A 50,314-nucleotide genomic window follows, 5' to 3' on the forward strand; every position below is an offset into this window, starting at 1 on the left:
CCTAAAAATGCTACTTTAGAGCATTTCTTACTGAGTTAGCTGAGTATCCTCAATAGCTTTGGTTGGAAGAAATTTTTTCCTTCTTGAAGAAAATCGGATACTTATTAAAATAGCTTTTTATTCAAAATAAATTAGAAGACATCCATAAAATTTGAAAAAAATACCATTTCTGTTATTCTGTCCTAAAACCTAAATTTAAAGAGGGATAAAGCCATGCCCACACCACGCAAAGAACAAGTCAGTAAACACATTAACGGTCATTATCATTGCATCAGTCGCGCTGTGCGCCGCGCTTTTTTATGTGGTGTTGATAAGCAAAGTGGCTGCAATTATGAGCATAGACGGCAATGGATACTGGACAGGCTGGAAGTGCTTGCCAAGCAGTTTTCAGTTGAGGTTTGCGCTTATGCCATTATGAGTAATCATTATCATCTGGTGCTGCATGTGGATTATGAGCAGAGTTTGACCTGGGATGCTGAGGAAGTGGTCAAGCGTTGGTGTACCTTGTTTCCACCACAGGCGTTAAAAGATTCTGATGACAAACAAATTGATACTGAAGTGGTCAACGCTTATTTTGCGCGTCTGACAGCAGATGAGGAAAAAGTGACCTTGTGGCGGGAACGTTTGGCAGATTTAAGCTGGTTTATGCGTTGTCTAAACGAGCCGATTGCACGCCAGGCCAACAAGGAAGATGAGTGTACCGGGCGCTTCTGGGAAGGGCGTTTCAAATCCCAGGCTTTGCTTGATGATGCCGCTTTAATTAGCTGCATGGCCTATGTTGACCTTAACCCGGTACGAGCCGCCATTGCACAAACCCCGGAAGATTCTGAATTTACTTCTTTTGCAGCAAGAGTTGAGATTCAAAAAAAATCAGTCTCAAAACCAGAACCACAAAGCCAATGGCTTTTACCTTTCGCTGAGTCTAAAAAGACCGGGAAACCTCAAGCCACGCAAAATGCACATATTTGCCTGCCCATCAGTCAGAAAGAATACTTTGAACTGGTCGATTGGACTGGGCGTTGTATTCGTGATGGTAAGCGTGGCGCTATTCCTGCGCATATTCGACCCATTTTGCAACGTCTGGAAATTAAGCAAGACAACTGGATAGATGGCATACAGCATTACGGTAATCATTTTTATAAGGTTGTTGGTATCATGCGGCATTTGCTGGAAGAAACTGAAAGGCAGGGGCGTAAATGGTTTAAGGGGCAGAGTGCTGCCCGCTTGTTATACCAATAGCTGATATTTTCATTTCTCATTAAGTTATATTTATGGCACTAAACGACTTGCCATAGGTGGGTTATGGCTGATTTCTGGTTTTTTTCATATGATCGGGCTGTTTTTCCTGGTTTATCTCTGAATTTTATAATTTGACTTGGCTGAGGAAATAGAATGATAGTGTTTTTTTATTTTTTTAATTTATTGGCTGTCTGGTAATTTTGGCTATTTTTTTAATTTATTGGCTGTCTGGTAATTTTGGCTTTGTTTTATTTTTTTAATTTATTGGCTGTCTGGTAATTTTGGCTTGGTAATTTTGGCTTGGTAATTTTGGCTTGGTAATTTTGGCTTGGTAATTTTGGCTTGGTAATTTTGGCTTGGTAATTTTGGCTTGGTAATTTTTTGTCTGGTAATTTTGTCTGGTAATTTCCTCTGGTAATTTTGGTCTGGTAATTTTGTCTGGTCTGGTAATTTCTGGTTTGGTAATTTCTGGTTTGGTAATTTCTGTCTGGTAATTTTGTCAGTCGTCTGGTAATTTGGTCTAGGCGCGCTTGCAGCGGTTGCCGTGGAAAAATGCTAAAATCGGCTTTCAAAAAGCGGCAACACAATAAGGAACAAAATGGCCAGGAAAGCAGGCAAGTAGGGTGGGCAAAATTCCGTCCACTGAATTTTGGAATTTCACTGAGCGTTCACGGAATTTCGCCCACCGTTTACCAAGTCTGGCACATTGGTGGGCTTCTCTTCGGTCAACTCCGTATCCCCGATGCCAAAAAACTCATAGCAGAGGTACTCTGATCCATGTCATCCGTTAAGCTGGTCTTCATCTCCGATACCCACGGCCTGCACCGCAATCTAAAGCCGGGTTCCGGTGATATTCTGATTCACTGCGGTGATTTTAGCAGGCGTGACAGCCTTGAGAGCGTGGAAGACTTTGCCAGGTTCATGGCGCGGCAGGATTTCAAGCATAAAATAGTCATCGCCGGAAACCATGACTGGTGTTTTGAGGATCAGCGGCGGGAACAGGCGGAAGCTGTGTTGCGTGATCACGCTATCCACTATCTGAATGATTCCGGCATACAGCTTGACGGTCTCAACTTCTGGGGTTCTCCCGTGCAACCGGCGTTTATGAACTGGGCTTTTAACCGTGAGCGTGGCTCGGACATTCGCCGCCACTGGGCGCTTGTTCCCGATAAGACCGATGTATTGATTACCCACGGCCCGGTATTCGGGATACTGGATCGTTGTCGCGGTGGACATCGCGCGGGGTGCGAGGATTTATTGGCAACAGTGCAACGCATCAAACCGCGCATCCACGCCTGCGGTCATATTCATGAAAGCTATGGTCAAATAGAAAAAGAGGGCATCTTGTTTCTTAATACCTCCAATCTGGATGAACATTACCGTTTGGCGAACTCACCAATTCGTTACGAATTAAAATACCAATCATGAAATTTACCGAAGCCAAACTCGAACAAGCCTTCATCACCCTGTTGGAATAACAGGGCTACCCGCACTATCCAGGCGATAGCTTCAGCCGTTCACCCAGGCAAGTAGTGGGTAAAATGCCGATTAAGACCGTACAAAAATTCAATGTAATGGCGGCGTTTCGTCCACCCTACCGGGCTTAAAGACCTACAAGGTTTTCAGAACTTAAGCATAAAAGAACTGCCTTAGTCAGAGGTTTTATAATATTTTTTAATATCCGCCTCACTGACCCGCCCCAGTGCTTCTGGTGGTAATATTGACAATAGTTCCCAGGCCAGATCCAGGGTGTCAAGAATACTGCGCCCTGCCTCATCGCCCTGATTGACAAATTGCTGCTCAAAAGCATCGGCAAATTTCAGATAATTTTGATCCTGAGAAGAAAGTTCTTCTGCGCCGATAATGGAAGCCAGATTACGGATTTCCAAAGCCTGCGCATAAGCAGCGTAGAGTTGGTTGGCCAGACGCTGATGATCCTCGCGGGTGTAATCCTTACCGATGCCGTCTTTCATTAAACGCGATAAGGACGGTGGAATGGTAACTGGTGGATAAATTCCCTGGTTATTTAATTCCCGTGACAATACGATCTGGCCTTCGGTGATATAACCGGTCAGGTCGGGAATGGGGTGGGTAATATCATCACCCGGCATGGATACCACGGGAATCATGGTGATGGAGCCGTGGCGATCCCGAATCCTGCCAGCGCGTTCGTAAATTTCTGCCAAGTCGGAATACAGATAACCGGGATAACCTTTACGGGCGGGGACATCACCTTTTGCGGTGGCTATTTCACGCAAGGCTTCGGCGTAATTGGTCATATCCGTCATCACTACCAGCACATGACGATCCAGATCAAAAGCCAGATATTCTGCTACGGTCAGTGCAGTGCGCGGTAGAATCATGCGTTCCATCGCCGGGTCATTGGCGAGGTTGATAAACATTACCACATTGCCCAAAACACCACTATTTTCAAATTCTTCCCGAAAAAACTGGGCATCGCTGTAAGAAACGCCCATTGCCGCGAACACAATCGCAAAATTGGCTTCTTCTCCAGGCAGCTTTGCCTGTCGCACAATCTGCGCGGCAAGCCGATTATGCGGCAGACCGGAGCCGGAAAAAATCGGCAGCTTTTGACCGCGTACCAGGGAGTTCAGGCCGTCAATGGTGGAAATGCCAGTCTGGATAAACTCTCTGGGATAGGCTCTGGCGGCGGGGTTGACCGCAGAACCATTGACATCCCGACGCAGGCCGGAAATCAGCGGTGGGCGCTCATCACGCGGCGCGCCTGTGCCATTAAATACCCGCCCCAACAAGTCTGGCGCTAAGGGCATTTCAAAAGGCTCGCCCAGAAAACGCACCCAGGTATCCTCCAGCACCAGATCCTCCGTGCCTTCAAACACCTTGATCATCACTGCTTGCTCTGAGGTGCGAATCACCTGCCCGTTACGGATACGGTTATGATGATCCCGCACCTGTACGCGATCCCCAAAAGCCACGCCGGGAATGTCTTTTAAAAACAGCAAAGCGCCTTTGGCGGCAACGGCTTTGCGATATTCTTTATGACTGATATCCATATCGGTTTAGGTTTTTGAACGGGTGTTTTCCAGAAACTGTTTGCGTGGATACCAATATAAGGCGATAACCCCGCCATAGGCCGCCATGATAGCGGCCAATCCCATTAAACCGCTGCCGGATCCGGTAATAAATAATCTGGAAAAACCAATTTCTTGCAACAGAATGTAGGTCATGACAATCACTGCGATGAAAGAGAAGGTATTGATAAGATATCCTGTTATCAATTTCCAGGATTTATCTATTTTTTGTTTGCGGTACATTATCAAAGTAATCAAACCTTGCGGGATAATGATGAAGGTAAGCAGCAGCATGATGCCTAATGCCGCAAACACGCCTTCATAATTACCATAAGCGTAGGCGCTAGATGGTATTAACATCAATATTGTAGATACATGTATTGCATGATTTTTCATAATCAACTTCCTTTATTTTCTTTGTTGCTGGATATAATCCAGCAGGCCGTTGGTGGAGCCATCATATGCCATATTACTGGTCTTCCCTTCCAAGGCGGGTAATAATTCAGAAGCCATTTGCTTACCCAGTTCCACGCCCCACTGATCAAAAGGGTTGATGTCCCAGCACACGCTTTGTACAAAAACTTTATGTTCATACAAGGCCACCAGACTGCCCAGGATCTTGGGTGAGAGTTTTTTATATAACAGCAGGCTGCTGGGTTGGTTGCCGGGAAAAACCCGATGTGGCAATAAGTCTTCATCAATGTCACCCAACGCTGCGCGGGTTTCCGCTTCATTACGACCTTGCATCAAGGCGCGACTTTGTGCCAGGGCATTTGCCAGCACTGCGTTTTGATGACCAAAATCTTCTGCCTGACTTTCAATGGCAACAATAAAATCTGCGGGAATCAACTGGGTGCCTTGATGTAATAACTGGTAATAGGCATGTTGTCCGTTATTGCCGGAAGTGCCCCAGATAACCGGGCAGGTATCCCATTTTACCGGCTCGCCATTGCGCCGTACCCGCTTGCCATTACTTTCCATTTCCAGTTGCTGAAAATAAAAGGGTAAATATTTTAAGGAATAATCATACGGCAGAATTGCCAGGGTGGAGGCTTGCCAGAAGTTGCGATACCACACGCCCAGCAGCCCCATAATCACCGGCATATTCTCTGCCAGCGGTGCAGTGCGAAAATGTTCATCCATATCGTGCGCACCGCCGAGCAGGGCTTCAAAATTATCCATGCCTATCATTACAGCAACGGATAAACCGATGGCTGACCACAGGGAATAGCGTCCGCCCACCCAGTCCCAGAAGGCAAACATATTGTTGGTGTCAATGCCAAAATCGCGCACTCTTTGCGTATGCGTGGAAACTGCGACAAAATGTTTGCTGACGGCTTTGTCGTCTTTGAAATGCGCCAGCAGCCATTGCCGTGCACTACGCGCATTGGTCAGGGTTTCCTGGGTGGAAAAGGTTTTGGAGGCAACAATAAATAGCGTGGTTTCGGGATCTAATCGTTCCAGAATATGATCCAGTTGAGTCGCGTCAATATTGGAGTCAAACCAGGCGCGTAGACGTGGGTGGTGATAATTATGCAGGGCTTCAACAATCATTTTTGGCCCTAAATCCGAGCCGCCAATGCCGATATTGACAATATTTTCTATGGGCTTACCGCTGAAACCCAGCCACTCTCCACTTTGCACGCGCTCACAAAAACCGCGCATTTTTTCCAGTACTTCACGCACACCCGGCATGACATCCTGCTCGGCAACATGAACAGCCTGTGAACTGCGGTTGCGCAAAGCGATATGCAAGGCTGCACGATTTTCGGTATGGTTAATTGCTTCTCCATTGAACAGTTTATCGCGCCAGTTTTCCAGTTTGGAAGCCTTGGCTAATGCCACCAGCAAATCACGGGTTTCTCCGTTTATTCGGTGTTTGGAATAATCCAGCAGTAAATCGCAAGCGTGCAGAGAAAAATGTGAAAACCGTTGTGCGTCCTGGGCAAACAGATCACGGATATGCACATCTTGCAGCGTTTGTTGATGCTCGGCAAGTTGTTTCCAGGGCGTTGAGGGAGCAGCGTGTTCATTTGACATACAAGGATTCCTTCAAAATACCAGCAGATATGAGTTGATTTCCTGCTTGGGATGCTTAAATCTGCGCCGTAGTATAACACTCCCACTGTGTATATCACTTGAGTTTGATATAATGGACAACCTTTATATCATAACGGAGAACCTCAATGGCTAGAGCCAGTGCACGACATATTTTGGTAGACAATGAAGCACTTTGTCAGGATTTGCTGGAACAATTAAAAAATGGTGCTGATTTTGCGCAATTGGCACAGCAACATTCAACCTGTCCATCAGGCCGCCAGGGTGGTGATTTGGGAGAGTTTGGCCCGGGTGAAATGGTCAAAGAGTTCGACCAGGTGGTATTCAGTGCAGATGTGGGCGTACCTCAGGGACCTGTGAAAACCCAGTTTGGCTATCATGTTGTTGAAGTGACCAACCGAAGTTAAGTTAATCTGAGTTCGACGCAAGAATTTTATAACTTCAGAAACCTGACAGGTCTTCAAGACCGGTCAGGTTTTTTGGTTATTAACCCGGATATTTCATGAATTGCCATGATGATCGCACAGAAAAATTTTATGTATTCTGGACTTGTTGTTCGATGGGTGCGCATAATACGACATGGCTTATTTATTTTTCATCTGCGTCTGTCTCAACGAAAATGCCGTACTACCTCATGGCTGAGTTTTATTTTGCTGGTTTTTACTTTTATGGCAACGCATCAGGATACCCCTGAAGCTTCCCGTCAGTCTGAGGCAAATGATAAAAAATCACCGACCAATACGACAAATATTATGCCGCAGGTATCGACAACACTGTTGCCACAAGTGCAGCAATGGCCAATATTAGCCGCAGATGATTTTTCTCAGGTGAGTGGAATCTGGCAAACCAAACCGATTGATAACCTACAGTTTCAGGCGGTGCATGTCTTACAACAGGGCCAGCAATCCATTCGCCTGCAAGCTAAAAATAAACAGGCACAATGACACTTTATTTACAAAAATGACCTTGCCTGGCAAGGTCAGCCGTGGAAAAATGGGCTTGGCAGTTTATGTAGAGCAAAACACGCCGATGTTAAACATCAGTTTTGATGATTTTATCTTACGCACCAAAAATGCCATCCAGGAATAAATGCTTATGAATGATTTGTCCGAAGCTGATAATATCGCCCAGGTTGCCCAACATTTGCAACAAGCGCAGCGGGTGTTATTTATTACCGGCGCAGGTTTATCCGCTGATTCCGGGCTGCCGACTTACCGGGGCATCGGGGGGTTATATCAGCAACAGGATACTGAAGATCAGGTACCAATAGAAGTGGCCTTATCTTACGGTATGCTGCGTACCCACCCAGCCTTGACGTGGAAATATCTGCTGCAAATAGAACAAGCCTGTCGCGGCGTGGGTTATAATCGCGGACATGAGGTGATTGCAAAACTGGCGCAAGATAAAGAAGTCTGGGTGCTGACGCAGAATATTGATGGCTTTCACCATGCAGCAGGCAGCCCAAATTTAATTGAAATTCATGGTCGTTTGCAGCATATTCATTGCATGAGCTGCAAGCATAAAGAAGTGTGGCCGGATTTCAGCCACTTGCAATTGGAAAATTTACCCCCCGTTTGTCCTGCTTGTGGTGGAATATTACGTCCCGCAGTGGTCTTATTTGGTGAAATGCTCTCACCATTGGAAACTTTAAGTTTGACCCAGCAAGTTCAGCAAGGTTTTGATATAGTATTTAGTGTGGGTACCAGCAGTTTATTTCCTTATATCGTGGCACCTGTGCTGGAAGCAAAACACGACGGTGTACCTACGGTGGAAATTAATCCTGGAAAGACTGAGATTTCCAATGCCGTGGATTATCGCTTGCGCAACCGCGCTGCAAAAATTTTAGATGATATATGGAACACATGGAAGCAGATGTCATGACACAAAAACAGATTCTGGTTGTTGATGATATTCCCAGCAATTTACATTTATTGTTCCGTTATCTAAAAAGACTGGATTTTAAAGTATTGATTGCAGAAAATGGTGAACATGCCTTAAAACAATTGGGTTATTGTCACCCTGATTTAATTTTATTGGATATCATGATGCCGGGAGTTGATGGCTTTGAGGTCTGTCGGCGTTTAAAAAAGAACCCGGCAACAGCCGATATTCCCGTCATTTTCATGAGTGCTCTAACAGAGACCATTGATAAGGTGACAGGCTTTGAAGTGGGTGGCGTTGATTATCTGACCAAACCTTTGCAATATGAAGAAGTATTAGCCCGGATTAACGCGCATTTAAGTTTGAATGAATTGCGCCAAACGCTGACGCATAAAAATGCAGCGTTACGTCAGCAAAATAAAGAATTACAAGCATTTGGACATACCGTTGCCCATGATTTAAAAACTCCGGTTAATGGTTTGTTAGGTTCTGCGGAAGCGTTAAGAGCAAATTTAGGTGAAAATTTAACGCCCAGAGCCGATAAATATTTAAGTTTTATCAACCAAACCAGCCAGAAAATACGCCATATTATTGATGCTTTATTATTGCTCAGCGAGTCCCGTGAGGCTGAAGTGGCTTTGACACCATTGGATATGCCAAGCATTATAGACAGTGCGATACAACGTTTGGAAACCAGGATCAATACCTTTAATGTTGAAATCACAATGGGGCAGAATTGGCCGCAAGCTATTGGTTATGCCCCCTGGATTGAAGAAGTCTGGGTGAATTATCTGAGCAATGCGATCATGTATGGGGGTATGCCACCTCAACTGATATTGGATGCGGTGCTTGATGAACCCCATGGACAAGTACGTTTCCAGATTTCTGACAATGGTTTGGGGGTAGCACCGGAATTACAGGAGAAGCTGTTTATTCCATTTTCCAGAATCGGTTCACAGCGTTTGCCGGGGCATGGCCTGGGTTTATCGATTGTGCAGCGTATTATTGAACGTTGTGGCGGCAATACTGGTATGCACAACCGGGATAAAGGCGGCGCTTGTTTTTATTTCACCTTGCCAAGCACTTCACTGAGCAAAGGCTGAGAAAAAAAGTTTTCAATATTTTCCGCCAGGTTTTCTGGTGCCTGATTGTCTTTAATCAATTCATTCAGGTTCTGGTGAAGGTGCTCAAATAAATCATGGTGGTTGTAATCTTTTTTACTCAGTACGCCATTGACACATCCCATCAGCTTATCTTTTTCCTCTGCTGTCAGTGGGTTTGAAGTTAATACCACCACGGGCAATATTTGCCATTGTGGATTAGCGCGTAACCGTATCAGAAATTCATAACCATCCATCACTGGCATGGATAAATCCAGCAAAATCAGTGCTGGCAGATTTTTTGTCTCATGCAGGTGTTGCAGTGCCATCCGCCCATTCTCCGCAGACAGCACACTCCAGTTCGCATCTTCCAGCATATCAATGGTCAGTTCGCGCAGTATCATATCATCCTCCACGACCATCAAGGTATTTTGCCCGGCCTTACTGTGTTCCAATCCATATTGCCGTAATACCTCAGATAATTGTTGCTGAGTAATGGGTTTTAAATGACACTGGGTATCATTCGGGCCGTGGTTTGATACCTTATCTGGAATCTCCAGCAAAGGCATGCCGCTGAGTTTTTTACTGGTTTTAAAGCGGTCTTGCAGTTCTGCACTTAGGGATTTAAAGATCAGCGCATCTGGATTTAACTTATTGCTTAATTTCCAACATGTCTCTTCATTTTCTGCGCAGGCAACCGCATAACCTTGTTGACTGAGCTTGTCATATAATAGTTTGCGCTCTTTTTCCTCTTCATGACATAAGACAACGATGCTTTCATTGCTTTCGTTCTGTTGAGGTGATTGTGAGGCTTGTTTATTAACTGATTCAGGCAATGCTGTGGAGAGTTTTTCCAGGTTTTTATCTTCAACGACCTGCAATGGCAATTGCAGGGTAAATGTGGTGCCTTCACCAAAATGACTTTCCACCTGGAGTTTACCCCCCATCATCTCAGTAAACTCGCGTGAGATTGCTAAACCTAAGCCCGTTCCTCCATAGCGCCGGGTGGTTGAGGAATCTGCCTGGGTAAATGGCTGGAATAAGCGACACCGTTGCTGTGGCGTCATGCCGATACCATCGTCACTGACTTGAAATGAGATTTGCTTTGCCTGGCATTGGATATTTAAACGAATCAGGCCTGCTTCAGTAAATTTTGCTGAATTGCTCAATAAATTAAATAATATCTGGCGCAGTTTCATACGATCGGCATGAATTTCTTTGACTTCATCAGCACCAATAATTTCCAATTGGTTGTTTTTTTTACCGGCCAGCATTTTAGCGGGTGCATGAATATCCTGGATTAAATCCTTAAGCGCAAAAGTCTCCAGCGATAAGGCCATTTTTCCAGATTCAATTTTTGATAAATCAAGGATATCGTTGATCAGAGATAATAAATGGTTGGCAGCCGTTTGAATTTTGTTCAGGTCTTGAGGGAAGTCTTCAATTTCCCGTTCTTCAGCATCTTCATACAGCATTTCGCTGTAACCGATAATGGCATTTAACGGGGTACGCAATTCGTGACTCATATTTGCCAGAAACTGGCTTTTTGTAATATTGGCCGCTTCTGCGCGTTTTTTTTCTGTTTGTAATTGCCGGGTTAATAAATATAAATTAACGTGAGTGCGCACCCGCGCCAGTAATTCTTCTTTTTCACAGGGTTTATCCACGTAATCGACTGCGCCGACATCAAAAGCCAATAAGCGATCACTGGCGGTTTTTAAGGTGGAAAAAAAGATAATGGGAATCGGGGTTAACAAGGATTCGCGTTTAATACGCCTACAGGTTTCAAAACCATCCCATTCCGGCATATTAATATCCAACAAAATTAAATCCGGCATCTGTTTTGTTGCAATTTTAAGTGCCTCGATGCCGCTACGCGCTAATAACACCTGATAGCCATTTTTAGTCAGCACTTCACTGGCAAAAGCCAGATTCAGTAATGCATCATCAACAATCAGTATGGTTGCCTGGGTTTCGCGTGATGACATGATAAAATTTCCAGAATGTATTACAAATATTAACGTTGCCGTGTCAGTTGATGCCATAAACTATTTTGTCGCCAGAAAGCTTTAAACTCACGGCGCAGTTTACGCGGCAATACCTGTGATGGAACGGGTTGGCGAAATGCTTCCTTGACGGCTTTCCAATACCAAGTGAATTCACGGCTTTGCAAAGCACGGATTAAACCGATACTGAGGCGGGAAAATATGAGATAAATTGCATCATGTAAGGGGAAATAACGCCGAATTAACCAGATAGTATTGCGCGTGGGATAATAAACCCGTCGCCAGTTGGGACGGTTACTGGCTTCACCACGATGAATAACCACAGTTTGCGGGTCATAATAGATGTCATAGCCGTGGCGGCGTACTTGTATGGCAACATCTACTTCATTTTGATACAGAAAAAATGAGGCAGGATACCAACCAATATCGGCAAATAAATCGCGGCGAATCGCAAAACCACAACCAATAAAAGACATTGATGCCCCAGCTTTCTGCTGTTTGGGTAAGTGCCAACTGCTTTGCAGTTGTCCATGCTCATTGATAATTTTGCAGGCAATCACGCCAATTTTAGGATTATGGTCTAATTGTGTGATTAAGCGCTCAATGGTATCCAGGTCTTTAGGGCATGAATCATCGTCCAATACTAAAATATAGTCGCCCCGTGCTTGTTCAAAACCCTGGTTATAACCGGCAATACCCAGATTTTTACCTGTTTCAATAAAAGTCAGGTTTTTTTGTTGCGCCAAAAAATCGGCTGTACCATCTTCTGAACCATTATCGACGGCGATGATTTCAATATCTGGACGCTCTTTGAGCAAGCTTGATAGCTGTGAAACGGTTTGCCGGGTTTCACTCAGACGGTTGTAATTTAAAAATACGATACTTAACCGAGTTGAAGAGGTATGCTGTGCCATTGGGACAACCTTTTGAAAAAATCTTAATGTCTACTCGCTTTTGCGACGACCTGGCTTTAATTTTTCGACCGTTCTTAAGATGCTTAAGAACTGTTCATTATCCATTTTATCCAAAGCATGTAAACCCGCACGTAATACTTCCCCCTTAGTCAGGGACATACGCACATCCATACCGCGATCTTTCAGGGCCATTAATAATTGATAATCATCTTCAGGAATGGTGAAAGAATCCCGGATAACCTTTGGCTGTGGTTTTTGTTGAATATTTTTTTTAACTTCGCCAGTATGCAACATTTTATCCAGTTGTGAAGCCAATGCCAAGCGTGCATCAGTCACTTTTCCTTCTTTTAATAAAGTTTCCATTTCTTCGATTGTTGCAGATTTTTTATTCATAGAACCTATTGTATAAAGTCAGGATTAAAATTACATTATACAATGGAAAATAAAACATACAATATATATTATTCTGTTACTGATACAGCTTTAGTTCTTTAGTTTCGGTTTCCTGTTCTTGCAAGATAATAATGCTATTGTCATGCACGGTAATTAACTGACTGCCATCTTGTAAGGCGGGATTATCATCGGGGTGGTGGCGTGTAATTTTTTTATCTTTTGCATTCATTGCCAACATATAACGTTTACCTTGTTCTTCGCTAATACCTACAAAAGTCCAATTGGCTTGTTGCCTGGCTTGACTGACACGCGATTTTTTTCCCGTGCTTTGCACATTATCCTCGCCCCAAATCGCTGTTTTTTGTAATTTTTGGTAAAGGGCTTTTATTTCACTGTTGTTTTTAACCATTGGTAATTGCCAGTCATTTTTATGCATTTCTGGCAGAATATCATCCATGTTGGGTTCAGGCACCCATTTCCAGGCTGCTATGGTGCTGATGAGACCGGCAGATAATACCAGGAAGAATAGTTTTAACGGGCTTTTAGGTAACACGGTTTTTTCCTGTTTTCCTGCAAGTTTTTTAAGAGGCTGGTGAAGCCTGGAAAAAGGCTTTGACACTGAGTTTGAAACGCGGTTTGCGTTGATTATTTTGTATATCCAGACGCTCAACCACTAACCATTGTGGATTTTCTGCAATTTTATTCAGTAATAATTGCAAGGCTTTAGCATCAAATTCAGCATTGAGTTGGGCACTGACCTGCCAGATATTGCTCTGTTCCGGTAGCACAAAAGCACTTTCAACATTCAGTTTGGGTTTGCTCAGCTTGCTGATTTTAATCCAACGATTCAGCCAGGCCTGCAAGTCGGCTTGCGCCAGTCCTTTGCTGGCTGACTGCCAGAGTTTATCCTCGACTTCCACGCGCAAAGCACGCGCTTGTTTTGCCCGTTCCAGCCAGAATGTCTGCTCATGAATATCTTGTAGCTGTATGTGCTGTTGCGCCGCTTGCTGATATTCCGTTTGTAGCGTCTGCTGCACTTTGCCAAGTTTTAACAGACCATACAATAATAAAATAGCTAAAATCAGCCAGATTCCCAGACGCAGACGGGTATTATTGCGTAATTCTTCCAGTAACTCAGTCATCAGAAATCCATTGCTTTAACTTGCATATGCAGCGTAATTTTTTTACCTGCCGCATCCACTTCAGCGCGTACTTCTGAAAAACCGGGAATATCTTGAAATGTATTGACATAAAACCTGGGATCCAGATTTTTAGCGACCAGAGAAAAATTCAGTTTACCGGGTTCGTAATGCCATTCCAGCACTTTAGCCTTAGTAGGTAACTTATCTGCCACTTGTGATAATAACTGAATTAAACTGGGGTAAGCGTTTAAGGCTAATAGTTTGGTAATACGCAAACGATCTGCAATCGCCTGATTACGGGCTTCCAACAAGGGAGTAATTTGCTGATTGGTATTATTATTTTGTTGCTCAACCTGGATTATGGCGTGTTGCCAGCGGTTGATAGCCACCAGTTGCCAAGCCAGCATCATCACTAAAATAGCAGCACTCATAGTGACCCATAAGCGCTCCTGACCTAACAGACCGCTGAAACTGCGCAAACCACTGCGTGCACGTCCCCAGGGACGCTCCAGTAATTCACTGTCTTTAATGGCAGGAAGATCCGTTAAACAAGGCAGCCCCTGCGCGCGCTGAAAACGAAACCAGTTATCAGGTGTGACAGTCTCTTGTGGGTACCAATGGCTGGCGCGTAAAACGCCATTTAGCCAGTATTGCAGTTCTAAACCTTCCCAGGTTTTCAGAATCTGGGTTGTACCCTGATCCATATTATTTGCAGCATCTAATAAGGGGGGACGCAGGATGCTTTCAGGCAAACAGGTAATGGATTTAAGTCCGGCTTCTGCCTGATGTTCCTGTTGTTGTTGCTGATTCCAGATCCAGACCTGCACCCAAACCTGCTTTCCCGTAGATTTCCAGACGATATAAGAGGCCGTTTCAGGAAACGGACTCCATTGTTGAATTTGCAAATCGAGATTTTGTTCACGCTGGCTGGCTGGCAATTCGCTGAGATCAAAACAACGATAAAAACACAGACCCCGTGAAATCACCCATTCTCGTCGCCCTGAACCTGAATTGGGACGAATTAACTGGTTACGATACTGTAGATAACGGCGAGAAGTGAGTAACTTTTTTTTCATGTTTAAGATTCTATTCCGGCTCTTCTCCGGTAACCCGGTAATATTTTGCCATCAGTTCGTCTTCTGATTCTTCATGATTGGGATCTTTGGGGATACAATCAACCGGACATACATCCACGCATTGTGAGGTTTCATAATGCCCAACGCATTCTGTACAAAGATCGGGGTTAATTTCATAAATTTCTTCCCCCATATAAATTGCTTCGTTTGGGCACTCCGGCTCACATACGTCACAGTTAATACATTCATCAGTAATATACAACGCCATTTCGCTGACTCCTTAGTTTGTTAACGTCGCTTAAAAATCAAATTAACCTGAATTCGATAGCACAAATCAAGCTTACATCGAATTCAGTTTAAATTACCTGTTTATTTTGGTACTCAATGCTTTAATTACAATAGGATCAACAAATTGTTCTATCTCACCGCCAAGTTGCGCCACTTCTCGTACCAGACTTGAAGAAATATAAGTATACTTGGTGGAAGTGGGTAAAAAAATTGTTTCCAGGTGTGGCATTAATGCACGATTCATACTGGCCAGTTGAAATTCATATTCAAAATCAGAAACCGCCCGTAATCCCCTGATAATCACCTGCGCATGACACTGCTGGGCAAATTCTGCCAGCAGGCAATCAAAACCGCAAGCACTGACATTGTCTAAATGTGAAAATACCTGAGAAATCAACTCAACACGTTCATCCTGGGTAAATACTGGTGATTTGGAAGGATGGGTGGCCACAGCCACAGTCACGTTGTCAAACAGCTTGGCTGCGCGTGCAATAATATCTCCATGCCCATAAGTCACCGGATCAAATGTGCCGGGGTAAATGGCTTTTGTAATCATAAAATAACCTGATAAAAGGTTTTGCATTTTGTATTACAAATGCACATTTGATAATATCCCATCTATGTATACATATCAATGGACTTCCGCCATTCTCGGTTTACTGATTGCTGGCACTATCATTCTACTCATTCGTCGTGATCATTTGCATACGCATCATGCGGGCTGGTGGTTATTCAGCGCACTGTGTATCGCGATACTGGGTATTTTCCCAAAACTGGTTGACAGCATTGCTATCAAGCTTAATGTTAACTACCCGCCAACCTTGCTGTTTAGCGTTGGTCTTGGCCTTATTTTATTAAAAATGCTCAATATCGATATTTATCATTCCAGGCAAGAGCGGCAATTGCGTCGAACGATACAGCGTATTGCCTTACTGGAAGATGAAATCAACCGCTTAAAACAAGATCAGGAACACTCAACAAACAACTAAGGAAACATAAAAAAACCAGTTCCTGAGTCAAGAACTGGTTTGACAAAAATCGTCTAACCTGCGTGTATTACCTTAAAACTTGATGTTACGCAATCCCACTGTTTTGGTTTAGATTCCAAACCTTCCCGGACTAAGCAAAAATCAGTGTGAAGAAAAAGCATTTTTTTGTGCCTTAAAGCACAAAAAAGAAGCTTTTACGCAATACCTGTTAGATATACAAGCAGATGTCAGATTCTCCTGCGAATTCAAAAAAGGTTGCTGCGCCACCGTACTCAACACCATCAATAAAATCTTTGGTATCGAATTCAAACAGGTCCACAGTCATCTGGCAGGCAATGAATTTAACTTCAGCTTCCTGACACAATTCCCGTAAATCTTCCAGACTGGCGACCCCTTTGTCTTTCATGGTCTTTTTCATCATGCCAGTGATAAAAGATTGCATACCTGGCAGTGCCTGCATCAAAACTGGAACCGGCATTGGCATTGGCATACCGGGATTACCTAATGGACTAACTTTCAGATTCAGCTCTTTGCGCAGCATCTGCAAGCCATAAAAGGTAAAGAAAATTTGGGTTTCATAACCCAGCGCGGCTGCGGTGGATGCCAGGATAAATGGTGGATAAGCCCAATCCAGCGTTCCTTTTGTCGCAATAATTGCGAGTTTTTTGGTATCAGACATACTTGTCTCCCTTATAATGGAATTTGCTTGTCAACCTGTATGCTTAAGATTTTTTAATGAGGAAAGAGTATTTACCCCCTTCTTCACCAGATTCCATTAATTCGTTTCCAGTCTGTTTTGCAAAGGCTTCAAAATCCTTAACTGAACCAGGGTCTGTTGCAATGATATGTAATACCTTGCCAGATTCCATACCATTTAATGCTTTTTTGGCACGTAAGATAGGCAGAGGACAGTTCAGACCGCTTGCATCCAGTTCTTGGTCAAAATTAGCCATATCGAAATTATCTCCTTGTTGTATATACTCTGCCCTGGCATAAACCGAGGCGGAGCATAGAAACCGTTGTGACTTTGAAAAAAATCTACGTATCATCAATGCGTAGAGCTGCGGATTTTTGGCATCATTAAATTTGCATTTTTCAGCATCAACCCAAAAAAGGGATGAGCGAGCTACTTTAGAAATCCGTCCTGTTCTTATATACTAAGCAGCCGATTTTCGCAACTTTTTTGCCTGAATTTCATTTTCATTATTCCTGGATAAAGACGATAAGCCTATGGATTTTCTACCTATTTTCCTGAACCTAAAAAACTACCGCTGCCTGGTTGTCGGTGGCGGAGAAGTGGCCACACGTAAAGCACAATTACTACTGGAGGCCGGTGCTCAGGTCAAAATTGTTGCGCCCGACTTAAGTCCTGAGCTGGAAAAATTACACCAGGAAAAAGCCTTACAATATCGCTTGGGAAATTTTGAAGCCAGTGATTTAAGTGATTGTTTTTTAGTGATTGCAGCAACCGATGATGCCCAGGTTAATGCAGAAGTAGCCGGTTTAGCCAAGCAGCAAGGTGCATTGCTTAATGTTGTGGATCAGCCGGAACTGGGAAATTATATTCTGCCTTCGATTATTTCGCGCGATCCCTTGCAAATTGCCATCTCCAGTGGCGGCGCTTCACCTGCCTTATCGCGTATGCTGCGCATTAAACTGGAAACCCTGATTCCTTCCGGTTACGGACAACTGGCACAATTATTAAGAAAATTTCGTCCACAGGTAAAAGCTTTTTTCAGTACGGGAGAACAACGCCGTCATTTCTGGGAAAAAATACTGGGCAGTCCGATTGCCGAACTGGTGTTATCTGGACAAACCCAGGCCGCAGAACAAGCACTGGAGCAACAATTACACAATGCTGAGGATAAACTGGAAACAAAATCCGGAGAAGTTTATCTGGTCGGCGGTGGCCCCGGTGATCCTGACCTGCTCACCTTCCGTGCTTTGCGTTTAATGCAACAGGCTGATGTGGTGGTACATGATCGCCTGGTCTCAAAAGCAGTGCTGAATTTGACCCGCACTGATGCCAAGCGGGTTTATGTGGGTAAAGAACGCTCAAACCATGCCGTGCCCCAGGAAAATATCAATAAGCTATTAGCGCGACTGGCAAAAGAGGGTAATCGGGTCTTACGCCTCAAAGGTGGTGACCCATTTATCTTCGGGCGTGGTGGTGAAGAAATTGAAACCCTGGCGGCTGAGGGTGTGCCTTTTCAGGTCGTACCCGGCATTACTGCGGCTTCCGGTACGGCAGCCTATGCCGGTATCCCACTAACCCACCGTGATTACGCGCAATCCTGCGTTTTTGTCACCGGTCATTTGAAAGATGGCACAATGAATCTGAACTGGGACTTATTGACCCAGCCACAGCAAACAGTGGTGGTGTATATGGGGCTGCTGGCACTCCCCATTTTGTGTCAGGAGTTAATGAAACACGGTCTGCCTGCAAAAAAACCCATTGCCCTGGTGCAACAGGCCACCACCAAAAATCAACGGGTATTTACCGGGACTTTGGGCACGCTGCCGGATATTATTCGGGATGCTGAAGTCAAGCCCCCCAGCCTATTGGTGATTGGTGATGTCGTGACTTTGCAGGACAAATTATCCTGGTTTAAACCCTAAAAAAACCATCCCCGCAAGGGGATGATTTTTTTAGGTTCAATTTTACTCATATGCAACTTTACAATATGATGAACTTACTTTAAATGTTGACAACAAAACCCACGACAAGCCGTAGAGTCCACATTGCCTTCGCCTATTGAATAAAATGACGATGCTAATGCCACTTCCCGGTCTTGTAGTAATTCGACACCTGAGCAATTCATGCAATTGACTGATGGTGAATTTCATAGCGTGGCTGATGTCATTAAATCAAAAAAAAGCGTGAAACCGTAAGATTTCACGCTTTTTATAAGCCACTAAAAAAATCATCCCCTGACAGGGATGATTTTTTTATTACAAGCTATAGTACATATCAAACTCAACCGGATGCGTGGTCATACGCAGACGGGTGACTTCTTCCATTTTCAGGTCAATATAAGCGTCAATCACGTCATTGGTGAACACACCACCCGCAGTCAGGAATTCACGATCAGCATCTAACGCTTCCAGCGCTTGCTCTAAAGAACTGGCAACGGTTGGAATCGCTTTGCCTTCTTCTGGAGGCAGATCGTATAAATCTTTATCCAAAGCTTCACCAGGATGGATCTTGTTCTGAATGCCATCAATACCCGCCATCAGCATGGCAGCAAATGCCAGATAAGGATTTGCGGTGGAATCCGGGAAACGGATTTCAATACGACGTGCTTTCGGGCTGGTGACAAAAGGAATACGTACCGAAGCGGAGCGGTTACGCGCAGAATAAGCCAGCATCACAGGGGCTTCAAAACCAGGTACCAGACGTTTGTAACTGTTGGTGGAAGCATTAGCAAAGGCGTTGATAGCACGCGCATGTTTAATCAGGCCGCCAATGTAATACAGTGCAGTTTCAGACAAGCCACCATACTGATCACCAGCAAACAGATTTTCACCATCTTTAGACAGAGACTGATGCACATGCATACCGTTACCGTTATCACCCACTAAAGGTTTAGGCATAAAGGTTGCAGTTTTGCCATAGCCGTGAGCAATGTTCATGATCACGTATTTCAGCAATAAGACTTCATCGGCTTTCTCGGTTAAGGTGTTAAAATCTACACCGATTTCACACTGGCCCGCAGTAGCCACTTCATGGTGATGCACTTCGGTTTTCAGCCCCATTTCTTCCATGGTCAGACACATGGCAGAGCGGATGTCGTGCAGGGAATCAACTGGTGGTACGGGGAAATAACCACCTTTAGTGCCAGGACGGTGACCAATATTGCCGTCAGCATACACTTTTTCAGAGTTCCATTCCGCTTCGTCAGAATCGACTTTGCAGAAGTTACCGCTCATGTCTGCGCCCCAACGCACGTCATCAAACAGGAAAAATTCATTTTCAGGGCCGAAGTATGCGGTATCTGCGATACCGGTGGACTTCAGGTAAGCTTCAGCGCGTTTTGCCAGAGAGCGTGGGTCACGCTCATAACCTTGCATGTCAGAAGGTTCGATAATGTCACAACGCAGATTCATGGTGACTTCTTCAGCAAAAGGATCAATCACCGCAGTGCTGGGATCGGGCATCATGATCATGTCGGATTCGTTAATACCTTTCCAACCGGCGATAGAAGAGCCGTCAAACATTTTGCCTTCTTCAAACAGATCTTCGTCAACCATATGCGCAGGCACAGTAACATGCTGTTCTTTACCAATGGTATCTGCAAAACGGAAATCCACAAATTTCACATTTTGCTCTTTAATCATATTCAGTACATCATTTGCAGACATTCATCATTCTCCTGAGTAATAATAGAAAATACGCGTTATACACGCAAAACCGCATCACAGTAACAGATTCTCTATAGGGTATCAATTGAGCATCTTTACTTTATTCCTGATTGCCAAAAGCAGAAACAATGCCACTTTTTTAATACAAATAACCCATTGAAAATAAAGTTTATTATTTTTTTATTTAATTTTCTTTAGAATGATGCGCACCATATTGATGCATCAAATCTCTGTGCGCACCAAAACAGTGCGCGATAGCGCATAAAATAAAAGGAAAATGATTTGCTGTAATGAGATAACACTGTTATATTGACGATGCTATCCACAGACCTGTGTCATCCTGCCTGGATTTTGCATGACCTGGCGATGCCTGTAAAAAACGCATCCGGCATGATAAAAGGCACTCATTCACAGGTCTTCAGCAACGATTAAAAAGATTTACCGCACATGCTACGGCTTCTACATTCTCAGAATTGCCGCCAATCCGTTTATTTCACGACAAAGCGCTGATAAAGCACGAAATAAGTATTCGGATTCAATAGCTTGTAATAAGCAGCATGAACTTGATTGAGTGGTAAAACACAGGGAAAATATGACCAGAAAAATTTATTTTCCTTATCAATCAGCGGTTTTTTCTCGCATTATCGAATGTCTGAGTGATGGGTGCTATGAGATAAAACGAACAAAAAATTTTATCAGCATCTTGGTGTGAATGGCAATGGATGTGCCTGACAACAGGACATATAAGGATCGAGAATTTTATACCTGGATTTATGGTTAAAGATACCTGAATCAGGTTAAAAAAATATCAAATAAGATTTTACAAAAGCGCATTTCAGTTGCTTAAACAAATGAATTTCTATGCAAATTTTCATATAATTTTGCGTCTTTTTCTTTTGTCACTATCCTTCCCTTATAAATTTCCTGTGCCTGGCATTTATGCTTCAAATTTTTATGCTCCCATACTGGGCCTAGCGCCTATGCATTGTGTGGTTGAGCCTATGCAATACAGGAATAAATTAAACAGATGAAAAGAATTCTAATTAACGCGACGCAGCAGGAAGAATTGCGAGTGGCGATGGTTGATGGTCAGCGTTTATATAATTTTGATATCGAAACGCACGCCAGACGACAAACCAAATCAAATATCTACAAGGGTATCGTAACGCGTATTGAACCGAGCCTGGAAGCGGCTTTTGTAGACTATGGCGCGCAACGCCACGGCTTCCTGCCAATGAAAGATATTGCGCCGAATACCTATTATGGCTCAAACAACACAGAACCACCGGAAAGTGGTGAGGAAGAAGCTAAAGTCCCCAGTGGTAATGCACGGCCTCAAATCCGTGACGTGTTACGCGAAGGTCAGGAAGTTATTGTTCAGATTGATAAGGAGGAACGTGGCAATAAAGGCGCTGCGCTGACCACTTATATCAGTCTGGCAGGGCGTTATCTGGTGTTAATGCCTAATAACCCCCGCGCAGGTGGTGTTTCCCGACGCATTGAAGGCGATGAGCGCTCAGAAGCACGGGAAGCAATGGGAACGCTGGATATTCCCGAGGGCATGGGTGTGATTCTGCGTACCGCAGGCGTGGGTAAAACCGGCGAAGAACTGGCCTGGGACTTAAATTACCTGCTACGTTTGTGGGAAGCGATTCAAAATTCTGGTCAAACCCGCAAAGCACCCTTTTTAATCCATCAGGAAAGCAATCTGATCATTCGCGCCATTCGTGATTATTTGCGTGATGACATTAATGAAATCCTGATTGATGATCAAAACGTGTATCAGGAAGCAGTGGATTTCATGACCCATGTCATGCCGCACTTCTTGGAGCGCTTGAAGCATTATCAGGATAAGGTGCCGCTGTTCAGCCGCTATCAGATAGAAAATCAGATTGAAACCGCTTTTCAGCGGGAAGTGCGCCTGCCCTCTGGTGGTGCATTGGTGATTGACCATACTGAAGCGCTGTTATCCATTGATATTAACTCAGCACGCTCAACCAAAGGCGGGGACATTGAAGAAACCGCGCTCAGTACCAATCTGGAAGCGGTGGATGAGATTGCAAGGCAACTACGCCTGCGCGACCTGGGCGGTTTGATTGTTATCGATTTTATTGACATGCTCAGTCATCGTAATCAACGTGAAGTTGAAGCGCGCATGAAAGAGATGTTGAAAATGGACAGGGCGCGGGTGCAAGTTGGGCGCATTTCCCGCTTTGGCTTGCTGGAAATGTCACGCCAGCGTCTGCGGCCTTCGTTGGGTGAATCCAGCCAGATTACCTGCCCGCGTTGCAGTGGGCAAGGCACCATTCGTGGCGTGGAGTCTTTGGGTCTTTCTATTTTACGCTTGATCGAAGAAGAAGCGATGAAAGGCAAAACCGCCAAAGTCATCGTGCAAGTCCCTGTTGATACGGGTACTTTTCTGTTAAATGAAAAACGTCAGGCAATTTTTGATCTGGAAATCCGGCAGCGTATTGAAGTGGTTTTGATTCCCAACCCACACATGGATACGCCGAATTATGAAATCACCCGGGTGCGGCGTGATGAGCAGAAAGACCAGGAAAGCAGCTATAAACAGGTTGAAAAGCCGGAAATGGTTGTGGAAACCCAAACCACAAAAAATCAGAATAAACCTGAGGAACCAGCGGTAAAAGGTATTATGCCGGATGTCGCGCCAATTGTGGCTGGCAATAGTCCAATGAGTTGGTTAAAAGCCTTGTGGATAAAATTGTTTGCGCCACCGAAAAAAGAAATAAAACCCACCAACAAAAGAAATACACAGAACAAAAACCAGAAAAATTCAGGGCAACGGCGCAAAGGTGGCGGCGGTAATAAAAATCGCAACCAGCGCAATCGCAATGCCACGCAGCAACGCAATAAGGACAATAGGGAAACACCCAGAGATAATAAGGATAGCCGGGATACGGGCGGTGGCACTAATAAAGACAATACGGCAACACGTCAAACGCAGCCTAAAACCGGGACTAAAGATGAAACGAATGAGCGCCAGGAAAATAATCGCGGCAGTGGCGTTAGACGCACACGGCGGGGTGGACGGCGCAGCAATAAACCACGCAGCAATCCACAAGCAAATAAAACGGATACTAATAAAACCGACAGCAATAAACAGGATAAGCCAGAAAATAAGGCTAATCTGCCCGTTGTTGTTGCGGAGTCTGCGGCAAAACCTGCACCCAGCAAGCAGCAGAAAGAAACAACGGATTAAAAATAGCCTGAGTTCGGTGTAAGCTTCTTTCAGCGCTTATGGCGCTGAAAACCGCTTTCACCTTACGCTAAGTTTTTGATAGTACGTATTAGATTTAAGGTATCAATATGTTATTTGCATTGGCTTTGTTACTTCATTTAGTTTCTGTGGTTGTCTGGGTGGGGGGGATGATTTTCGCCCATCAGATACTGCGTCCGGTTGCCGTGGAACTGCTAGAACCTCCTCTGCGCCTGACGCTGTGGATTAATATTTTCAGAAAGTTCTTTTTCCTGGTATGGCTTGCCGTGATTTTTATTTTAATCACCGGCTTGTGGATGATGTTTGCGCAACATGGCGGGTTTCAGGCTAAAATCTCCATTCATATCATGTTCACCTTAGGTCTGGTGATGACATTGATTTATCTTTATGTATTTTTTAGCCCTTACCAGAAACTGAAAGCGGCTGTTACAGCGAAAGACTGGCCCACTGGGGCGCAGGCCCTGGCAAAAATTCGTATGGCAGTGGGTTGGAATACCATTTTGGGCCTGCTGACTATCAGCGTTGCAGCACTGGGACGGTATTTGTTTTAACCCGTAAGTTGGCTGAATTTAGGCGATGTCATAGTTGTTCCGGGAATGCTCTCAAGGCTTTCCCGGAACAATGAATGAAGCTTACGCCGAATTTAGTTTATAACCCAATTCAAGTAATACCTTGCGAAATTGTGCCACATTTTTTTCTGCAACCAGCAAACCGCGTTTATCGATCAGAGTGCACCATTTCGCCAGCTTTTTCTCTGCCATAATGCTGGCTGCCATATGCGGCGTACTGCATTCGAACAAGCGCATGGCACCTTTATCCGTTAATTTCCCAGCACGCTTCTTGAAAGTGCTTAACCGATTTAACGCCTGCTGCGCAGCTTCGCCCGGTGTATAAGTCTTGCTAAGACCCAGGCAATATTCGCCCAGCGGCGTCAGACGTATAAACATCAAACCATCATAGCGACTGAGAAAACTTAAATCATCCACTCCCCACAGATCTGAATAATCCGCTGCTGCATATTCCGGCTCAATATAAGCTACATCCAGTAAGCCTAGTGTTGCAACATATTCAAATAAAAAACAGCGTGCATAGCGTCCCTCTAAAATATTCCAATCCTCTCCTTCATTAATATAACCATAATTGGCATTGGTGATATATAACGCCCAGGGGGTGCGCGTCACTTCAAAGTTTCTGCCTGTTGCATGCATCTGCCGAAAAAACTCTGTCACCTCTACCCACTGATCGGATGGTAATTGACTCAATGCCTCAACAATAACCTTGCGACGCCCTGCGAGCGCAGTGAAACTACGTTTTGCTTTGCCCGTCTGACCTTTAATCTCATCAATGCGGCGAAACTCATCGAAGCCGGTATATTTCAGCCAATTTTTCCACAATTTGCTAAAAGTTTTCTCCGGCGCATCACCTAAGGCTTTTTGTCCAGCAGTGCTCAGTTGCAGTTTTTTACCACTGCATTCTGCCAGTCCACCCACCTGCAATAACAGCGGCCATGCAAAGGCTTTAATAAAACCAATGCTGTTATCAAATCCATCTAATGCTTCGGGATCAGGATAAAAATCCTTGCGGGGCAGGCTTGCAGTAATTTTCCTCATGGTCGCCGTTGATGCTTGCAGGGTTTTATCGCTGACTGCAATTTTACCTTCATCAATCAGGCGCAACAGGGTGTGTAATTCTTGAATAGCCAGAGTTTCACTGTGATTTTGCAACAACGTGACCTGCTCTTTTTCCTCCACACGTTTGCCGTCTTCCCAATAGTAGGTGTCGATTTCCCAGGATTCGGGCAGTTCTTCATCACTGGTTTTTAATTCTGATTCCGCAGGTTGCGGTACAAAAGCTTTGAGCTTGTAAGCAATATCACCTGGAATTGCTGCGTTGAAAAATAACAAACTCAGTTGTTTTTCCGTGGGACGTTGACCGTATTTTGCAACAAAACACGTATTATCAAAAATAGGATTAAAGTTATATAACATCTCTGCCACAGCCGCTTGACTGATATCATTGAGTTGTGACCAGATCGTATTTAACTGTTGCAAGGTTTGCTCAGTAACAAAATCCACCAGTTCAGCTTTGCGTCCCGGTACTTTTTTACCGTTTGCAACAAAAGTAGCCAGTTTTTTCAGGTCAGCTACCACCTGATTTTGTAAAGCGGCGCGTAAAGTAGCATAGGGTTGATTGTGATATATCATAAAATATAGATTCCTTGGTTTTATTTTGCGCCATAGGATAACAAAGGAAACAGCCACGCTGCCACTAGATATAAACCCAGCGCGGCAAGAATAACAAACTGAAAACCAAAATGCAGCGCCAGTAGACTGGCAAGCAGGCTGCTGATGACCGAAGCGCAGCCATTAACCGCCCAGGCCCAGGGCACGTAACCGGGCTGGTATTGGGCGATAGCCGCTAAACCCAAAGGAAAAGGCCAACCCATAAAAAATCCCAAGGGGGCAATTAAGGCAATAGCCAGGGGGAGTTTCAACCCATTGGGCAGACTTGCCAGCCAGGGTAATAATTGTGGAAATAATAACAGCTCAAGCAGCGCACATAATAAAATACCGGCAATTGCCCAGCGCACGGGCTGGCTTCCACGCAGTTGCCAAGCTGAGGCCCAGCGACTGCCTAAGCCTGCAAAGAATAAAAAGCTGCTTAACACCAGTGCGGCGGCATACAAGGGATGAGCTAGAAACAGGCTGAATTTCTGGATAAAGGCCATTTCGATGAATAAAAAAGCCAGTCCCAGGATAAAAAAGTACAGCAACAGCGGCCATTTACCGCCTGTCGAGGTACATTGATGACGGCGACTTAACAACAGTGGCAAAATGATAAAAACCAGACTGGCAAGCACTGCCTGCATTAAAGTAATTATCAGCAGGGGATAACCCCATTCCAATAAACCTAAGCCACCTTGCCCACGTTGGCTGATTAATTCCGGCAGTAGACGCCATTTGAAAAAATTAAAAAAATAAGGCTGATTATCGCTTGCTGGCGTAATTGCATATTTATAAGCCTGTTGCCATTGTCTGGCTTGCGGACTTAATAAGGCCATAGCGCCTTGATAAAAATAAGGCTGCTGCAACATATTGTACTGGTTAGTTTCCTGTACAGAAATACCGGGGTAATAGGCAATATCAAACGAGCGCTCAGCACAGAAGTCTTTGACAGTCTGAATGTCTTGTGATGTAAACAGACCGTTTTTAATCAGCAGGGTTGTGGTATGCCAGCCACGAATCAACAGCAGTTGTAAATCAGCTTGCTGGCCTTGTTGTTGTAATGCCATAACCGCTGTTGCAAACAGCTTTAGAGCATCGCGGGGTGGCAATTTCAGCCAGCGGGTAATGCTCAATAAAGCATCGGGTTTCAAGCGTGTGAGTAATTGTGCCAAGGCTTCCTGGGTATAAAGATAATTTTCATTCAACGCTGAAAGACCGGCATTGGCAACCCCAAAATCATCAACCAGCGCCAGTTGAATCACATCATAATGCGCCTGCGTTGCTTGAATAAAATTACGCCCACTACTCAGATATAATTGCACTTCAGGACGCTGATAAAGCTGCCCGGTAAAATCACCATAATCATCTTTAACCAGTTGTATCAGTTGTGGATTAGCTTCTACCGCGTCAATGGCGCTGGCTTGATGATACACCGCCTGTAATACATCATGCCCGCCTCCCGCGCCTAATATCAGCACTTTTGGCTGCTGACGCAGATGATATGGCAGGGCTGAAGTTAAATAATCCAGGTAAGCCAGGGTTTCTGGTTTTCCCTGGTACTGCGTAAGAATGATCGGACCTTCGCCATCATTAAAAATACCCAATTGTGGCGGCGGTTCCTGGCTGGCATTCAGGCTTAAACCCGGCGCATAACGAAACGGTACTTGGGGACTGGCAACCACGCTGAGCAGACCCAGAGGGCTGCTGGCTTGCTGTAATTGTTTACTGCCCCGGATTTGCAGCGTCTGGCTGAGACTTTTATAAGGTGAAATCTGAAAATGCAGATGGGCAGGTAAAAAAATAGCGCTTCCGGTCAACAGCACAAGCGTGATACTGACAAACCAGAGATTGCGCCAAAGGTTTAATAAGCCAATTAATATCGCCAACACGCTTAGATAAACCAATACACTTAAAGGTGGGAAAAGCAATAATAAAACCAGTACCCCGATTGCACCGATACCAGCTCCCACGAGATCGGCACTGTAAATTTTTCCGCTGGCTTTACGAAAACGGTAAAAACTCAGCCCTATGCCATTGGCGACAAAGAAAAAAGGCAGGGCTAAACAGAGATACATCAATGCCAGATACAGGCTCTGATCTGCATCCCAAAGCAGTTGCGGCGGATTAAACGGCAGTTGCTGCACCAGCAGAAAACACGCTGTTGCACTGAGTCCGAACAGTATGGCATTAGCACTGAATAAAACATTAAAGTGCCCTTCCAGCCAGCGTCGGCTCAATACTAAAAACGTACCGCTGGCAGCATAACCGAGTAAAGCCAGACTAATTATCATGGCAGCAAAATGTTGCCATTGGACAATGGCAAACAAACGCAGCAATAAGACCTGGTAAGCTAAAGCAGCGGCGGAGAGCAGCGCAATTGCCAATAATGGAGGCGCAGTTTTTTTCATCAGCGCATCATCACTCAGCCGTTGTATGACCACCAGTTAACGGCACAAAACGCACCGGCAGAATCTGCCGGGTTTTGACTTTGCCGTTACTATCTTTTTCCACCAGCATCAATTGCTGTACCTGAAAACGCCCACCCACCGGAATCACCATGTGTCCACCCGGTTTAAGCTGTTTTATCAAAGGCGGTGGTATATGGCTGGCGACCGCCGTGACGATAATGCCATCAAACGGCCCAGCTTCTTTCCAGCCATAATAACCATCAGCCACTTTTAATTGAATATTCTGATAACCCAGACGCTGTAAGTCTTGTTGTGCGCGCTGGCCCAATGGCTCAATAATTTCAATACTATAAACCTGGCTGACAATTTCAGCCAATACCGCAGCCTGATAACCGGAACCGGTACCCACTTCCAGTATTTTGTGCTCAGCTTCAGGCGCTAACAGTTCTGTCATCAGTGCCACAATATAAGGTTGTGATATGGTTTGACCATGACCAATCGGTAGTGGGCGATTGGCATAGGCATTGACTCTCGTAGTTTCCGGCACCAGTTCATGACGTTTCACTTTTGCCAGAGCTGTCATTACCTTATCGCTGAAACGTTTGTGTCCGGTTTTATTCCCGGTCAATCCACTCATGGATTGAATTTCTTCTATCATATCCATGCGTTTTTGCTCGTAATCCCCTGCTGTCACGCTGCTTACCAACAACATGCTCAGCACAATTATAAGAATCCTGAACATCATGATAAGTCTCCTGAAGTCTATAAATATTTACCCAGTTTCAGGTGTTGTAAAATCCTGATTCCTTAGTTTGATGTTAGGACAAAATTGTACAGGATGCGAACATCTGAATAGAATTCAGGACATGCCGCCAGATTTTTTCCAGGAGGCTGTCCGAGAGCAGAGGCTGTAGTAAAATGGGTTATGTCAATGATAATAAAGCCGGATGCACACACTGTCCGGCATGAATATTAATCCCGGTTTTTAACATTGGGTTTTGCTGCCAGTCATCCTGGGTTAATTGTAATAAACTTGGCAAGATAGCGGCAGACAGTGCCTGTGATGCCGTTTTCGGCACTGCCCCCGGCATATTGGTCACGGCAAAATGAGTGATGCCTTGTTCCTGATACACCGGGTCTGCGTAAGTGGTGGGGCGGGTGGTTTCAAAACACCCCCCTTGATCCACGGAAATATCTACCAGCACACTGCCTGCTTCCATGACGCTTAACATCTCCCGCGTCAGTAATTGCGGCGCGCGCGCACCAGTGACCAACACCGCGCCAATTACCAAATCAGCTTGCTGTATTTGTTGCGCCAGGGTATCCGGGTAGGCATATAACGTGGTGATATTCGGCGCAATGTCTCGCGTCTGTTGCAAACGCTCCTGACGTTTGTCAAAAACCACCACATCTGCGCCCATTGCTGCCGCTAAGCTGCTTGCAGCCTGTCCCGCCGCACCTGCGCCCAGCACCACTACCCGACTGCGCTGCGTACCGGCAAGACCGCCCAGCAGACAGCCCTTGCCACCATTTTGCGCCTGCAAATAATAACTGCCATGATGCACCGCCAATTTGCCTGCAATCTGGCTCATAGGCAATAACAAAGGCAGGCTGCCATCCTGGGCAGAGATGGTTTCAAAAGCCACTGCCGTCAGACCAATATCACATAAAGCGCGGCTTAAGTCGGGTTCTGCCGCCAAATGCAGATAACAGAACAAACGCTGTTCAGCACGTAACAAGGGCCATTCCTGTGGCTGAGGCTCTTTGACCTTAACAATCAGCTCTGAAATCATATAAAGACTTTGGGCATCAGGTACAATTTGTACACCCTGTCGTATATAGTCAGTGTCAGGATAACCACTGGCAAGTCCTGCACCCATTTCCAGAAAAACTTCATGACCTTGCGCCACTAATGCCGAACAGGCTGGAGCAATCAAACCCACCCGCGCTTCCAGCGTTTTGACTTCTTTGGGTATCCCTATACGCATATTTTCTGCTTCCTTAATCTATTGTTTGTCCATTTAGTGATAAAATCATACTTTTTCACATTTTAATCTAATTATTCATTTCCCTTAGTTGATTAAAGGGATAACACCCCTTCAAAGGGGTGTTATCCCTACGGGAGATTGAATGCTTACATTTTGACATAAAACGATGCCTGAACTTTTTCATTTTTTACGCCCTTTATGGTTGCTGCTGATTCCTGTTTTTTTAGTTTTACTCTGGTTTTGGCGCAAGCAAAATTACAACAATGCCTGGAATCAGGTATGTGACAGCCATTTGCTGGAACATTTACTGGAAGGCCAGCAACAAAAAATGACTATCTGGCCAGCGCTGATTATTGCGCTGGCTGGAATTTTGTCCTTGCTTGCGCTGGCTGGCCCTACCTGGTCAAAACGCCCGCAACCGGTGTTTCAAACCGAGCAGGCACAGGTGATTTTATTCGATCTATCCCATTCTATGGACGCAACGGATGTTAAACCCTCACGTTTGGCACAGGCGCGTTTTAAGTTACTGGATTTGCTGGCACAAAGTCAGGAAGGCCAAACAGGTTTGCTGGTATTTGCCGGTGAAGCACACACAGTATCGCCTTTAACCGGTGATACCCGCACCATTGCCAGTTTAGTACCTGCGCTGGAAACTGCCTTGATGCCGGTGCAGGGTGGTAAACTTACACTTGCGCTGGAAGCAGGCATGAACTTGCTCAAACAAGGCGGCGCAAACCGTGGACGTTTATTGTTAATCACCGATTCCATGCCCAATGCGGCTGCCCTGGATAAAGCAACAGCACTGGCGCGTGCAGGCTACCCGGTGTCAGTGCTAGCAGTAGGCACGGGACAAGGTGCGCCGATACCGCTGGCAAAAGGGGGATTTTTAAAGGATAAGCGAGGTGCAATTGTTTTGCCTAAACTGAATCGTAATGCTTTGCAGACACTTGCCGCTAATGGTCATGGTTTATATGTGGAAATGACTGCGGATAATCGGGACTTGAAGCATTTAAATCAAACCTTGGATAAAGACCAGTTCAGTCGCCAACAGGAAAGAGAAGCGGCTTTGGATAGCCAGGGCGCACAATGGGAAGAACAAGGCCCCTGGTTATTATTATTAGTGCTGCCTTTGCTTGCTTTGGGGTTTCGCCGTGGCTGGCTGCTTTCAGTGACATTGGTATTGTGGCCTGCCAGCTTATTATTCTCCACTAATGACGCGCTGGCTTTGGAATGGGCAGACCTCTGGCAACGACCAGACCAACGCGGTGCTAAAGCGTTGCAGGCCGAGCAGGAGGAACAGGCTGCCAGTCTGTTTAAATCCCCACAATGGCAGGGCGTGGCGAATTATCGCGCGGAAAATTATGAGGCAGCGGAACAGGCCTTTGCCAAAGTTGATACGGCTGATGCACATTATAATCGCGGCAACGCCCTGGCTAAACAGGGCAAGTTAGAACAAGCCATTGAGGCCTATCAGATGGCATTGGAAAAACAAGTGGATTTTTCTCAGGCAAAAGATAACCTGGAACAGGTCAAACAGGCACTGCAACAACAAAAAAATCAGGACAATTCACAGTCCAGGCAGGATGGAGAAAACTCACAGGAAAACCAGGATTCCCAGCAGGCGCAGGATGGACAGCAAGGTCAGCAGCAACAGGGGGATAAGCAGCAGGAATCATCACAATCCGGTGCAGAGCAAAACGAACAACAAAAAGGCGCAGAAAATCAACAGTCAGCGCAAGCGGAACAATCTGGAGAACAGCAAGAGCAAGCTACATCCAGCCAGAATCAAAGCCAGGAAGATTCAGATAAACAGGATGAAAATGCTACGCGCCAAAATCAACAAACAGCAGATAATCAGGAAAATGCAGCACCACAAAATGCTGGACAAGCAGGTGCAGAAACACCTCAGGAAGAAGCGCTAGAACAAGTGCGGGAAGCGCTGAAACAGGGGCAGGAAGAAGCAACCGAAGCGGCTGAACAGCAACAGGAAAATATTCAGGCCAATGCACAGCAGCAAGCCCAGAAAACAGCAGAAAACAATCAGGCGCAAGCCTCGCCAATGCAAGCAGAGCTGAGTCCCGAACAACGTCAGGCACAGGAACAACAAATTGCGCTGGAGCAATGGCTGAAGCAGGTGAAAGATGATCCTGGCGGTCTATTGCGGCGTAAATTTGCCGTGCAATCCCAGCAGCGTCAATTACAGCAACAGCGGTTTACAACATCATCCCCCACAGTTGATGAGTCAGAGCAAGCCTGGTGATAGCGATGAAAAGAGACCTTCCAGGTTTTTAAAACCTGGAAGGTCTCTTTTCATTGGCAAGGCACATGCGCAAAACGTAATAAAGCACGCTCAACAGCGGCAATCAACAGGTATTGATACTGTGGCTGATTGAGTTTCATTTCTTCTTCACGATTGACAATGACCCCCGCTTCCAGCAATACCGCAGGCATTTCTGCATTTTTTAATAAAATCAGATTATCAAATTGATAAATGCCTTTTTCTCTGTCCACTAATGGGCGGTTTTCACCCTTAATCGCTTCAGCATGATGCAGGGTGGGTGATAATTCCAGGCTGAGCAACTCATCACCTAATAAACGCGCAAAGTGCAGGCTTTGTTCTGCCTTGGCATTTTTACCAGAAAAAAACAGGGAATGACCTTTAAAGTGGTCGCTGTAAGGCAGGGTTCGCCCCCGATATTGCCATTGTGAAAAGTATTGGAGTTGTGCGGAATCGTGGTGTATAGACAGTAATAAGTCGGCATGTTGGCGTTTTGCCTGAAATGCCCGCTCCAGCAGTCCCATGCCCGGATTGTTGGCAGTCAGTAAAAAAGCCTGGTGGAAACCTTGTTTGTGCAAGCGTTTTAATAAACGTTTTGCCAAACGCAGATTAAACTGATATTCAGAAATGCCCCGCGCACTTTTGACTCCAGATGCTTTAGGTGTATGTCCAACATCAATGGCAATCACCAATTCCATATTCAAACAACGCGATAGTCTGTCTGCCGGGAAATAAGCAGAAAAGCTTTGTCCAGGACTGGATATCTGCTGAGGTTCCGGTTGTGCGTAGGCATTGCGGGTTAAGCCCCCGTGACTTGGTAATCTACCGGTTTGTGACTGCATCAGCCAGGACATAGTAAAACTGAGCAGCAACAGCGCAATAAATAAAGGAAGCAACCAGCGACACCAAAACAACTGGGGAGCCTGGTATTTTTTCACAAAAATTTCTGCTGGTTTATTCATCTTTGTTCTGGTGTTTGCGTTTATAAACGGTTTGTCTTTCTTTAATGATTTTCAGCCCGTCTGCGTCTTTGCGTAACAACCATTCCTGTTCCGCTTTACCACGACTGGTTTTACCCACTTTTTTTGCACTAAAGGTCACATGTAAAAAAACCCGTTTTTCATTGACCTTATCCGTATCAACCAGTTCTGGTGGGCTGATTAATTGATAAGTAACACTGCGCCAATTCTTGAAATAAGCCGTTTTATCTTCTTCAATAATCGCTTTGCCGACCAGACCAAAACGATAATAGTCCACGCGATTGCCATAAAGTGGCATCAACATATCGACATCACCTTGCTCATAACCAGCAAAATATCTGCCAATTAATGTACTCAAATCGGCTTGGGTGATTTGCAACTGGGACTGTGGATGCTCAAATCCCGCTAAATGACGAATAGTGCCGGGGTGTTGGGCTTCCTGATACAGCAGATAAATACCTGGAATACCCAATACCAAAGTAACCAATATCCATAAAAAATAATGATACCAACGATCTGCTTCAGCACGAGTGGCTTTGGCATGGGCAGATTTTGTGGATAAACCAGACAATGGCGGCGCAGTTATCATTTCCTGCCATTGTTGAATAGTTTGTGGACGCGCTTCCTCATCCAGCGCCAAGGCCCAGTCTATGGCCTGCAACAGCGATTTATTATAGTGTTTTGCGCCCACCTCAACGGCACGCGGCATGTCATCTTGCTTCAGGCGTCCCACCACTTCTCGCGGTGGCGCACCCGTGACAGCATGATACATCACCGCACCCAGCGCATAAATATCCGTCCACGCACCTTGTTCACTCTTATCATCATATTGTTCAAATGGTGCATAACCAGGCGTTACGATACTGGTCAGGGTGGTACTGCGCTGCCCCAACGCAAAACGTGCCGCACCAAAATCGAGTAACACAGGATGACCATCTTTACGCAGCAGAATATTACCCGGCTTAATATCACGGTGTAAAAATCCTGCGCGATGCACCGTTTCCAGTCCATCCATCAGTGGCAGAATGATGTCCAGCAAGGCCTGTTCATCCAGTGTACCCTGTTTTAAGCGCTCAGACAGGGTTTCGCCTTCATGATATTCCATCACCATATAAGCGGTATGATGCGCCTCAAAAAAATCCAATACCTGCACCACATTGGGGTGATGCAATTTTGCCAGAGTTTGCGCCTCCTGAATAAAACGCTCCATGCCCCAGCGAAAGCTGGTTTCATCCAGTGTTGATTTGGGGTAAACCGTACTCACACCTTCGCGCACGGCAGTATCATTAGGCAGATATTCTTTAATCGCAACCCAGCGCTCCAGACTGTTATCCCGAGCCAGATAAGTGATGCCAAACCCTCCATGCCCCAGTATGGAATCAATATGATATTTCTCCAGTTGAAAACCGGCAGGCAAGGCATTGCGATGAGCATGTAGTTCAGACATAAGTGGCACTTTAATTTAATTTTTATGGAGGCTGGGAAGACTTGCCATAAGACTTGAATCCTCTATTATAACTGGATAAAAACAATATTTAACACTTTTAATAATAAGGAAAATAACGTGTCCTGGATGCCTGTCCGAATTTTCATTTCATCAACTTTTCCCCCAGAGGTGCAAAGGTGCAGAGATTCAGGATTATCTTCAAACTTTTCTCTGCCTCCCTGCACCTCTGCGGGAGACATAAAAAAACCACCATTTAAAAAATGGTGGTTTTTTTATTAAGCTTCTGGATAAAACATTTTATCCAGTTTTATTCCAACATTAATGCAAACTGGCTGGGCCACCGATAGAACCGGTATCAGAATCTTTTTTATCAGCTTCTTTTGGCTCTTCAGATTGCTCACCATCATCGTCAGAAGAACTGTCGTTATCGCTATCTTCTTTCCAGTCCTGTGGTGCGCCTACGGGTTTGCGCGCCATTAAATCATCAATCTGGTGCGAGTCGATGGTTTCATATTTCATCAGCGCTTCAGACATGGCGTGCAGAATATCTTCGTTTTCTCTTAAAAGGGTTTCTGCGCGCCGATAATTTTCATCGATCATTAAGCGTACTTCTTCATCAATGACATGCGCGGTTTCATCGGAAACCACCTTGTGCTGGGTGACGGTGTGTCCGAGGAACACTTCGCCATCATCTTCGCCGTAAGCCAGTGGCCCCAGGCGATCCGATAAACCCCATTTAGTCACCATGTTACGCGCAATTTCCGTAGCACGTTGAATATCGTTGCTGGCTCCGGTGGTTACAGCATCCGCACCAAAAATCAGCTCTTCAGCAATACGCCCGCCAAATAAAGAAGAAATCATGCTTTTCAGGTTTTCTTTGCTCTGGCTGTAACGATCCTCTTCCGGCAGGAACATGGTTACGCCTAAGGCGCGACCGCGTGGAATAATCGTCACTTTATACACCGGATCATGTGCGGGTACCAGACGACCGACAATGGCATGTCCAGCTTCATGGTATGCGGTGAGCGTTTTTTCTTTTTCACTCATTACCATGGATTTGCGCTCAGCGCCCATCATGATTTTGTCTTTGGCCTGCTCAAAATCTTCCATATCCACAGTGCGTTTACTTTTACGCGCTGCAAACAAGGCTGCTTCATTGATTAAGTTGGCTAAATCAGCACCGGAAAACCCTGGTGTACCACGCGCCAGCAAAGAAGCATTGACGTTATCGGAAATCGGCACTTTACGCATATGCACAGTCAGAATCTGTTCCCGACCACGAATATCCGGCAGCGGCACCACGACCTGACGGTCAAAACGACCCGGACGTAACAATGCGGGATCCAGTACGTCAGGGCGGTTGGTGGCAGCAATCACAATCACGCCTTCATTGCCTTCAAAACCGTCCATTTCCACCAGTAACTGGTTCAGGGTCTGTTCCCGCTCATCATGACCACCGCCCAAGCCAGCGCCACGATGGCGACCAACTGCATCAATTTCATCAATGAAAATAATGCAGGGTGCGTGTTTTTTTGCTTGCTCAAACATATCACGCACACGGGATGCGCCCACGCCCACAAACATTTCCACAAAGTCAGAACCGGAAATGGTAAAAAACGGTACTTTGGCTTCACCGGCAATGGCACGCGCCAGCAGGGTTTTACCCGTACCAGGAGAACCCACCATTAATACGCCACGCGGAATTTTACCGCCCAGTTTCTGGAACTTGCTGGGATCTTTTAAGAAATCAACCAGCTCACCCACTTCGTCTTTGGCTTCATCACAGCCTGCGACATCGTTGAAATTAATCTTGACCTGGTCTTCTTCCAGCATCCGCGCCCGACTTTTACCAAAGGATAAAGCACCGCGACCACCGCCGCCCTGCATCTGGCGCATGAAGAAAATCAACAGGCCAAACAGCAATAACATGGGGAACCAGGAAATAAAAATCTGCATCAAAATAGATTGCTGCTCAGGAGCGCGCGCTTCAATTTTGACACGATTGGCCAGCAAATCATCAATAATTTGTGGGTCACCCGGACTATAGGAGGTGAAATTTTCACCCGCTTTCATCTGTCCGCGAATCGTGCGCCCTTCAATAATAACCTTATCGACCTGCCCTTGTTTGACCGCAGTGAAAAATTCAGAATAATCTAATTTTTGACTATTTTGCGGGTGGGTGCCAAAACTATTAAAGACCGTCATCAGCACCAACGCGATTACGACCCACAGTAACAAGTTTTTCAACATGTCATTCACAGTGTTATGCCTCTGTATAAAAATAAAAAATTAAGCGTGAGGCGGAAGTACTTTTCACCCTGTCACTTGCTAAGTGGTGAAAAAAGCTTCCGCCGAACTCAGGTTATTTATTGGCCTCGATACCCTATGCCAACAAGATACACTTCTCGGGATTGGGGACGGGAGGCTTTGGGTTTACGAATAATGACTTTCTGAAAATGGGGGCGCAAAGCGCGTACATAGGCGTCAAAACCTTCACCCTGGAATATTTTCGTCAGAAATACGCCACCTTCGTTTAATAAATCATACGCCGCATCGCGAGCCAGCTCAGCGAGCAACATGGCGCGCGGCTGATCAACCGCTTTCATCCCTGAAATATTGGGTGCCATATCAGACATTACAAGGTCAACAGGATTTCCCGCAAGCACCTGTTGCAATTGTTCAAATACGCTCTGTTGGGTAAAGTCGCCATGAATGAAAATAACATCGGGCAAGGCGTCCATGGGTAGAATATCCAGCGCAATGATCTTGACCTTATCATGCAGGCGTTGTTGCACCCATTGCGACCAACCACCCGGCGCTGCGCCCAGATCAACAATGGACATACCGGGCCGAAACAGGCGGTTGCGTTGATCCAGTTCCGCCAGTTTATACACCGCTCTGGAGCGATAACCTTCCTTTTGTGCTTGCTTAACGTAGGGGTCTTTATCTTGCCGCTTACGCCAGCGGTTACTGCTACCTTTACTCATAAGCGGGCATTATACTGAATTACTCAGTAAATTTTGTTCTTTTTCTCTGATTTATGGGGTATTCGTTTGTTTATGCTGGGCGCTACTGCGTTTTTTACGGGTATTCAAAAATGAAATCGCCACGCCGTCACTGATTACCCCACTTTGGCGATCCAAGGCGATAAGATAATCTTTAGTGCTACAACTTAAAGTTAAAAAAGCCAGATGTTCAATACCTTGCGGGTGGCGTTGCAGCAGTTGTTGCCATAATTTTTGATAGTCTGGGTTTTTATCCAGAGCAGGCTGAACATCAAGTTCTTCATTTAATAACTGTGGCAGATTTTTGGCATTGACTGGCTGAAACAAATCCCCCAACACATAAGCCCCTACGCCAGGCAGATTCTTAGGCGAGTTGATAATGCGCTGTTGGCGGGTATATTCTGCTTCCACATTCTCGGCAAAGGGTAAATAAGCCAACGGCAAAAGATTCGTTGATGTTGAAAAAGAACTTAAATCCGCCTGATTGGCTTTAACATGCATGGGGCCTAAGCAATACACGACACCTTCATCAAATACAGCCAGCACCGGACGTTGGGAATATAACACCCAGCTTCCCCAGATCAAGGCAGAAAGCTGAAATACCACAATCATGCCTAAATCAAATTTCAGCCCCGGTTTTCCCGGCTTATATAAAACCAGCATTAACAACGGGCCTAAACCGACATCAACAAAGGCCATGGTATATAAAGCCTGCCACACATCGCTGGCATCGGCAAAAAATCCAGGATACCAAATCCAGGTAATCAGACCTAAAGCAATACAGAAAATGCTGATACTGAATAGTAAATGAATAGAAAATGCGATAAGTTTAATTTGATATAAGGGTTTCATTGGTCAATACTTTTGCCAAAATGCGTTTGCGGCAAGGCCGGTTAGGTATAAAAAACAGCTATTTTAACTTAAATTCGGCGTAATGAATAAAAATCCTGCACCCAGTTTCTGCATTTATTTCATCCTCACTCCTTAGCCTGGATAGACACGCGGTAAAATCAACTGACTTTCAGGTTGGCAACTTCCGTTTGCAATGCTTGCGCGGTGTGCTTCAACTGTTCGATAGTCACGTTGGTTTCATGGAGGGAACTGGCATTGTCCTCAATTTCTTGTGTGAAATTCTGCATGAGATGATGAATCTGCGCAGCATTGTCGGATTGTTTCTGTACCGTGTGATTGACCTTATCGAAGTTCGGGGTCAGTGCTTGCACGCCCTTGATTATCTCGCTCAACTGGATGCCGACTTGCTGAACTTCTTCTACATTATGGTGGACTTCTGCAACGAACTGATTGATATTTTGTACACCACTGGCAACCGCCTCCAGCATTTCCCCGGTCATTTGCTCAATATCCAGGGTCGCAACCGCAGTTTGATCCGCCAGGCGGCGTATTTCATTGGCTACGACCATAAATCCACGTCCATATTCTCGAGCTTTTTCCGCTTCAATGGCGGCATTCAGAGACAACAGGTTGGTTTGATCGGCGACTTTGGTAATAGTGGTGACCACTGAAGTGATGTTGCCCGCTTTTTCGTGGATTATCGCCAAACGCGTGGAAATGGACTGAGAGCCTTCTTCCATACGCAGCATGGCTTGTTTCATGGTCGTTAGTTTGCCTTGACCATTGCCAGCCCGTTGCGCTGTTTCGTCCAGCATCGCGGTAATCCGTTCCATTGTCCCCACCAGGCCGGAAGATAATTCAGAAATCTCCGTAATGGCATGGAGCACATTGTTTACATCATCCAGTTCCGTATTCATGACCGATTCCTGTTGGCGGGAAGTGGATGCGAGTTCATTGACGGAAGAATACAGTTGTATGCCGCTGAGTTGAATCTGTCCAACCAGCGCATCAAGTTGACTACCCATTGTGCTCAAAACTGAAACCATTTCACCCAATTCATCACGCTGTGAAAGGTGTAGACGGGCAGTGAAGTCGCCCTGGGATATAGCCGTGGCAAAGTTAATAGCTTGTTTGAGGGGGTGCAGAATCCAGCGTGTCAGCAAAAACATCAGACTGCCCACGAACAAAAGCATCGTCGCGGCTATCGCCCATGCGCTGTGCTCCGCGCTACGGGCCATAGCGGTGGTTTGCTCCACTGTGGTGGCGATGGTTTGCCGGGTAAGTTTTGACTCCAGCAGCAAAAGGTTCTGGAACTTTGTTTTCAGTGTTTCGTGATGCTGTTTGAGTGTTGGATACTTTTCACTTGCTGAATAGGCATCCGCGTTCACGCACAGTTCAAGCATTTCGTCGAACAATGGATGATAGCGTGTAAGTGCTTCAAGCAATCCGTTAATGGCTTGTTTTTCCTGAGTATCAACGGCATGTTTCAGAATTTTATTTAAGCCCACCTGCACCTGTTTCAGACTTTGCTCAGCTTTTTTTCCAGTTTGGTGCATGGATTCCGGGGTGTCTCCCATCATATTACGGACAATCAACTCTGAAATCACCGTATGGGCTTCAGTAAAGCGATTAGCAAGCTTGAAGACTTCTTTTTCGACACTGAGATGGGAGCTATAAAATGCTTGCAGGGATTGAGTTTGGCTCTTAAAAGCCAGCGCAAGAAAAATAAACATACCGATGACCACGGCGCTGAATATCCCGGCGGGAATAAAAAATTTCTTGCTCAGTTTCATAATCAGTCGATGTAAATGCCAGCACAGACGATGTATTTTTTGCCGTCATGCGTTACCAACTTACCGTAGACTTTTTTACGGTGAATACCGGACTTCCCTGGCTTCTGGTAATGGTATTCCGTCCAGCCATCATTATTTTTGAGGGCCTTGCTAACAATCTCATCCCGAAACATATTCCCCCGAACATCTGGTTTGCCTTTGTAGGAACGACCGATCAAGGTGGGTTTGTAAGGATGGGCACGAATCACCACATTTTCATCATAAACAAAAGTATACAAGGATTTATCCTTGAAAAAAAATCCCCCTTCCGGAGCAGTGATACGCTTGAATGCAGCCTCTCCTTGATCTTGAATCAATAAAACAGCCTTATCCACCAAAGCAATTGCCTGTGCTTCCATTGTCGGTGCATCTGCTTTTACTGCTGTACTGTTGTTTTCTGCCCCAACCGATAATACGGAACTGAAATATAACAAAATAAAAATGAGTCCAGTTTGCATATTCAATATTTTCATGAGTAATCCTCTAAAATTTTTCCTGAAAATTTCATGGTTTTTATAACCCTATCGCATTCATTATAGTTAGGAAATGAAATAAAAACAGAAACTGGGTGTAGGATTTTTATTCATTTTCACAACACAGAAAATGGAGAAAAAGACCAGCCCAGTTTCTGAAGTTATAAAATTCTCACTCCTTAATAGACGTTTTCCTCCTCTGACGGTCGGTGCTTAAAACGTCGATGCACCCAGTAATATTGTTCTGGTGCACGTTTTACACCACTTTCTATGGCTTGATTAATCATAGTTGTAGCACGGGTTTCATCTGCCTGGGCAAAATCTTCCAACGGTGATGATAACCACAAATGATATTGCCCACTTTCTCTTTTTTGTACAAAAAACGGCACTACTACGGCACCGGTACGTTTCACCAGCAAACTCAATAATGTCGTTGTTGCCGCAGGCACGCCAAAAAATGGTGCAAAAGTACTATTGCTGCCGGCATAACTCTGGTCGGGCGCAATCCACAATACGCCACTCTGTTTTAGCACCCGCAACATTTCGCGAATGTTATTACGACTGACTGTATGCTTACCGCGACGTTGACGGCTTTGGGTAATCACATAATCTAATAGCGGATTTTCATGTGGCCTGAAAGTCAATCCCGCACCAGGAATATCCACCAGTAAAGACAATTCCACCGGGGTAAAATGCGCACTGAGTAAAATCACCGGTTTGCCAGCCTGCTGTGCCTGCTGTACATATTCCAGACCCGTGGTATCAACATGGCGTGCCAGCCATTGTGGTGAAGCCCACCAGGCAATACCCACTTCCATCAAGCCTTGCCCTAATGCACTGAAATGCGCTTGTAACAAGGTTTCGCGTTCATTATCCGGCATCTCAGGAAAACACAGTTGTAAATTGCGACGGACAATATGTGCGCGGCGTTTACTCAAACGCCTAAATAGTTGCCCCAGTCCGGTGCCGACAGCCATTTGCCAGGCATAGGGCAGCAGCGTAAGGAGGCGCAATAAAGCAATTGCTGCCCATAGCAGCCAATAACGGGGATGTCGTAAATTACGAGGTACAGTCATGTATTCAGCCAAAAATTAGCGTGGAGCAAAAAGTCATTTTTTTGTACTTCAAAGCGTAAAAAAGAAGCTTTTGCGTAACCCCAATTTATAACATATTTTAGTGTATACTTTCCCATTTTTAATGGTGATGACCACATTTCTGGAAATCAGCCACTCTTTCAGCTTTTAGTGACGACGTATTCCATGCAAAACATCCATTCACAACGTATACTTATTCTTGATTTCGGCTCCCAATATACCCAGCTTATCGCCCGTAGAGTGCGCGAGGCCGGGGTGTATTGTGAAATTCACAGCTATGAAATGGAAGCGGCAGACATTCATGCATTTCAGGCCAATGGCATTATTCTATCCGGTGGCCCGGAATCTACGCAGGAAGCACCCCATATTCGTGCGCCACAAATTGTATTTGAACTGAATACGCCAGTGCTGGGAATTTGCTACGGTATGCAAACCATGGCGGCGCAATTAGGCGGTGAAGTGGGCGCGGGCGCAGTGCGGGAATTCGGTTATGCGCAGATACGCGCGCGCGGTCATTCGCATTTGTTGCGCGATATTGAAGATCACGTCAGCGCCGAAGGTTTTGGTCTGCTGGATGTGTGGATGAGTCATGGCGATAAGGTCGATGCGCTGCCACCGGGCTTTAAGGTGATTGCCAGTACGGAACACGCGCCCATTGCCGGTATGGCTGATGAATCACGCAACTTTTACGGGGTGCAGTTTCACCCGGAAGTGACACACACCACCCAAGGCGAGCGCATTATTAACCGCTTTGTACATGAAATTTGTGCTTGTGAGTCCTTATGGACTGCCAGCAATATCATTGAAGACAGCATCACGCAAGTGCGGGAACAGGTGGGAGAAGACGAAATTTTGCTGGGTTTATCCGGCGGGGTGGATTCTTCCGTTGTGGCGGCTTTGTTACACCGCGCCATTGGTGAGCAGTTGACTTGCGTGTTTGTGGATAACGGCCTGTTGCGCTTAAACGAAGCCCAACAAGTGATGGCAACCTTTGCGCAACACATGGGCGTTAAGGTGATTCATGTGGATGCTGAAGATCGTTTTCTGAATGCCTTAAAAGGCGAGAGCGATCCTGAGAAAAAACGTAAAATTATTGGTAATTTATTTATTGATATTTTTGAAGAGGAAGCTGCCAAACTCAGCAACGCCAAATGGCTGGCACAAGGTACGATTTACCCGGATGTCATCGAATCCGCCGGAGCAAAGTCCGGTAAAGCCCATGTCATCAAATCGCATCATAATGTGGGCGGTCTGCCTGATTATATGAAGCTTAAGTTAGTTGAGCCTTTACGCGAATTATTTAAAGATGAGGTGCGCAAACTGGGGGTTGAGTTGGGTCTGCCCGCAGAAATGGTCTACCGCCACCCCTTCCCTGGCCCTGGCCTTGGCGTGCGCATTTTAGGTGAAGTCAAAAAAGAATATGCTGATATTCTGCGCCAAGCAGATGCAATTTTTATTGAAGAGTTGTATAAAAACGATTGGTACGATCAGGTCAGTCAGGCTTTTGCTGTGTTTTTGCCAGTCAAATCCGTAGGCGTTACTGGTGATGCGCGCCATTATGAATTTGTCGTCAGTTTGCGCGCAGTGCAAACCATTGATTTTATGACCGCACGCTGGGCGCGTTTACCTTATGACTTGCTGGATCATTTGTCACATCGTATCATCAACGAAGTCAAAGGTATTTCTCGGGTGGCTTATGATATTTCCGGGAAACCGCCAGCGACGATTGAGTGGGAGTGATAAATCTAAATTCAGTGTAAGCTTCTTTTGCTCGCTCTACGAATAAAAACCGCTTCCACATCATGCTAAGTTATTGATAGTGTATATTTTATTTTGATATTTTTTATTATAGATGTTCAGAACAATAATTTCGTAAGTAGCAATAGTTTTACAGAGTACTAAAATACAGAAATTTAGCATCTGAAAATCTATAAGGAGGAGAGGAAAATGATTATAAATGGTGTTTGGGGCGTAGTTATCGGCCTGATTGTCGTTGCAGTTATTTTATTGCTTATGGGTATAAAGTCAGTGTCACAGGGGCGGCAATATACCGTGGAGCGTTTTGGTAAATATACCAACACCCTCACACCGGGCTTGAATTTCATTATTCCGTTTATGGATGTGGTCAGCCATAAACTGAGCATGATGGAAGAAGTCATGGATGTGCCGTCACAAGAAATTATCACCAAGGATAACGCCATGGTGACAGTGGATGGCGTAGTATTTTTTCAGATTATGGATGCCGCAAAAGCGGCTTATCAGGTTAATCAGCTCAATAATGCGATTCGTAATCTGACCATGACTAATATCCGTACCGTCATGGGTTCGATGGATCTGGATGAATTATTATCACGGCGTGACCATATTAACCAGCAATTATTACAAGTGCTGGATGATGCTACTAATCCCTGGGGTGTGAAGATTTTACGTGTAGAAATCAAAGACATCAGCCCACCTGAGGATCTGGTGGATTCTATGGCGCGGCAAATGAAAGCCGAGCGTGATAAACGTGCGGCGATTCTTGAAGCCGAAGGCAAGCGTCAGGCAGAGATTTTAAGCGCGGAAGGTGAAAAACGTGCAGCAGTGCTGGAGGCGGAAGGCCGTAAAGAATCGGCATTTCGTGACGCAGAAGCGCGGGAGCGTCTGGCACAGGCAGAAGCTGAAGCCACCCGTATGGTTTCAGAAGCTATCAGTGCAGGTAATGTGCAGGCACTGAATTATTTTGTGGCGCAAAAATATGTCGAAGCGCTGGGTAAAATTGCCACGGCAGATAACCAGAAACTGGTGATGATGCCATTGGATGCTTCCGGCGTGATTGGCTCGATTGGCGGTATCGGAGAAATTGCCAAAGAGGTCTTAAAATCTGCAAAATGAACCTGAGAAGCTTACATTAAATTCAGGTTAAACATGACTCACGGTCTTCTGTTGCTGCGTCTGGCATGGCGTAATCTCTGGCGGCGTCCGCATCGCACCATGATTATATTACTGGCGGTGGCGCTGGGGATATGGTCCATGCTCACTATCTCGGCCCTGATTCGGGGCATGAGTACACAATACGTAGAGCAATGGATTAACCAACTCACCGGTCACGTATTGATTCATGCCCCTGGCTACCGCCAGGATCCGGTGATTGACTATCGTATGCCGGTTGCCGATGCAGAACTGGAAACTGCGCTGAACCAACAAAATATTATCGGCTGGACCCAACGCTTACGCATACCCGCCGTCATCAACAGCGAGCGCGAATCTGCCGGGGTGACGATGGTAGGTATTATTCCCCAGCAGGAAAACGGTCTGTCTTTTATTGCGCAAGCCGTCAGGCAGGGGCGCATGTTACACGATGAGAATGATCGTGGCATTGTGCTGGGTTTACATCTGGCCAAACAACTGGAAACTCGCATTGGCAAACGCGTGGTGCTGATGACACAGGACAGCGCGGGCAATGTTGCCGAGCGTGGGTTTAAGGTGGTGGGTTTATACCGTAGCCGCTTACAGGACACTGAAAAACAATTTGCTTTTGTCGGTCTCAAAGTAATGCAGAAATTGCTCAAAGTGGAAGGACAGGTTTCAGAAATCTCTCTGCGCAGTGATGCTTTGGAATTATTACCAGCAATCTTAAAACAATTACAGCAACTGCGCCCACAACTGGATATTGTCGATTGGAAAACCAGTAACCCCTTATTGAATGCCATGATCAGTATGTTGCACGGCTTTTTAATGATTTGGTTTGTGGTGGTATTTATTGCGGTTGCCTTTGGCCTGATTAACACCCTGCTGATGGCAATTTTTGAACGCAGCCGCGAAATGGGCCTGTTGCGCGCTTTAGGTATGCAGCCCCGGTTGCAAGTGCTGCAAATTCTGCTGGAATCCCTGTTTTTGTTGCTGTTGGGTGCTTTGCTGGGTAATCTTTTAAGCGGTTTGACACTGCTGTTAACCGCAGGCGGCCTGGATTTTTCCCGGTTTGCCCAGGGTTATGAAATGATTGGTTTAAGCAGTCGTATTTATCCGGTGTTACAAAATGAAGACTGGATTATGGCAAATCTTTTAGTCCTGGGACTGGGTCTGCTTGCCAGTTTTTATCCGGCCTGGCGCGCCAGTCGTATGTCGGTGTTAAAGGCTTTGGGGCAGGGATAAAAGCTGCAATGCCCAAAACCTTATCCACTATTTTCCCCGGTGTTTTACCCGATCTCCTGACTGAGGACCTGAAACTGGTCTTCTGCGGCACAGCGCCCAGTCGCCGCTCAGCGCAGGACAAAGCCTATTACGCCCATCCTGGCAATTTATTCTGGCCCACATTATTTGCTGCCGGTTTTTTACCACAACGCTTGCAAGCTGCGGAATATCCCTTATTACTAAAATATGCTATCGGCCTGACCGATTTAAATAAACAGCAAAGCGGAGTGGACGCAACGCTGGATAAAGACTGTTTTGACAGTCAGGCACTGCGGGAGAAAATACTGTTTTACCACCCCAAAATCCTGGCATTTACCAGTAAATATGCCGCCTCACAATTTTATGGGCGCAGCAAACTGGAATATGGCCCCCAAGCTGAAAGCATTGCCGATACCCGTATCTGGGTATTACCCAGCACTTCCGGAAATGCCCGTCCGCATTGGGCGCGATTAAAACATTATTGGTATCAACTGGGTGACTGTTATTAAACCTGGCGCAGCTTTACCCACCACTTTTTTACAATTCAAACTAAGGAATACAACTCTTGAATCCATTGCTTGACTGGCAAGGTGATTTGCCGCCTTTTGCAAAAATTCGCACGGAACATATTAAACCTGCGGTGACGCAATGCCTGCAACAAAATCGCGCAGAAATTAAAACACTGATTGCGGCATTAAAAACCAAGCCGGAAACCTGTACCTGGGAAAATACCCTGGCAGTTCTCGAAGCACTTGAGGATCGTCTGGAGCATGTCTGGTCACCCGTGCAACATCTACATAATGTGGCTGACAGCGAAGCCTTGCGCGTGGTGTACAATGATTGCCAGACCGCTATTAGTGAATATTATCATGAGCTTGAGCAAAATCCTGATTTGTACAAGCTGATTAAAACACTGTCAGAAAGCCCAGCAGCTCAAAATTTTGAAGCAGCACAACAACAAATTATCAAAAACCAGTTGCGGGACTTCCACCTTTCCGGGATTGACCAACCCCCGGAAAAACAGAAAAAACTGTTAGAAATTCAACAACAGATGTCAAGCTTACGCACCCGCTTCAGTGAAAACCTGCTGGATGCTACGCATGGCTGGACGAAACACATTACGGATGAAAATCAATTGCAGGGTATTCCTGAAAATGTGATTCATCAAGCTGCACTCAGCGCAGAAAAAGCCGGAAGAACAGGTTGGCTGCTGACGCTGGATGCGCCTTGTTATCTGCCAGTGATGAAATATGCCAAAGATGCCGAACTGCGCCGGGAAATGTATCGGGCATTCAGTACCCGCGCATCCGATCAAGGCGACCATGCCGGACGCTGGGATAATACTGAAACCATGCAAAAATTGCTGGGCCTGCGTCAGGAATTATCACATTTGCTGAGTTTTAAACATTATGCTGAATATTCTTTAGCCCGGAAAATGGCGCATGAACCAGAACAGGTGCTGGAATTTTTGCATGATCTGGCGCATCGGGTACGCCCTTTTGCAGAACGGGAATTAGCTGCATTGCAGCACTTTGCCCGTGAGCGCGATGGCCTGGAGCAGCTTGGCGCTGAAGATATGTATTTCTATTCTGAAGCTTTGCGTGAACATCATTACGCGATTTCACAAGAAGCTTTACGCCCCTGGTTTCCACTGCCGCAGGTATTAGCCGGTTTATTTCAGGTGGTGCAGCGTTTGTATGGCTTGAACATTCGACAAAAGCCGGTGGAAAATACGATTGAAGTCTGGCATTCCAGTGTTTCTTTTTATGAAATTTATGATGCAAAAGACAATTTACGTGGCGCATTTTATCTCGATCCCTATGCGCGTAAAGGCAAACGTGGTGGCGCGTGGATGGCTGATTGCCGCAACCGTCGTAAAACTGCTACGGGCATACAATATCCTATCGCGTATCTGGTGTGTAATTTTCCACAACCCGTCAAAGATCACCCTTCTCTGCTCAGTCATGAAGAAGTGCAAACCCTGTTTCATGAATTTGGTCACGGTCTGCACCATCTGCTGACCCGGATTGATTATGCCGGTGTTGCCGGTATTAACGGCGTGCCTTGGGATGCGGTGGAATTACCCAGCCAGTTTATGGAAAACTGGTGCTGGGAAAAAGAAGCCCTGCAATTATTTGCCCGGCATTATGAAACCGGCGAAGTCCTGCCTGAAGCCACTTTGGAAAAAATGCTGGCAGCCAAAAACTTCCAGGTGGGTTTGTTTATTCTGCGACAACTGGAGTTCGCCTTATTTGATTTTCGCCTGCATTGTGAATATCAGGCAGGTAAAACAGATATTCAGCAGTTATTAGGTGAGGTACGTGAAGAAGTTGCTGTGATGATTCCCCCGGCTTTTAATCGCTTTCAGCACAGCTTTGGGCATATTTTTTCCGGTGGCTACGCGGCAGGTTATTACAGTTACCAATGGGCGAATGTACTCGCCGCTGATGCTTTTTCCCTGTTTGAAGAAAACGGTATTTTTGATAAGGAAACCGGTCAGAAGTTTTTGCAGAATATTTTAGAGCTTGGTGGTTCACAAGACCCCGAAGATCTGTTTATTGCATTTCGGGGCCGCGCACCAAAACTGGATGCTTTGTTAAAACACAGTGGCTTGCAGACATAAAAAAACTTTGGGCTTTGGACAAAATTTGTCCAAAGCCCAAGCCGTTTATAACAGGTATATCAGCTTAGCGTGCTTTTGCCGCAGCAAACAGCCAATGCAGACAATTAAACAATTTCTGCAAGTTTTCAAGCGCGGAATAGCTCACCACATCCAGCGTTAAGATTTTTCCCTGCAACTTGCCAAACTGCCAGATGCTGCCTGTTGAGACAATGCCAAAAATGCTCATGGCCTCATCCTGGTTAAAACGTTGCGCGGCAATCATTTCCGACAGCGCCTGCGCCCAGCCTTCATTGAAATTCTCTTTTTTAGCCTCCGCCACGCAAATCACGGGCCGGGTAAAAGTCGTGCCAATGGGCGAAGCCTGTGCAATGAGGAAATCTGGCACACCTATCAAACCTGCCTTTTCGTCCACATCAAAACGCACATGTGACCAGACAGGCAAGTCATTGGCATCCGCTGCAAGATTCAAAATGGGGGAAATCATGGTTTCGCAAATAGCACTTTCACTGATGTAGTTGCGCCGATGTTGCAGGTTCTTCTGGATGAAACAGAAAATTTCCGGACTGATAGTGATCGGCTTTTGCTGAATGAAGTTTGTTTCCTGCATTTGGATTTCAAATTTGAAAGCAACTTCTTCGTAGGTTTTTAGGGTTCCGTAAGACATGTTTGGCTTCCTTTGGTGGCCATTGACAGCAAATAGAGGGATTGCCATTCTGTGCAAAAAAGCGTCTGGCTGTCACTTAGGAGTGAGAATTTTATAACTTCAGAAACCTGGCTGGTCTTTTTCTCCATTTTCTGCGTTGTGAAAATAGTTACATAGCTTGCTATGCGCCTGTTTTCACGCCTTGAAAATGAATAAAAATCCTGTGCCCAGTTCCTGCACTTATTTCATCCTCACTCCTTATCATATTGTCCTCAATTTGCTCTCTGTTTTATTTAGAGTTTATCATAGGGGGTATCCGCATCAGCAAAAGTTTAATCCAGCAGATACTGCAATTGGTGGGGGAAACGGATTAAATGGTAGCGTCCCCTGTCATAACATCTCCATTTTCCCTACTAAAAATATACAAACTGCGATAGAATCCCAGAGAGATGTTGCCAAATAACCTAAATTAAAAAAACTCCCGCCCCATGCCCGTTTACCCTATGAATTACCCTCTACATTCCAGATTGAAGTTCCATAATCCAGCCGCTAGAAAAATAAATTTATCATCT

General features: G+C 45.4%; 45 protein-coding genes. 17 read left to right on the forward strand and 28 right to left on the reverse strand.

Annotated features, from left to right (window positions below; all coding sequences use genetic code 11):
* Positions 1-213: 213 nt before the first annotated feature.
* Positions 214-1,239: a hypothetical protein gene (locus QUF61_RS12170; protein WP_289681920.1), complete on the forward strand. Its 1,026-nt coding sequence runs from the start codon at positions 214-216 to the stop codon at positions 1,237-1,239.
* Positions 1,240-1,487: 248 nt separating this feature from the next.
* On the opposite strand, the gene QUF61_RS12175 is transcribed toward QUF61_RS12170, so the two are convergent.
* Positions 1,488-1,811, reverse strand: a complete 324-nt coding sequence (locus QUF61_RS12175) for a hypothetical protein (protein WP_289681921.1) — start codon at positions 1,809-1,811, stop codon at positions 1,488-1,490.
* Between the two features lie 205 nt (positions 1,812-2,016).
* Here QUF61_RS12175 and QUF61_RS12180 point away from each other — a divergent pair, with 205 nt between their 5' ends.
* The gene (locus QUF61_RS12180) at positions 2,017-2,667 is read left to right on the forward strand and encodes a metallophosphatase domain-containing protein (protein WP_289681922.1); all 651 of its coding nucleotides are present in this window, start codon (positions 2,017-2,019) and stop codon (positions 2,665-2,667) included.
* Positions 2,668-2,888: 221 nt separating this feature from the next.
* Here QUF61_RS12180 and QUF61_RS12185 read toward each other — a convergent pair whose 3' ends face one another.
* Genes QUF61_RS12185 through pgi form a run of 3 tightly spaced genes read right to left on the reverse strand, consistent with a single transcriptional unit; the run spans position 2,889 to position 6,332 of the window.
* On the reverse strand, positions 2,889-4,274 hold the full coding sequence (locus QUF61_RS12185; protein ID WP_289681924.1) for a V-type ATP synthase subunit B: 1,386 nt from the start codon (positions 4,272-4,274) through the stop codon (positions 2,889-2,891).
* 6 nt (positions 4,275-4,280) lie between these two features.
* Entirely contained in the window at positions 4,281-4,688 is a 408-nt protein-coding gene (locus tag QUF61_RS12190; protein WP_289681925.1) for a hypothetical protein, read from the reverse strand.
* Between the two features lie 12 nt (positions 4,689-4,700).
* Positions 4,701-6,332, reverse strand: coding sequence for a glucose-6-phosphate isomerase (pgi, locus tag QUF61_RS12195; protein WP_289681926.1), 1,632 nt, complete (start codon positions 6,330-6,332; stop codon positions 4,701-4,703).
* 146 nt (positions 6,333-6,478) lie between these two features.
* On the opposite strand from pgi, the gene QUF61_RS12200 reads away from it, so the two are divergent.
* The 5 genes from QUF61_RS12200 to QUF61_RS12220 all read left to right on the forward strand — a co-directional run bounded on the left by QUF61_RS12200 (position 6,479) and on the right by QUF61_RS12220 (position 9,334).
* Positions 6,479-6,757, forward strand: a complete 279-nt coding sequence (locus QUF61_RS12200) for a peptidylprolyl isomerase (protein WP_103920182.1) — start codon at positions 6,479-6,481, stop codon at positions 6,755-6,757.
* A gap of 129 nt (positions 6,758-6,886) precedes the next feature.
* Positions 6,887-7,294 carry a hypothetical protein gene (locus QUF61_RS12205; protein ID WP_289681928.1) on the forward strand — a complete coding sequence of 136 codons (408 nt, stop codon included), beginning with the start codon at positions 6,887-6,889 and terminating at the stop codon, positions 7,292-7,294.
* Positions 7,295-7,316: 22 nt separating this feature from the next.
* Positions 7,317-7,439 carry a hypothetical protein gene (locus tag QUF61_RS12210; RefSeq protein WP_289681930.1) on the forward strand — a complete coding sequence of 41 codons (123 nt, stop codon included), beginning with the start codon at positions 7,317-7,319 and terminating at the stop codon, positions 7,437-7,439.
* A gap of 6 nt (positions 7,440-7,445) precedes the next feature.
* Positions 7,446-8,231 (forward strand): SIR2 family NAD-dependent protein deacylase, encoded by a 786-nt coding sequence (locus QUF61_RS12215; RefSeq protein ID WP_103920184.1) that lies wholly within the window; start codon positions 7,446-7,448, stop codon positions 8,229-8,231.
* The gene (locus QUF61_RS12220; protein WP_103920196.1) at positions 8,228-9,334 is read left to right on the forward strand and encodes a sensor histidine kinase; all 1,107 of its coding nucleotides are present in this window, start codon (positions 8,228-8,230) and stop codon (positions 9,332-9,334) included. Before QUF61_RS12215 ends, QUF61_RS12220 begins: the two co-directional genes overlap by 4 nt.
* On the opposite strand, the gene QUF61_RS12225 is transcribed toward QUF61_RS12220, so the two are convergent.
* The 8 genes from QUF61_RS12225 to coaD all read right to left on the reverse strand — a co-directional run bounded on the left by QUF61_RS12225 (position 9,295) and on the right by coaD (position 15,706).
* A complete protein-coding gene (locus QUF61_RS12225; protein ID WP_103920185.1) occupies positions 9,295-11,319 on the reverse strand; it encodes a response regulator in 2,025 nt (674 codons plus the stop codon). The two genes, QUF61_RS12220 and QUF61_RS12225, sit on opposite strands and share 40 nt — an antisense overlap.
* 29 nt (positions 11,320-11,348) lie before the next feature.
* Positions 11,349-12,251 (reverse strand): glycosyltransferase family 2 protein, encoded by a 903-nt coding sequence (locus QUF61_RS12230; protein ID WP_289681931.1) that lies wholly within the window; start codon positions 12,249-12,251, stop codon positions 11,349-11,351.
* A 30-nt stretch (positions 12,252-12,281) separates the two neighbouring features.
* Positions 12,282-12,644 carry a hypothetical protein gene (locus QUF61_RS12235; RefSeq protein WP_103920187.1) on the reverse strand — a complete coding sequence of 121 codons (363 nt, stop codon included), beginning with the start codon at positions 12,642-12,644 and terminating at the stop codon, positions 12,282-12,284.
* Positions 12,645-12,720: 76 nt separating this feature from the next.
* A complete protein-coding gene (locus QUF61_RS12240; protein ID WP_289681933.1) occupies positions 12,721-13,197 on the reverse strand; it encodes a hypothetical protein in 477 nt (158 codons plus the stop codon).
* 28 nt (positions 13,198-13,225) lie between these two features.
* Positions 13,226-13,786, reverse strand: coding sequence for a hypothetical protein (locus QUF61_RS12245; protein WP_289681934.1), 561 nt, complete (start codon positions 13,784-13,786; stop codon positions 13,226-13,228).
* The gene (locus QUF61_RS12250) at positions 13,786-14,862 is read right to left on the reverse strand and encodes a hypothetical protein (RefSeq protein WP_103920190.1); all 1,077 of its coding nucleotides are present in this window, start codon (positions 14,860-14,862) and stop codon (positions 13,786-13,788) included. The genes QUF61_RS12245 and QUF61_RS12250 overlap by 1 nt, the downstream gene beginning before the upstream one ends.
* 10 nt (positions 14,863-14,872) lie before the next feature.
* Positions 14,873-15,130: a YfhL family 4Fe-4S dicluster ferredoxin gene (locus tag QUF61_RS12255; protein WP_103920191.1), complete on the reverse strand. Its 258-nt coding sequence runs from the start codon at positions 15,128-15,130 to the stop codon at positions 14,873-14,875.
* Positions 15,131-15,223: 93 nt separating this feature from the next.
* On the reverse strand, positions 15,224-15,706 hold the full coding sequence (gene coaD, locus QUF61_RS12260; RefSeq protein WP_103920197.1) for a pantetheine-phosphate adenylyltransferase: 483 nt from the start codon (positions 15,704-15,706) through the stop codon (positions 15,224-15,226).
* Positions 15,707-15,770: 64 nt separating this feature from the next.
* Between coaD and QUF61_RS12265 the strand changes: the two genes are divergently transcribed.
* Positions 15,771-16,139 carry a DUF2304 domain-containing protein gene (locus QUF61_RS12265; protein ID WP_103920198.1) on the forward strand — a complete coding sequence of 123 codons (369 nt, stop codon included), beginning with the start codon at positions 15,771-15,773 and terminating at the stop codon, positions 16,137-16,139.
* Positions 16,140-16,347: 208 nt separating this feature from the next.
* Here the strand turns inward: QUF61_RS12265 and dsrE2 are convergent, their stop codons facing one another.
* Both dsrE2 and QUF61_RS12275 read right to left on the reverse strand, forming a co-directional pair.
* Positions 16,348-16,818, reverse strand: coding sequence for a sulfur carrier protein DsrE2 (dsrE2, locus tag QUF61_RS12270; protein WP_103920192.1), 471 nt, complete (start codon positions 16,816-16,818; stop codon positions 16,348-16,350).
* A gap of 43 nt (positions 16,819-16,861) precedes the next feature.
* Positions 16,862-17,092: a sulfurtransferase TusA family protein gene (locus QUF61_RS12275; RefSeq protein WP_103920193.1), complete on the reverse strand. Its 231-nt coding sequence runs from the start codon at positions 17,090-17,092 to the stop codon at positions 16,862-16,864.
* A gap of 277 nt (positions 17,093-17,369) precedes the next feature.
* Between QUF61_RS12275 and cysG the strand changes: the two genes are divergently transcribed.
* Complete coding sequence (cysG, locus tag QUF61_RS12280) at positions 17,370-18,758, forward strand: siroheme synthase CysG (protein WP_289681938.1); 1,389 nt, start codon at positions 17,370-17,372, stop codon at positions 18,756-18,758.
* A gap of 333 nt (positions 18,759-19,091) precedes the next feature.
* Here cysG and glnA read toward each other — a convergent pair whose 3' ends face one another.
* Complete coding sequence (glnA, locus tag QUF61_RS12285; RefSeq protein WP_103920237.1) at positions 19,092-20,501, reverse strand: glutamate--ammonia ligase; 1,410 nt, start codon at positions 20,499-20,501, stop codon at positions 19,092-19,094.
* A gap of 1,027 nt (positions 20,502-21,528) precedes the next feature.
* Between glnA and QUF61_RS12290 the strand changes: the two genes are divergently transcribed.
* Together QUF61_RS12290 and QUF61_RS12295 are read left to right on the forward strand one after the other, a co-directional pair.
* Positions 21,529-23,724 (forward strand): Rne/Rng family ribonuclease, encoded by a 2,196-nt coding sequence (locus QUF61_RS12290; protein WP_103920238.1) that lies wholly within the window; start codon positions 21,529-21,531, stop codon positions 23,722-23,724.
* Between the two features lie 107 nt (positions 23,725-23,831).
* The gene (locus QUF61_RS12295) at positions 23,832-24,293 is read left to right on the forward strand and encodes a CopD family protein (protein WP_103920239.1); all 462 of its coding nucleotides are present in this window, start codon (positions 23,832-23,834) and stop codon (positions 24,291-24,293) included.
* A gap of 81 nt (positions 24,294-24,374) precedes the next feature.
* On the opposite strand, the gene QUF61_RS12300 is transcribed toward QUF61_RS12295, so the two are convergent.
* From QUF61_RS12300 to ald, 4 genes are all read right to left on the reverse strand, one after another.
* Positions 24,375-25,946, reverse strand: a complete 1,572-nt coding sequence (locus QUF61_RS12300) for a hypothetical protein (protein ID WP_289681939.1) — start codon at positions 25,944-25,946, stop codon at positions 24,375-24,377.
* 20 nt (positions 25,947-25,966) lie between these two features.
* A complete protein-coding gene (locus QUF61_RS12305; RefSeq protein ID WP_289681940.1) occupies positions 25,967-28,375 on the reverse strand; it encodes a spermine/spermidine synthase domain-containing protein in 2,409 nt (802 codons plus the stop codon).
* Positions 28,376-28,385: 10 nt separating this feature from the next.
* A complete protein-coding gene (locus QUF61_RS12310; protein WP_286019359.1) occupies positions 28,386-29,120 on the reverse strand; it encodes a protein-L-isoaspartate(D-aspartate) O-methyltransferase in 735 nt (244 codons plus the stop codon).
* A gap of 178 nt (positions 29,121-29,298) precedes the next feature.
* The gene (ald, locus tag QUF61_RS12315; RefSeq protein ID WP_103920241.1) at positions 29,299-30,363 is read right to left on the reverse strand and encodes an alanine dehydrogenase; all 1,065 of its coding nucleotides are present in this window, start codon (positions 30,361-30,363) and stop codon (positions 29,299-29,301) included.
* Between the two features lie 166 nt (positions 30,364-30,529).
* Between ald and QUF61_RS12320 the strand changes: the two genes are divergently transcribed.
* A complete protein-coding gene (locus QUF61_RS12320; protein ID WP_289681941.1) occupies positions 30,530-32,623 on the forward strand; it encodes a VWA domain-containing protein in 2,094 nt (697 codons plus the stop codon).
* A gap of 50 nt (positions 32,624-32,673) precedes the next feature.
* Here QUF61_RS12320 and QUF61_RS12325 read toward each other — a convergent pair whose 3' ends face one another.
* From QUF61_RS12325 to lpxL, 8 genes are all read right to left on the reverse strand, one after another.
* The gene (locus tag QUF61_RS12325) at positions 32,674-33,603 is read right to left on the reverse strand and encodes an N-acetylmuramoyl-L-alanine amidase family protein (protein WP_289681943.1); all 930 of its coding nucleotides are present in this window, start codon (positions 33,601-33,603) and stop codon (positions 32,674-32,676) included.
* Positions 33,596-35,068 carry a serine/threonine protein kinase gene (locus QUF61_RS12330; protein WP_289681945.1) on the reverse strand — a complete coding sequence of 491 codons (1,473 nt, stop codon included), beginning with the start codon at positions 35,066-35,068 and terminating at the stop codon, positions 33,596-33,598. The genes QUF61_RS12325 and QUF61_RS12330 overlap by 8 nt, the downstream gene beginning before the upstream one ends.
* 318 nt (positions 35,069-35,386) lie before the next feature.
* Positions 35,387-37,318, reverse strand: coding sequence for an ATP-dependent zinc metalloprotease FtsH (ftsH, locus tag QUF61_RS12335; protein WP_103920248.1), 1,932 nt, complete (start codon positions 37,316-37,318; stop codon positions 35,387-35,389).
* A 116-nt stretch (positions 37,319-37,434) separates the two neighbouring features.
* Positions 37,435-38,055: an RlmE family RNA methyltransferase gene (locus QUF61_RS12340; protein ID WP_289681946.1), complete on the reverse strand. Its 621-nt coding sequence runs from the start codon at positions 38,053-38,055 to the stop codon at positions 37,435-37,437.
* Between the two features lie 51 nt (positions 38,056-38,106).
* The gene (locus QUF61_RS12345) at positions 38,107-38,925 is read right to left on the reverse strand and encodes a hypothetical protein (protein ID WP_103920250.1); all 819 of its coding nucleotides are present in this window, start codon (positions 38,923-38,925) and stop codon (positions 38,107-38,109) included.
* A gap of 158 nt (positions 38,926-39,083) precedes the next feature.
* Complete coding sequence (locus QUF61_RS12350; RefSeq protein WP_103920251.1) at positions 39,084-40,718, reverse strand: methyl-accepting chemotaxis protein; 1,635 nt, start codon at positions 40,716-40,718, stop codon at positions 39,084-39,086.
* 2 nt (positions 40,719-40,720) lie between these two features.
* Positions 40,721-41,230, reverse strand: a complete 510-nt coding sequence (locus QUF61_RS12355; protein WP_289681948.1) for a cache domain-containing protein — start codon at positions 41,228-41,230, stop codon at positions 40,721-40,723.
* 179 nt (positions 41,231-41,409) lie between these two features.
* Positions 41,410-42,306 (reverse strand): LpxL/LpxP family Kdo(2)-lipid IV(A) lauroyl/palmitoleoyl acyltransferase, encoded by an 897-nt coding sequence (gene lpxL / locus QUF61_RS12360; protein ID WP_289681949.1) that lies wholly within the window; start codon positions 42,304-42,306, stop codon positions 41,410-41,412.
* Positions 42,307-42,489: 183 nt separating this feature from the next.
* Between lpxL and guaA the strand changes: the two genes are divergently transcribed.
* The 5 genes from guaA (at position 42,490) to QUF61_RS12385 (ending at position 49,099) form a co-directional block, all read left to right on the forward strand.
* The gene (guaA, locus tag QUF61_RS12365; protein WP_103920254.1) at positions 42,490-44,064 is read left to right on the forward strand and encodes a glutamine-hydrolyzing GMP synthase; all 1,575 of its coding nucleotides are present in this window, start codon (positions 42,490-42,492) and stop codon (positions 44,062-44,064) included.
* Positions 44,065-44,271: 207 nt separating this feature from the next.
* The gene (locus QUF61_RS12370) at positions 44,272-45,198 is read left to right on the forward strand and encodes an SPFH domain-containing protein (RefSeq protein WP_289681952.1); all 927 of its coding nucleotides are present in this window, start codon (positions 44,272-44,274) and stop codon (positions 45,196-45,198) included.
* A gap of 33 nt (positions 45,199-45,231) precedes the next feature.
* On the forward strand, positions 45,232-46,458 hold the full coding sequence (locus tag QUF61_RS12375) for an ABC transporter permease (RefSeq protein ID WP_103918753.1): 1,227 nt from the start codon (positions 45,232-45,234) through the stop codon (positions 46,456-46,458).
* 8 nt (positions 46,459-46,466) lie between these two features.
* Positions 46,467-46,985, forward strand: coding sequence for a mismatch-specific DNA-glycosylase (locus QUF61_RS12380; protein ID WP_289681953.1), 519 nt, complete (start codon positions 46,467-46,469; stop codon positions 46,983-46,985).
* 56 nt (positions 46,986-47,041) lie between these two features.
* Positions 47,042-49,099 carry a M3 family metallopeptidase gene (locus QUF61_RS12385; protein ID WP_289681954.1) on the forward strand — a complete coding sequence of 686 codons (2,058 nt, stop codon included), beginning with the start codon at positions 47,042-47,044 and terminating at the stop codon, positions 49,097-49,099.
* A 64-nt stretch (positions 49,100-49,163) separates the two neighbouring features.
* Here the strand turns inward: QUF61_RS12385 and QUF61_RS12390 are convergent, their stop codons facing one another.
* Positions 49,164-49,763, reverse strand: a complete 600-nt coding sequence (locus QUF61_RS12390; RefSeq protein ID WP_289681956.1) for a hypothetical protein — start codon at positions 49,761-49,763, stop codon at positions 49,164-49,166.
* Positions 49,764-50,314: the final 551 nt, after the last annotated feature.

This window comes from Candidatus Venteria ishoeyi (assembly GCF_030378065.1).
GTDB lineage: Bacteria > Pseudomonadota > Gammaproteobacteria > Beggiatoales > Beggiatoaceae > Venteria > Venteria ishoeyi.

Coding starts and splice junctions, on each gene's coding strand:
- coaD (WP_103920197.1), bottom strand. CDS start 15,706: ATGATTACAAAAGCCATTTACCCCGGCACATTTGATCCGGTGACTTAT.
- QUF61_RS12300 (WP_289681939.1), bottom strand. CDS start 25,946: ATGATATATCACAATCAACCCTATGCTACTTTACGCGCCGCTTTACAA.
- lpxL (WP_289681949.1), bottom strand. CDS start 42,306: ATGACTGTACCTCGTAATTTACGACATCCCCGTTATTGGCTGCTATGG.
- QUF61_RS12180 (WP_289681922.1), top strand. CDS start 2,017: ATGTCATCCGTTAAGCTGGTCTTCATCTCCGATACCCACGGCCTGCAC.
- QUF61_RS12225 (WP_103920185.1), bottom strand. CDS start 11,319: ATGTCATCACGCGAAACCCAGGCAACCATACTGATTGTTGATGATGCA.
- QUF61_RS12235 (WP_103920187.1), bottom strand. CDS start 12,644: ATGAATAAAAAATCTGCAACAATCGAAGAAATGGAAACTTTATTAAAA.
- QUF61_RS12220 (WP_103920196.1), top strand. CDS start 8,228: ATGACACAAAAACAGATTCTGGTTGTTGATGATATTCCCAGCAATTTA.
- cysG (WP_289681938.1), top strand. CDS start 17,370: ATGGATTTTCTACCTATTTTCCTGAACCTAAAAAACTACCGCTGCCTG.
- glnA (WP_103920237.1), bottom strand. CDS start 20,501: ATGTCTGCAAATGATGTACTGAATATGATTAAAGAGCAAAATGTGAAA.
- QUF61_RS12215 (WP_103920184.1), top strand. CDS start 7,446: ATGAATGATTTGTCCGAAGCTGATAATATCGCCCAGGTTGCCCAACAT.
- pgi (WP_289681926.1), bottom strand. CDS start 6,332: ATGTCAAATGAACACGCTGCTCCCTCAACGCCCTGGAAACAACTTGCC.
- QUF61_RS12200 (WP_103920182.1), top strand. CDS start 6,479: ATGGCTAGAGCCAGTGCACGACATATTTTGGTAGACAATGAAGCACTT.
- dsrE2 (WP_103920192.1), bottom strand. CDS start 16,818: ATGTCTGATACCAAAAAACTCGCAATTATTGCGACAAAAGGAACGCTG.
- QUF61_RS12185 (WP_289681924.1), bottom strand. CDS start 4,274: ATGGATATCAGTCATAAAGAATATCGCAAAGCCGTTGCCGCCAAAGGC.
- QUF61_RS12205 (WP_289681928.1), top strand. CDS start 6,887: ATGTATTCTGGACTTGTTGTTCGATGGGTGCGCATAATACGACATGGC.
- QUF61_RS12355 (WP_289681948.1), bottom strand. CDS start 41,230: ATGAAAATATTGAATATGCAAACTGGACTCATTTTTATTTTGTTATAT.
- ald (WP_103920241.1), bottom strand. CDS start 30,363: ATGCGTATAGGGATACCCAAAGAAGTCAAAACGCTGGAAGCGCGGGTG.
- QUF61_RS12375 (WP_103918753.1), top strand. CDS start 45,232: ATGACTCACGGTCTTCTGTTGCTGCGTCTGGCATGGCGTAATCTCTGG.
- QUF61_RS12320 (WP_289681941.1), top strand. CDS start 30,530: ATGCCTGAACTTTTTCATTTTTTACGCCCTTTATGGTTGCTGCTGATT.
- QUF61_RS12310 (WP_286019359.1), bottom strand. CDS start 29,120: ATGATGTTCAGGATTCTTATAATTGTGCTGAGCATGTTGTTGGTAAGC.
- QUF61_RS12345 (WP_103920250.1), bottom strand. CDS start 38,925: ATGAAACCCTTATATCAAATTAAACTTATCGCATTTTCTATTCATTTA.
- QUF61_RS12305 (WP_289681940.1), bottom strand. CDS start 28,375: ATGAAAAAAACTGCGCCTCCATTATTGGCAATTGCGCTGCTCTCCGCC.
- QUF61_RS12275 (WP_103920193.1), bottom strand. CDS start 17,092: ATGGCTAATTTTGACCAAGAACTGGATGCAAGCGGTCTGAACTGTCCT.
- QUF61_RS12330 (WP_289681945.1), bottom strand. CDS start 35,068: ATGTCTGAACTACATGCTCATCGCAATGCCTTGCCTGCCGGTTTTCAA.
- guaA (WP_103920254.1), top strand. CDS start 42,490: ATGCAAAACATCCATTCACAACGTATACTTATTCTTGATTTCGGCTCC.
- QUF61_RS12265 (WP_103920198.1), top strand. CDS start 15,771: ATGTATACATATCAATGGACTTCCGCCATTCTCGGTTTACTGATTGCT.
- QUF61_RS12190 (WP_289681925.1), bottom strand. CDS start 4,688: ATGAAAAATCATGCAATACATGTATCTACAATATTGATGTTAATACCA.
- QUF61_RS12295 (WP_103920239.1), top strand. CDS start 23,832: ATGTTATTTGCATTGGCTTTGTTACTTCATTTAGTTTCTGTGGTTGTC.
- QUF61_RS12290 (WP_103920238.1), top strand. CDS start 21,529: ATGAAAAGAATTCTAATTAACGCGACGCAGCAGGAAGAATTGCGAGTG.
- QUF61_RS12390 (WP_289681956.1), bottom strand. CDS start 49,763: ATGTCTTACGGAACCCTAAAAACCTACGAAGAAGTTGCTTTCAAATTT.
- QUF61_RS12255 (WP_103920191.1), bottom strand. CDS start 15,130: ATGGCGTTGTATATTACTGATGAATGTATTAACTGTGACGTATGTGAG.
- QUF61_RS12250 (WP_103920190.1), bottom strand. CDS start 14,862: ATGAAAAAAAAGTTACTCACTTCTCGCCGTTATCTACAGTATCGTAAC.
- QUF61_RS12230 (WP_289681931.1), bottom strand. CDS start 12,251: ATGGCACAGCATACCTCTTCAACTCGGTTAAGTATCGTATTTTTAAAT.
- ftsH (WP_103920248.1), bottom strand. CDS start 37,318: ATGTTGAAAAACTTGTTACTGTGGGTCGTAATCGCGTTGGTGCTGATG.
- QUF61_RS12350 (WP_103920251.1), bottom strand. CDS start 40,718: ATGAAACTGAGCAAGAAATTTTTTATTCCCGCCGGGATATTCAGCGCC.
- QUF61_RS12340 (WP_289681946.1), bottom strand. CDS start 38,055: ATGAGTAAAGGTAGCAGTAACCGCTGGCGTAAGCGGCAAGATAAAGAC.
- QUF61_RS12370 (WP_289681952.1), top strand. CDS start 44,272: ATGATTATAAATGGTGTTTGGGGCGTAGTTATCGGCCTGATTGTCGTT.
- QUF61_RS12170 (WP_289681920.1), top strand. CDS start 214: ATGCCCACACCACGCAAAGAACAAGTCAGTAAACACATTAACGGTCAT.
- QUF61_RS12380 (WP_289681953.1), top strand. CDS start 46,467: ATGCCCAAAACCTTATCCACTATTTTCCCCGGTGTTTTACCCGATCTC.
- QUF61_RS12325 (WP_289681943.1), bottom strand. CDS start 33,603: ATGAATAAACCAGCAGAAATTTTTGTGAAAAAATACCAGGCTCCCCAG.
- QUF61_RS12245 (WP_289681934.1), bottom strand. CDS start 13,786: ATGACTGAGTTACTGGAAGAATTACGCAATAATACCCGTCTGCGTCTG.